Genomic DNA, 57532 nt, shown 5'->3' on the forward strand with positions numbered 1-57532 from the left:
GTTTCGCGGCACCCGGCTTCGCGGTGCTGCTCGCTGCCCGATCGGCCGCTGCGCGACCGTTCGGTGCAGCTGCGGCCGGTGCCGACGCGTCCGTGTTCTCGGACGGGAAGGACTCGCGCAGTCGACGCGCCACGGGGGCTTCGACTGTGGATGATGCGGACTTGACGAACTCGCCTTGCTCTTTGAGCCGTGCGAGTAGTTCCTTACTGGTGACACCGAGTTCTTTTGCCAACTCGTGCACGCGGGCCTTGCCTGCCACTGCTCTCCTCACTGAGAGGCCGAGCGAGGCTTGGTGCCCGCACGACCTCGGGTTATCTCCGATGGACGTTCATCGTTGGTGCTTCACGGTGTGCTCATCAGTGCTGTTGCCTGTTCTTGTCGACGGGTGTTGCTCTTGTCGTGATCTCGGCCTGCAGCTGTCCGTGCTCGTCGAGCACGGCTGTCACTGCGGACGATTCCACATTTCCCGATATCCGAAACGCACGACCGAAGACTCGGCGTCGTTCCGCATTGTGCAGGCACTCTCGGCTGTAGTGCAACCACGCACCACGGCCGGACATCGAATGCCGGACATCGGGGACGAGAGCGAATTCGTGCGAACCAGCTTCTCGAACCACGATCCTCAACAGATCGGCGGCCGGCACTCGCTCCCTGCACCCGATGCATGTACGAATCGGCCGGCTTGTCACTACCGGATACTCGCGTTCATGCCCCTGGGCGGAGAGGTCGTTACCGAACCATCGACCACTCTACCGCTGTATTGCCCCGAACTCCGCATTCCGGCCCTACGCGCTGGTCGTCTCGGGTGCCGCCGCATCGCTGCGGATGTCGATGCGCCAACCGGTCAATCGAGCAGCCAGTCGAGCGTTCTGCCCTTCCTTGCCTATGGCCAGAGAGAGCTGGTACTCGGGAACCACGACACGGGCCGCACGGGCAACCGCGTCGACGACGGTCACCGAGACGACCTTCGACGGGGAAAGTGCATTCCCGACGAACGTGGCCGGGTCTTCGTCGAAGTCGATGATGTCGATCTTCTCGCCTGCCAGTTCGCTCATCACGTTGCGCACGCGCTGACCCATCGGTCCGATGCAGGCACCCTTGGCGTTGAGCCCGGACACGGTGGACGCGACGGCGATCTTCGAGCGGTGCCCCGACTCGCGAGCCACTGCCACGATGTCGACCGAGCCGTCGGCGATCTCGGGAACCTCGAGGGCGAACAGCTTGCGCACCAGATTCGGGTGCGTGCGCGAGAGCGTGATCTGCGGACCCCGGTTGCCCCGGGCAACTCCGACGACGTAGCACTTGATGCGCTCGCCGTGCTCGTAGCTCTCGCCCGGCACCTGCTCTGCGGGCGGCAGCAGGCCGTCGGCTCCGTTGGCGTCACTTCCGATGCGGACGATCACGGTGCCCTTCGCATTGGCACGCGTGTCGCGCTGGATCACCCCGTTGACGATCTCACCCTCGTGCGTGGAGTACTCGCCGAACGACCGCTCGTGCTCGGCGTCGCGCAGGCGCTGCAGGATGACCTGACGCGCCGTGGTTGCCGCGATGCGTCCGAAGCCTTCCGGGGTGTCGTCCCATTCGGAGATCAGATTGCCGTCGGCGTCGAGTTCCTTGGCCATCACCCGAACGGAGCCGGTCTTGCGATCGACGTCGATCCACGCGTTGGACTGGTGCCCCTCGGTGTGCCGGTAGGCCGTCAGCAACGCGGTCTGGATCGTCGAGATCACCATCTCGATCGGAATTCCCTTGTCCGCCTCGATGGCACGCAATGCGGCTATGTCGATATTCACTTGTCCGACCCTTCTTCCGGTGCTTCCACGTCCACGATCTCATCGGTGTTCGCGGGTGACGGCCTACTGCCGACCACACCACCCGCCAGGTCCATCTCTTCGGCACTCGGCCGCGAGAACTCCACCTGTACAACAGCTTTCACAACATCGGACAAGGCAACGGGGCGAGTCGACAGCACACCCTTCTCCTTGATCACCACGGTGACCGAATCGCCGTCGAGTACCCCGACGCGACCGTCGAACTTGCCGTCGGCCAGTTCGATACGCACTTTGCGTCCGCGAGCCCGACGCCAATGCCGTGCCTCGGTCAGTGGGCGGTCGATTCCGGGGGTGGTGACTTCCAACGTGTACGGAGCTTCCCCGAAATCCGTCACGGCATCGAAGGCATCCGAGATCTCGCGGCTCAGTTCCGGGAGAGCGTCGAGGTCGATTCCCTCTTCGCGATCGACCATGATCCGCACTGCACTGTGCTTTCCTGCGGCGACGACGTTCACGTCTTCGAGGTCGTAACCCCGTTCTCGAACGAGGTCGGCGAGCAGTTCGACAACCCTTTCCTTGGACGGAACAGGCATGTCGCGAACTCCTCGTGTGTAGTTGTGGGCGATCCGGCGTACGGCAGCAGGACTGCGTTTGGTGAACCAACAGCCTACCGCCCCGCAGGCAGTGCTCGTGACCACGATCGGCCGACGCGACACACGGGCACGGCACGGGCGAGCGCCGCGGTCTGGCACGATATCGGAGTGCCAACGCCGACCGTCCCCTTCGCGCTCAGTCGCCGCGGGTTTTTCCGACTCGCCGGCGTCGCTGCTCTGTCCGCGGCCACCGTGTCTAGCGTTGCGGCCTGCGGTCAGGAGACGATCTCGGGTCCTGCCCTCGACACCTTGACTGCGCAGTTGCGCGCTGCCCGCGCCGATGCCGCGGATGCCACCGCGGCCGCGACGGTGATCGCCGACTACGCCGCCGCCCTGGGGATCGTCGCGGCGCAGCGGACCGAGCACGCCGATGCGCTCGACACCGAGATCGCCCGCGCCACCGGTGCCTCGACCGAGACGTCGTCGGTCACGGCCACCACGACACCCGTTCCCACCACGCCGCCGCCCGATCTCGCCGCCGTGCGAGAGATGTTGACGGCCTCCGCTCGCAGCGCGGCAGATGCGGCTCGCAACGAAAGCGGTTACCGGGCAGGCCTTCTCGGTTCCATCAGCGCCTCGTGCACGGTCTCGGCCCTGGTGGTGCTGGCATGAGCGATCTCGGCCCGGAACAGCAAGGCCTCGTCGATGCACTGGCCGCCGAGTACGCGGCGGTGTTCGCCTACGGCGTCGTCGCGGCATTCTCCAATCCCACGCGCGCAGATCTGGTTGCGTCGAACACTGCCGCCCACCGCGCGCGTCGAGACGCGACCATCGATGCACTCCGGGCGGCGAGTGTCACTGTGCCGCTGCCCGATCCGGCGTATGCGTCCCCGTTCCCGGTGACCGACGCGATCTCGGCCGCGCAGTTGGCCGCGCAAGCCGAGATCGACACCAGCATCGCGTGGCGTTCGCTGATCGAACGCAGCAGGTCGGGAGCGACCCGCGACATGGGTGTGCAAGCGCTGACCGACGCCGCGATCCGCCTCGCAACGTGGCAACAAATTCTGGGAGTCAGTCCGTCGTCGACGGCATTTCCCGGTCAACCGTGAGCACGTGTGCCGATCCGACGGAACGCCCCGGCATGAACAACGCCGCCACCAGTCCGATCGCCACTGCCCCAGCGCCGACGAGCAGAGCGGGTGCCAAGGCGTCGGTGTAACCGGCGGGCGTCAGTGATCCACCGGCTCCGATGAACACCGCTGTCAATACCGCGATGCCGAGTGCGATACCCACCTCCCGCACAGTGGAGTTGGCGCTGCTGGCGGTGGCGTGATCGTCGTCCTTCATGTCCCGCAGCACTGCGGTGGCGGAAGGAGCGAACGTCAGCCCCATGCCCACTCCCGCCGTCAGCAGGGCCGGGACCATCGACGAATACTCGGTGTCGGGTCCCAGAATCAGCGCCATCCACACGAGCGAAACCGACTGCAGCGACAGGCCGCCGACCAACAGCCCACGCAGTCCGACGCGCTCGGCAAGCAGACCTGCGATCGGTGCGACCACCATCGGTGCGGCGGTCCACGGCAGCGTGCGTAGGCCCGCCTGGAACGGCGTGTAGTTCATCACGATCTGCAGGTATTGCGCGAGGAGGAACACCGCCCCGAACATGCCGAGCGAGAACGTGATTCCGATGATGTTGGCGATGGTGAAGCTGCGCGAACGAAAGAGTGCGAGCGGCAGTACCGAGTGTCGGGTGCGCGAGGCGCGCAGAACGAACGCCACGAGCAGCACCGCCGAGCCGATGAAGCCGGCGAGCACCGTGGCCGACGCCCACCCGTCGTCGTTGCCGTGGACCACCGCCCACACCAGGAGGAAGACACCGCCGCCTGCGAGGACCACGCCGGGCAGATCGAGCGGTTGGATGCGCCCTGCTGTTTCCTTCAGCGCGACGTACGCCAGCGGAACTGCGACGAGGGCCACCGGAACGTTGATCCAGAAGATCGCCTGCCAGGAAATCCCGTCGACGACGGCCCCGCCGACCACCGGTCCCAGCGCGACGCCGAGTCCGGAGACTCCACCCCAGATCCCGATTGCCATCGCGCGCTTGCCCACCGGTACCACCGCGGCGAGCAGCGCCAGGGACAACGGCATGATCGCGGCGGCACCGATTCCCTGCACGGCGCGCGCGGCGATGAGCATCGCTGGACTCGCAGCGAGCGCGCTGGCCACCGAGGCAAGAGTGAAGACCGCGATGCCGCCGAGGAATACCGCGCGCCTGCCCCACCTGTCGCCGAGCGTCGCCGCCGTCAGCATGAAGGTGGCGAAGCTGAGGGTGTACGCGTTGAGGAACCACTGCAGTTGTCCGACAGAGGCGTTCAGGTCCTGCTGGATGACCGGTAGTGCGCTGGTCATCACCAGATTGTCGAGGGTTGCCATGAACATCGGCAGGGATGCTGCGAGGATGCCGAGCCACACGGGAACGTTCCGAGTGGCGGGCTGCACTGCAGGTGGAGAGTCTGTGGCGGTCATTGCGGTCGTCCCGTCTCGCGCTTGTAAGCATCGAATGATTACTTATTCGAGACCGTAAGTTATCAACTGATAACCTGTCAACATGTCCGACCCGTCAGCGCCCAAGCCCAGAGCCACCCGCATGGATGCGGCCGACCGCCGAGAGCTCGTGCTCGACGCAGCGATGCGCGCGTTCGCGCGCGGGGGTTACGCCGGCACCAGTACCGATGCGGTCGCGAAGGAAGCGGGCGTCTCTCAGCCGTATGTGGTCCGCATGTTCGGCACCAAGGTCGAGTTGTTTCGTCTGGTGTTCCAACGCTCCGTCGACGGCATCATGGCCGCGTTCGATGCCGTGCTGGCGGCGGGCCCGCTCGACCCCGACGACGACAGCACCTGGGCGAATCTCGGTTCCGCCTATGCCGATCTGGTGGCCGATCGCGACCTGTTGATGGTCATGATGCACGGATTCGGCGCAGGCTCGGTACCCGAGATCGGCCGGGCAGCCCGGGAGGGAATGGGCGCCATCTACAGCCAGATACGTGCCGGCACAGGTTGTTCCGAGGATCAGGCACGGCAGTTCATCGCGCACGGGATGCTGCTCAACGTCCTCATGTCGATGCAGGCGCTCGAGCATCCGTACGACAGCGCCGGACTGCACGAGATGACGGTGTGCGCGTTCGGAACCAATCTGGTCCCGGCCGATCCCGGCTGAGCGTCGGCGCTAGGGACGCATCTCGTACCGACCGTCGTACGAGACGACCTCGTTCCAGACCGTCTCGAAACGCCCCGCGTCGACCACCGGCTTGCGAATCGAATCGAGCGCCCACTGCTGTTGCGCTCCAGTCGATGACGGCTTCCCGTACAGCGCGACGGCATAGCCGGAGAAGTCTCTGATCTGGAAGTCGAAGATCTGGTCCATCATCTCGGACGAGATCTCGTCGGCCTGCTCGAGCAGAAGGTGACCGTAGACCACGAGCGAGAACAGGTGACCCACCACCAGCAGGAAATCGAGGTCCTTCTGCTGGGACTCGTCGGGCGCACACTCGGCGAGGAACGAGGTGAATGCCTGTGCCTGCTCGTAGAAGCGTCCCACGTTGGGGATTCCGGAGTGCTTCTCGTACAACGGCTTCCAGTCGTGGAACCGCACCGAACTCGCACCGCGGGCCGGCCCCTGGGCGAAGAAGAAGCTGTCGTCGACCGGCTCGGTTCGGGTACCGACGTCCGGATAGTCGGTGGGCGAGAACATGTAGGCCGGCATGAATTTGAGCATCAGCGCCACGTTGACGTGCACCGTGCCCTCGAGCTTGGGCAATGTTCCGATCAGCTGGGCGGCTTCGCGGAAGTAGGTGTTCTTCTCGTAGCCCTTGGCCGCGATGACGTCGTGCAGCAGCCGCACGACCGTTTCGCCCTCCGAGGTCACCTTCGCCTTCGTCATCGGGTTGAACAGCAGGTAGCGCCGGTCCTCGGGCCCTGCGGCACGGAAGTAGTCCAGGGCCCGCGCGCTGAAGAGCTTCATCGCGATCAAGCGCGAATAGGCATCGACGAACGCACTGCGCACGTGCGGAAAGTCGGTGACCCGATTGCCGTACAGAACTCTGTTGTTCGCATGCGTGATCGCCTCGTGGAAGGCGTGCTCACAGATGCCGATGGACCCGGTGCACAGGTTGAACTTTCCGACGTTGACCGTGTTGAGAGCTGCCGAGAACGCGTCGGCACCGGTGTGCAGGATGTCCTGTCGCCGGACGGGGTAGTTCTCGAGCGCGAACGTGCTGACGTACATCTGACCGTGAACGACGCTCTCGCGGAGCCGATAGGCCGGGTGCGCACTGTCGGCCACGAAGAACACGTACGAATCGGGTCCTTCGACGTCGGTACGTCGGCCGAACACCGAGACCATGTTCGCCACGTTGCCGTTTCCGATGTAGTACTTCTCCCCCGACGCGGTGAACTCGAGCTCGGAGTCCTCGGTCGTGGGCGTCAACAGCATGTCGGTGGAGTACACGTCGGCTCCGTGCGCTCGCTCGGACAGACCGAACGCCATCACCCCGCCGCGGTCCAACTCGCGTGCGGCGCGGCGTTTGGCGTCGTCGTTGGCGCTCATCCAGATGGGACCGAGACCCAGCACGGTGACCTGCCAGGTGTACCAGTAGGCCAGACCGTAGAACCCGAGAACCTCGCTCAGCGCGGCATTGCGAGCGGCGTCCCAGCGCGTGTTCGGCCTCCCGTCCGCATAGGCGGCGGGCGTGGAGAACGTCGCGAACAACTTCTGCTCGGCGACGAATTCCAGAAAGTCGGACGGCCATACGCTGTCGAGATCGTCCGCCAACAGCCTGCCTTTGCCGCGACTCTCGAACCAGTCGATCAGTGCACGCAATTGTCGGCGAGAATCCTCGTCGAGCTCGGCCGGATCGAAGGTTGTGGGATCGAACAGCGCATAGTGAGACACGTGGTGACCTCTCATAGTCGTTGACCCGAAGCTACCAGCGGGTACACGGCCGCGCAGAGAGATCGCGAGACTCTTCTACGGAGTGCGGCGCACGGCCTTCACGATCTCCTCGACCGCCGAGTCGATGTCCAGCTCGCGACTCTCACCGGAGAAGCGATCGCGGATCTCGACCTTGCCGTCGGCCCAGCCACGGCCGAGAACGACCACCAGCGGGACGCCGATCAGTTCCGAGTCCTTGAACTTCACTCCTGGTGAGGCCTTGCGATCATCGAAGAGCACCTCGATGCCCTGCGTATCGAGTTGTGTGGCGATCGATTCCGCACCGGCGCGAGCCGCGTCGTCCTTGTTGGCGATCACCAGATGGACATCGGCTGGCGCAACCTCCGACGGCCATCGCAGACCCTTGTCGTCGTGCATCTGCTCGGCGATCACGGCGACCAGACGGGAGACGCCCACACCGTACGAACCCTGAGTCAGGCGAACCGGCTTGCCGGTCTCACCGAGGACGTCGACCGAGAACGCATCGGTGTACTTGGAGCCGAGCTGGAAGATGTGCCCGATCTCGATTCCGCGAGCACTGACGAGCGGGCCGCGACCGTCGGGAGACATGTCGCCGTCGCGCACCTCGGCTGCTTCGATGGTGCCGTCGGGAACGAAATCGCGACCGGCGACGAGGTTCACCACGTGCTTGCCCTTGACGTCCGCGCCGGTGATCCACGACGTTCCGTCGACGACCCTCGGGTCGACGAGGTAGCGAACACCGTTGGCCTGCAACGCGCGAGGCCCGATGTACCCCTTGACGAGGAACGGATTGGCAGCGAAGTCCGCGTCGGTCAACAGGGCGAACTCGGCAGGCTCGAGAGACGCTTCGAGGCGCTTCTCGTCGACCTCTCGGTCACCGGGCAGGCCGACGGCGAGCAGTTCCCACTCCCCTTCTGCGTTGCGCACCTTGAGCAGAATGTTCTTGAGCGTGTCCGCGCCGGTGACGGTGCGTCCGAGATCCGCGGAGTTGGCCCACTCCACCAGGGTCGCGATGGTCGGGGTGTCGCCGGTCTCGTGGTCGACGGCGGCCGGCTGCCCCTCGATGGGCAGCGGCGCCGGTGCCGGAGTGGTGACGGCCTCGACGTTGGCCGCGTATCCCGATTCGATGCAGCGCACGTAGGTGTCCTCGCCGATGTCGCTCTCGGCCAGGAATTCCTCGGAGGCACTGCCTCCCATGGCACCGGACGTCGCGGCGACGATGACGTAGCTGACACCGAGGCGGGCGAAGATGCGCTGGTACGCCTCACGGTGAGCGGCGTAGGACTTCTTCAGTCCGTCCTCGTCCATGTCGAAGGAGTACGAGTCCTTCATCACGAATTCACGCCCGCGCAGAATGCCGGCGCGGGGACGCTCCTCGTCGCGGTACTTGGTCTGGATCTGGTACAGCATGACCGGCAGGTCCTTGTACGAGTTGTATTCGGCCTTGACCGTCAACGCGAACAATTCCTCGTGGGTGGGACCGAGCAGCATGTCGTTGCCCTTGCGGTCCTGCAGCCGGAACAGCGCGTCGCCGTATTCGGTCCACCGATTGGTGGTCTCGTACGGCTCGCGCGGCAGCAGTGCGGGCAGAGAAATCTCCTGCGCACCGATGGCGTTCATCTCCTCGCGCACGACGCGCTCGACCTGCCGCAGCACCCGCAGACCCAGCGGCAACCAGGAGTAGACGCCAGGCGCGATACGACGGACATAGCCGGCGCGGACCAACAGCTTGTGGCTGTCGACCTCGGCGTCGGCGGGGTCGTCGCGAAGGGTACGAAGGAACAACTGCGAAAGACGGGTGATCACGGGTTGTCAGACTAGTCGCTCACGCAGTGCCTGTGAGCAGGCGGCCGTACAGTGAGTAGCCTCGTGCCCGTGCTGATTCTGCTGCCTCCCTCCGAGACGAAGTCCGACGGCGGTTCCGGAGCACCTCTCGATCTGGACCGACTGTCGTTGCCCACGTTGACACCGCTCCGCCGAAAGCTCGCCGACGCGCTGGTGGAACTCGCCGGCGACGTCGATGCATCGATCGCAGCGCTCGGCCTCGGCCCCACCCAGAAGGACGAGATCGAACGCAACGCCCGAGTGTGGACCTCACCGACCACACCTGCGCTGCAGCGGTACACCGGCGTGCTCTACGACGCCCTCGATGCGGCGTCGTTCACTCGGGCCGGTCGCGCCCGAGCGGACGCGCGGCTGTGGATCGGCTCGGCTCTGTTCGGAGCCGTCCGTGCCTGCGATCCGATTCCGTACTACCGACTCTCCGGTGGATCGACCGTTCCGAATTTCGGCACCCTGCGCTCACACTGGAAGCCCGAACTCTCCGACGCCATCGACGCCGAGGACGAGGGGATCGTCGTCGACCTCCGATCCGGCACTTACCAGCAGCTCGGTCCCGTCCCCGGTGCGATCACCGCCACGGTGCTCACCGAGAAGCCCGACGGCACCCGTTCGGTGGTGAGCCACTTCAACAAGCACCACAAGGGCCTGCTGGCACGCGCGTTGACTCTGACCACCGCCGAGCCGAAGGACGTGAAAGCCGTTGCGCGCGTGGCGTCCAAGGCCGGACTGCGAGTCGAAGTGGCATCGAGCACCGAATTGATCGTGCTCACCGAATGAGCGAGATTCCTGGACTGCTCCGCCGCGGCGCCGACGCCTCGGTCGGCAAGACCAAGAGCCAACGCGTCGCCGACGACGTCGCAGATCGACTGGTCTCGATGGACGCGACCGAACTCGGCTCTCGCGCGCTGACGAACATGATCGAGACGTTGTACGAAAACGGCTGGCAGCCCATGGATCTGGTGCACGTCGTGCGGCGTCAGCACACGGTGGCAGTGGCCGATCTCGCTGCCGCGGTACTGCTGCATCAGGCCGACCTCGCCGACGCGGACTCGCGGGCTCCACAGGACTGGGTGGATCAGATGTCCACGATCTGCGAGCAGTTCCCGAAGGTTGCGGCCCGGGTCGAGGCCACGCCCGATTTCCTGACCGCGTACCTGACCTCTTCCGGTAAGACCGATTACATCGCGGCCAGTGATCAGTGGCTCGACGTACTCACCCTGCTCGGTCGATGGCAGACACTCCCCCGGTGGCCTCAGCTCGGCCCGAAGCCGTCCCAGTGGCCGCGCACTCGTCCTACGGTGACCGGTGTCGCCGGCTCCGACTCCCCGAACACCAAGATGCTGAGCAAGATTCGCGGGCTACTGGCCAAGGCCGACGCCACGGACTTCGAGGAGGAGGCCGAGACGCTGACGGCCAAAGCCCAGGAGTTGATGACGCGCTACTCCATCGACACCATGTTGCTCTCGCAGGGCCACATCGATATTCACGGCCGACGCGTTCATGTCGACGGCCCGCATGCCCCGGCCAAGGCGCAGCTGTTGCACGTCGTCGGAACCGCCAACCGCGTCAAAGCGATCTGGGACCAGGAGTTCGCCGTCGCAACCCTGGTCGGAGCGCCGGTGGACGTGGAACAGACCGAGTTGCTGTTCACCTCTCTGCTCGTTCAGGCCACACGCGCCCTCGGGCATTCACCGCAGGCGAAGAAGCGCAAGAAGGCCGGATCGGCGGCGTTCGGCAAAGCATTCCTGTACGCGTACGCCGTCCGTATCGGAGACCGCCTCACCGACGCCGATGCGAACGCCCTCGAGGAGGCGAGTCACGAATCCGGTGATCTACTACCGATACTCGCCGCTCAGACCGTCGCCGTCGAAGCCGAATTCGATCGACTGTTCCCGACGGCGAAGCCGATGCGCGGCCCACGCCTTGACGCCGAGGGATGGGATTCGGGCCAGGCTGCGGCGGATCGGGCCGATCTCTCGCGCTGAGGTGTGGGAGTCGACTGTCGATCCGCAAGGCAAAATGGTTCCGTGCCGGAAACTCTCGACGACATCATGACGCGAACGTCCGAACTCCTCACCGCCCGTGACATGGCCGCACTGTCCACTCTGATGGGTGAGCTGTCGACGACCGATGCGGTGCGCATGCTCGAGCGGGTCGACTCGTCTCGACGCGCGGTGTTGTTTCGTCTTCTGCCCAAGGACGAGGCCGTGACGGCCTTCGAGCGATTCGACGCCACCGTTCGCGGCGAGTTGTTCGAGAGTCTGCGCAGCGACGACGTCATCGCGCTGTTCGAGGATCTCGACCCGGACGACCGCGTCGAGCTGCTCGACGAACTCCCCTCCAATGTCGCGCATCGGCTGCTGGTGGGCCTGTCTCCCGACGAGCGCGCACTCACCGCGCCCATGCTGGGGTACGACCGCGGGTCGGTCGGCCGCCGGATGAGCCCGGAGTTCGTTCGACTGCGGACTGCAGCGACCGCCGCCGACGCACTCGTCGCCGTGCGGCGCACCGGCTCGGACGCCGAGTCGGTGTACCTGTTGCCGATCACCGACGATGACCGAACTCTGCTGGGGGTGGTGACCCTCGCCGACCTGGCGACCGCGGCACCGAGCACCCCGGTCGGCGACCTGTACTCGGATCATCCTGTGGTCGAGGCCGATTCGTCGGCGGAGGAGGCCGCACGACTGTGCTTCGAGCACCGCAGTCCTGCGGTGGTGGTGGTCGATTCCGAGAAACGACTGATCGGCATTCTCACACTGGAGCAGTCCTCACGAATCCTGGAGGAAGCCGAGGACGAGGACGCCGCCCGCGCCGGTGGCTCGGAGCCGCTGCGCCGGCCGTATCTGTCGACGCCGGTGCTGTCCATCGTTCGCTCGCGCGTGGTGTGGTTGCTGGTGTTGGCGCTGTCGGCCATCCTCACGGTGCAGGTTCTCGAGATCTTCGAGCACGCACTCGCCGCAGTCGTCACTCTCGCGCTGTTCATTCCGCTGCTGACCGGGACCGGCGGCAACACCGGATCCCAGGCCGCGACCACTGTCACGCGGGCACTCGCACTGGGCGACGTGCGACCGCGCGACATCGCCGCCGTGTTGTTTCGCGAGGTTCGCGTCGGCGCGACGATGGGTGCGATGCTCGGCACCCTGGGCTTCGTCATCGCCGGACTCGTCTACGACTGGCACCTCGGGGTCGTCATCGGTACGACGCTGCTGTCCATCTGCACTCTCGCAGCCACGGTCGGCGGTGCGATGCCGCTGATCGCGAAGAAGATCGGGGTGGACCCAGCTGTCTTCTCGACGCCCTTCATCTCCACCTTCTGCGACGCGACGGGGTTGATCGTCTACTTCCTCATCGCCAAGGCCGTACTGGGCGTGTGATCGGCCCTGCTCGTCAGCCCTTCTGGGCGTCTTCCTGAGCGGCCTGCGCCTGCGCTACCTGCTCCGGGGTGAAGCGAATGAACACCGCAGCGATTCCCGCGACCACGGCGCAGACTGCGCAGCAGAAGAGCGCGAACATGTAGCCCGAGCTCAACGCGTCGAGTTGGCTGTCGTTCATCAACGTTGCCGGTCCGGAGATGCCACCGAGAGACAATGTTCGAGAGGTGACCAACGCACCGATCACGGCGAGCGCCAGCGGGCCGCCGAGGGTCTGAGCAACCAGGGCGATAGCGGTCAACGGGCCGATCTCGGTGGGGCTGACTCCGGCGATGGCGCACAGCGGAAGCGGCACGACCGTCAGGCCGACGCCGAATCCGATACCGATGACGGGGAAGAACAGTCCGGGGAAGTACGACGAGTCCGCGTTCATCGTCGCGACCGACACCATCAGCCACCCGACCATGATGACGGCACCGCTCAGAATCAACCACCGTGGGGCGATACGCGTCACCAGCTGCGAGGCCAGGAATGCGGCGGCACCGAGTCCGAAGGCGAACGGCACGAACGCCAGGCCCGCGTGCAACGGGCTGTATCCCAGGATGTCCTGGACGAACAGTGCCACGTAGGCGGCGAGGCAGAACATCACGCCACCGGCGAAGAAGATGGCCACGAACGTCGCTACCCGGTCTCGGCTGCCGAACAGCGAGAACGGCAGCAATGGATTGTCGGCGCGGCGCTCGACCAGCAGGAACAGCCCGAGGAAGAGCAGTCCGGCGATCAGCGAGACAATGACGATCGGATTGGTCCAGCCGAGTTCGGTGCCCTCGCTCAGAGCGAGCACCACTCCGGTGCAGCCGAGCGTCGCCAGAATCGCTCCCGGCACGTCGAGCGGTAGCTTTGCCCCCACCGTCTCCTGCAGAGACACGACTGCGAGCACCACGATGACGACACCGATCGGCACGTTGATCAGGAAGATCCACCGCCACGACACCTCGGTCAGCGCACCGCCGATGATCAGGCCTGCGATGGAGCCGACACCGGTCATGGCCGCGTATATCGCGATGGCCTGGTTTCGTACCGGGCCCGGCGCGAAGGTGGTCGCCACCAATGCGAACGCCGTGGGCGACGCCACCGCGGCTCCGACGCCCTGGAGCGCGCGCGCCGCTACCAGCGTTGCCTCGTTGACCGCGAGCCCGCACAGCAGGGATGCGATGGTGAACAGCACGACGCCGGCCAGGAACATCTTCTTGCGACCGAATGCGTCACCGAGTCTGCCGCCGAGGAGCATGAGCCCGCCGAAGGCGAGGGCATACGACGTGAGCACCCAGTTGCGTCCGGCATCTGACAGGCCCAGATCCGCCTGCAACGGAGCAAGTGCCAGATTGGCCACGGTGCCGTCGAGCACCACCATCAACTGCAGACCACTCAGGACGATGATCGCCAACCCGAATGCTCTGGTCGTCACCGGGTATTTGATCTCGGTGGTGGACGTATCGGACATCGAGGACTCAGGCACGAGTCTTCACGTTACCGGCGTGCACAGAGAAACCGGCAACGGTCCCGATAACGACGATCGCGGGAGGCCTGATCCCCGCTTCGCGAACGGCGTCGGCGACGGTGCTCAACGTCGCTCGAACCTCGCGCTGAGTACGCATGGTGCCCTCCTGTACGACGATGACCGGGGTATCGGACGCCCGGCCGCCCGCGATGAGTACGTCGGCGAACTGCCCGATCCGTTCGACGGCCATGAGCAGGACGATGGTGCCCTTGAGTTTGGCCAACGCGTCCCAGTCGACGAGCGAATCGGGATGGTCGGGTGCCACGTGGCCGCTGACAACGACGAACTCGTGGGTGACGGCGCGATGCGTCACCGGGATCCCGGCGGACGAGGGCACCGAAATGGCGCTGGTGATGCCGGGCACCACGGTGACCGGAATTCCCTCGGCAGCGAGCGCTTCGAGTTCTTCGTATCCCCTACCGAACACGTAGGGGTCGCCGCCCTTGAGTCGGACGACGAACTTGCCTGCCTTCGCCCCGTCGATCAGCGCCTGGTTGATCGCCTCCTGCGCCATCGCGCGGCCGTACGGAATCTTCGAGGCATCGATGACCTCCACGTGCGGGCCCAGTTCGGCCAGCAGCTCGGGCGGCGCGAGCCGATCGGCCACCACGACATCGGCATAGGCGAGCAGCCTGCGCCCGCGGACGGTGATGAGGTCCGGATCGCCGGGTCCGCCACCGACCAGCGCGACGCCCGTCAACGGCGCACGGTCCGAGTCGGCGACCACACCTGACTGCAGGGCCTCTATGACGGCATTGCGTACCGCGGCCGATCGACGGTGCTCCCCGCCGGCGAGCACTCCGAGGGTCAGCCCGTCCCATTCGGCGGACGCCGGGGTGACCGCGGTGCCGTCCTTGGCGATGTCGGCTCGCACACAGAAGATCTTGGACGCGGTGGCCTCGGCGACGATGGCGATGTTGGTCGCGGCCTCGTCGGTGCACGCGACGGCGTACCAGGCGTCGGCGAGGTCGCCCTCGCGATAGTCACGCAACTCCATGGTCACCTGACCGGCAGTTGCCATCGCCTCCACAGCGGGCGTGGCCTCCCGAGTGATGACGTGAACCACGGCACCGCAGGAGATGAGCAGCGGCAATCGGCGCTGCGCGACGGTGCCGCCACCGACCACGACGACGCGTCGACCTTCCAGATTGAGGCCGACCAGATAGGGAGAGTCAGTCGCGTTCACGAGAGGAAACGCTACCGCGCGCGCTGCACCCGCTTCTCGCCCCATACGGGCTCGTTCGATTCGTAGGCCTGACCGGTGCTGCCGAACACGAGGAATCGGTCGAAGCTGCGCGCGAACCAGCGGTCGTGGGTCACGGCGATGACGGTGCCGTCGAACGCGGCGATGGCGTCTTCGAGTGCGTCGGCGGACATCAGGTCGAGGTTGTCGGTCGGCTCGTCCAGCAGCAGCAGGGTGGCCCCGGAGAGTTCGAGCAGCAGAATCTGTACGCGCGCCTGCTGGCCACCGGAAAGATTGTCGTAGGACTGTTCGGCGGCTCGGGCCAGACCGTAGCGGTCCAGTGCCCGGCCTGCAGCCTCCCGGCCCATGCCGTCGCGGTGTTCGTTGCCCATGTGCAGGATGTCGAGGAGTGTGTTGCCCGCGAGATCGGGCCGAGTGTGGGTCTGCGCGAACAGGCCGGGCCGAACGCGAGCGCCGAGCACCGCGGTGCCGGTGTGCGGAACCGGATCGAGTGCCAGTTCCTGAACCGGCTCGTGCTCCTTCTCCGGATCGGTTCCACCGTTGGCGAGCAAACGCAGGAAGTGCGATTTGCCGGAACCGTTGGAGCCCAGCACGGCGACGCGGTCTCCGTACCAGATCTCGGTGTCGAAGGGCTTCATCAGTCCGGTCAGTTCCAGTGCCGTACACACCAACGCGCGCTTGGCTGTTCGGCCGCCGCGCAGACGAACGGTGACGTGCTGCTTCAACGGCACCGCTTCCGGCGGTCCAGCCTCCTCGAACTTCGCCAATCGAGTCTGGGACGCGTGATAGCGCGCAGCGACCCCGTCGTTGAACTTGGCCTTCTCTCGCAGACGCAGCACCAGTGCCCGGAGTTTGACCAGTTCCTCGTCCCACCGCCGTCGTAGTTCGTCGAGCCGAGCATTCCGGTCCTCACGCGCAGCGTGATACGTCGCGAACCCGCCGCCGTGCACCCAGGAAGTGGCACCGCTGACGCCCGGTTCCAGCGTCACGATCCGATTCGCGGCGTTGGCGATGAGCTCCCGGTCGTGACTGATGAACAGAACGGACTTGTCGGAATCACGAATGGTCGCTTCGAGCCAGCGTTTGCCCGGCACATCGAGGTAGTTGTCCGGTTCGTCGAGAAGCAACAGATTGTCGGTGCCGGCGAACAACGCTTCGAGCACCAGGCGCTTCTGCTCACCGCCACTGAGGGTCGATGCAGCGCGCCACTTCGCGCGGTCGAACGGCATTCCGAGGGCCGCCGTGGTGACCTTGTCCCAGAACGGTTCGAGGTCGTAACCGCCGACATCGCCCCAATCCGACAGGGCCTGTGCGTATTTCATCTGGGTCTTCTCGTCGTCGACCTCGATCATCGTGTTCTCGGCGGTGTCGAGGGCAGCGGCGGCCGTCCGCACGGCCGGGGACGCAACCGACAGCAGCAGATCGCGCACGGTCGAGTCGTCGCGTAGCTGGCCGACGAACTGCCGCATCACTCCGAGCGAGCCCGAACTCGACACCGATCCCTCGTCGGGGGTCTCGTCACCCGCGATGATGCGCGTCAGCGTGGTCTTACCGGTTCCGTTGGGCCCGATGAGGGCGGTCTTGGCACCGTCGCCGACACGAAACCCGACACCGTTGAGCAACTGCCGCCCGTCGGGCAGGAAGTAGACGATGTCGTTGAGTTCGAGGTGGGCCACAACGAACCAGCCAACCTCATCGGCCCGGCTATAGCCAATCGTTTACCGTTCGCTAGGCGAGGGCCAGGGTCGACGTCTCGGTGAGCACCTGCTTGCCCGCATCGTCGACGTGAGCATGGTGCACCCGCAACCGGGCGGAGTCGCCGTGCAGAGTCAGCAGCATGACGCCGTTGTCGAACCACGGGCCTGCCTCGGCCTCCCATTCGACACCGGAGGGGCCCACGTGGGCAGCGCGCGCCAGCTTCGACAGAATTCGGGCGGCGGGACGCTTGATGGCCAGCTTGTTGACCGCGCGAATCGGCAGATCGAGCGGATTGCGGAACGGAGACATGGTGAGCTGATACGTGGCCGGTACCTCGCGCCCGCCGACACCGAAGTCCGCGTTCGCCACGTAGGAACAGTGCACGTCTCCGGACAGCCACATGATCGAGGCGGGTTTGTTCTCGCCGCGGGAGAGCTCACGCGTCAGAGCGGCCATGTCGTTGAACGAGTTGGTGAAAGCGGCCCAGTGTTCGAGATCGAGACCGATCCGCATCTTCTCGGCCACCTTGGCCGACATCGACCCCCAACTGCCCTGCGCCACAGCCTCGTTCCACTGTTCCAGGTAGTGCAGCGCGGGCAGCATGAGGTAGGGCAACGACGATCCGAACAGCAGATGCCGCGGAGTGGTCTCGAGCGCGCGTTCACGTACCCACGCCCACTCCTTCTCGTCGACCATTTCTCTGTTGTCCGGATCCAGGTTTCGAGAGCAGCGCGAATCGATCATGATCAGCCGTGTGTCACCGAAGTCTCGGTAGAAGCTCCAGCGTCCGGTCTCGGGCCGCCTGTCCACTCGTAAAGCGAAGTCGGACAACAACTTCTCCCGCTCGGCGTCACTGGCGGCCGATCGTACCGCGGCATACATCTCGTCCTGCGCCAATTCCTTGGGCGAGAGGTTGCCCAAGTGCTGATACACCCAGTACGACGAATACGCGCCGACCACCCGGTCGTTCCACCAGGGCCGCGTCACGATGTCTCGACGCCAGGAAGCGGAGGAATTCCAGTCGTCGCGCAGGTCGTGGTCGTCGAGGATCATGCACGACGGGATGCTCGCCAACAGTGTCCGCACCGGCTCGAGTCCCCAGGACTCTCGGTACAGCCACGAGTACTCCTCGAAATCGCAGATCTCGTTCTCCGCGTCGGTACCGACGGCACTGCGTGGACCCTCGCCGGACCGACGCCGCGCCTGCAGCCGTTCGACGATTTCCGGCGACGGATCGTCGGCGTAGACCTGATCGCCCAGGAGCAGCAAGGCCTGCGGCCACCGGCTCGGGTCCTCCTCGATCAGCGCGTTCCCGAGCCCGGCCAACGCGTCGGCTCCGATCTCCTTCAAGGATTCGTCGCTGTAGTTGTCACCTCGCCGACACGAGCCGAATGCCAGCGTGACAGGTCCTTCGGCGTCGACCGTGTGAATGGCGGCCCTGCGGCCTTCCGGCGGCCACACTCGACGCTCGTCGACGAACACCTCGTAGTGCACCGGAGAGTTGGCGGGCAGACCTTCGAGTGGCACCAGCGCATAGTGGTGTCCGTGCACGCCCCACGTTCGTTCTTCTGCGCGGACGCCGACGTCGGTCACGACCGATACGGTCGACGATTCGGCCATCTCGAACCACAGGGTCGCAGTCTCGGTGCCGACGTACCGGACGATCGGGCCGAGTAGGACAAGGCTGTCGGAAGTCATTGGATCCACATTGCCTGCGTCGGCCCGCTTTCGCCAGTCAGTGGCGCGGATCGGTCCTCACGAGCGGGCTGCGATCACAACCTTTCCCCGTACGTGCCCGGTTTCGACCAACCGATGCGCTTCGCGAAGCTGCTCGGCATCGATCGGAGACAGAACCGTCGTGACGGTGGTGCGCACCGAACCCGCATCGACGAGCTCGGCCACCCTGGTCAGTAGCTCGTGCTGGCGGATCAGATCCGGCGTGTCGTGCATCGGACGCGCGAACATGAACTCCCAGTGCCACGAGATCGCCTTCGTCTTGAGCGGTAGAACATCGATGGTCTCCGGATCGTCGATCGCCACGATCTGACCGAACGGCGTCAACAGGTCCGCGTAGATCTCGACCTGCCCGGAGGAATGAGCAGTGAACACGTAATCGACGCCGTCGGGCGCTACTCGGCGCACTTCCTCCCGAAGATCGCGCCGGTGATTCACCACCTCGGCCGCACCGAGAGAACGGACCCACTCCACGGCGTCCCCGTCCGCTGCCGTCGCGATCACGTGGACACCAGGAACGAGGGCCCGAACCAGCTGCAGCACAACGGATCCCACACCACCGGTGGCACCCACCATCAGCAACGTTCCGGTGGTCTCGGCTGTGATGCGGAGCTTGTCGAACAGCCCTTCCCAGGCAGTGATCACGGTCAGCGGCAACGCCGCAGCCTGTGCGAAATCGAGAGTGGTCGGCTTCTTCGCCACGATGCGTTCGTCCACCGCATGAAACTGCGAGTTCGTTCCGGGTCTGCCGATGTCGCCCGCGTAGTAGACCTCGTCGCCGGGCGCGAACATGGTGACGTCGGCACCGACGGCGCGCACCACACCGGCGGCGTCGAACCCGAGGACCTTCGGGGCGCCCTGCGGATCGTTGCCGGCGCGGACCTTGACGTCCACTGGATTCACCGACACGGCGCGCACTTCTACCAGCAGGTCTCGCGGGCGCACAGTGGGCACGTCGATGACCGCATCCGTAAGGCTGGCAGGATCGTCGATCGGAAGCGAACGGGTGTAGGCAACGGCTTTCATCGTCTCGGTCATACCTACAGGATGGCCCGAACCCCCTGTCCACCGTCAAGGCAGAGCTCGACCACGGCAACGGTGACACCGTCCAGACCGAACCTGGGTACCGTCAACTCCGTCGAACGACCGGCCAGCAGTGCCGCTGCTTCGGAGACGCTGGCGCATCCGACGGCATCGAGCACACGAACCGACACGGTCGGTGTCACGACGGTCGACAGTTCTCTCGCCGAGTACGTCACGCCCCGAACCCCCATGCTCGACGCCACCGCGGCAACCAGGTCGGCTTTCCGGTCGATGGAGGCGATCGCCTCGACGCTCCAATCCGGTTGCAGCACCGTCGAGATCGCCGCTTCGACGTCGGCGGAACCGACGCCGGCTCGGGCACCTATTCCGACGACGACCCGCATTCTCGCGGTCCCTCTACACTCGCGCGTAGTCGACTGCGGCGGCAACGAACCGGGTGATGGATCCGGGATTGCCCGCCGCATGGGTGTGCAGGTACGACGCGTGGACCCCGCCCTGCACGAAACCCTCGCGCGCCGCAGTTCTACCGTCGGGGCTCTGCTTGTGCCAGCCCCACGCGGCCGAGGCGCTCTCGCGCACGTCCACGAGCTTCGTTCGGTGGAACTCGTGGCCGGTGACTCGGGTGCCCGCATCGAACAGTGTGGACGATTCGAGGGCAACCGCATCGCGGTATCCCAGCGTGAGGGTGTTTCCGAATTCCGCGTCCACGTCGACGACCCCGGCCATGGCATGACCGTCCAATCGGCTTGCCAGATACAGCAATCCGGCGCATTCGGCATGAATGGGCAAACCCTTGGCCGCGGCCGTCCTGATATCGGCCAACAGCAGTTCGTTCGCCGCCAACGCGGCCGCATGCTCCTCGGGGAATCCGCCGGGGAGAACGACTGCCGCTGTGCCGGTGGGTAATCCGTCACGCAGTGGATCGAACACGGCGACGTCGGCCCCCGCTGCGCGGAGCAGTTCGACGTGCTCGGTGTATCCGAAGGTGAATGCCGGGCCACCGGCCACCGCGACGACGGGAGATCCCTCGCAGGTGCCTACCTCGTCCTCCGTGGACCACTGCGGCGCTGTCACCGACGATCGAGCCAGGGCGCTCACTGCCTCGATGTCGACGAACCTCGAGACGAGAGCGCTCATCGCGTCGACGGCATCGGTTGCGGCACCGCCGTGTTCGACTGCGGTGATCAACCCCAGATGCCGTGACGGGACCACCAGTTCGCTCATGCGCGGCAACGCGCCCAGTACCGGAACACCCACCCGTTCGCACGCTTGACGCAACACGTCCTCGTGCCGCTGACTGCCGACGCGATTGAGAATCACACCGCCGATGCGGACGCTGGCGTCGAACGTCGAGAACCCGTGCAGCACAGCGGCAAGCGACTGACTGTGTCCACGGGAGTCGACCACGAGGATCACCGGGGCACCGAGCATCGCGGCCACCCGTGCGGTCGATCCCTCGGCGGAGGCCTCCCCCGGTCCGGTCATGTCGATCTTGCCGTCGAACAGTCCCATGACGCCCTCGACGACCGCGATGTCGCAGCCCCGACTGCCGTGTCGGAACAGGGGCCCGATGCGGTCGGCACCGACCATCACGGCGTCGAGATTGCGGCCCGGGAGTCCGGCCGCGAGCGAGTGATATCCGGGGTCGATGTAGTCCGGACCCACCTTGAACGGTGCGACGGTGCGGCCGGCGTTGCGCAGCGCGCCCATCAGTCCGGTGGCCACCGTCGTCTTTCCGCTGCCCGACGCGGGGGCCGCGATCACTACTGCGGGACAGGACTGGTTCACCATTCGATGCCTCGCTGCCCCTTGCGTCCGGCGTCCATCGGATGCTTGACCTTGGCCATCTCGGTGACCAGGTCCGCTGCCTCGATCAGTTCACGGGGCGCGTCGCGTCCGGTGATGACGACGTGCTGACTGCCCGGTCGGCGGGTCAGGACATCGACCACCTCGGCGACGTCGACCCACCCCCACTTGAGCGGGTAGGTGAACTCGTCCAACACGTAGAAACGGTGTGACTCCTGCTCGATTCGCCGGGCGATCTCCTGCCAGCCCTCGGCCGCGGCCTCGGCGTGATCGACGTCGCTGCCCTTCTTGCGAGTCCACGACCAGCCCTCGCCCATCTTGTGCCATTCGACGGCTCCGCCGACCCCGGTGCTCTCGTGCAGTTCGCCGAGTGTGCGAAACGCCGCTTCCTCGCCGACCTTCCACTTGGCACTCTTGACGAACTGGAACACTCCGACGTCGAACCCTTGATTCCAGGCCCGCAACGCCATTCCGAAAGCGGCTGTCGATTTTCCCTTGCCCGATCCGGTGTGCACGGCAAGCACGGGCAGATTGCGACGCTGACGCGTCGTGAGACCGTCCTGCGGAACGGTTCCGGGAGCCGGTACACCCTGAGGCATCGCGAACCCCCTACGCCGCTGCGCGAACGACTGCGGCGACCTGCTCCGCAGACAGATCCGCCAGCGCCACGTAACCGCCGCCGAGGCACGCCGCGAAATCGGCAGCGAGCCCGAGGCGCACCATTCCCGATTCGCAGTCGACGACGACGGAGGCGATCTTGTCCGACGCGATACGTCCCGCGGCGATCCGGGCCCGGCCGACGGGGTCGGTGCCTCCGGTGGCACGGCCGTCGGTCAGCGCGACCACCAGAGCGCGGCGCAGTGGGTCTCGAACACGCTCTCGCAGAACGAGTTCCCGTGCCTGCAGAAAACCCTGCGCCAGTGGCGATCTGCCACCGGTCTTCATCTTCCGCAACCGCGTCACGGCCACGTCCACCGACGACGTCGGCGGCAACACCGTCTCGGCTTCCGTGCCGCGCACGGTGATCACCGCAACCTTGTCGCGGCGCTGATACGCATCGCGCAGCAGCGAGAGCACCGCACCGGTCACCGCGGACAGTCGATCTCGCGCAGCCATCGAACCCGAGGCATCGACGACGAAGACGATCAGGTTGCCCTCGCGGCCCTCCTTGATCGCGCCCCGCAGATCCGCGGGCTCGAGCTTCAGCCGGCCGGAGGTGCGGCCGCGGACGACTTGCTGCTCGGCCGCGGCGAACAGGGTGCCCACCAGGTGCAGGCCCTTGCCCGACTCGACGGTGGGACGTACCGATCGTCCGTGCGCTGACCGTGACCGCGAGCGTCGCCCAGGCGCACCCTCGCCCACTCCGGGAACCTCGAGCAACCGTGCTCTGAACTGTGCTCCCGGAGTACCTGCCTGTTTCTCACTGCCGGTACCCGAGGGCGGCGGTGGTTGCGCCGAATCCTCGTGCGAATCGGAGGACTGCGTGTCGGAGGGCTGCGTATCGGAGGGTTGGGACTGGGAGGCATCGTCGGGAGCCTCGGGATCGGGAGCTCCCCCACCGCCGTCGGGGTCGGGATCCGGATCCGGCTGCTGCTCGGCCTGTTCGGCCGCGTCCCGCATGGCGTCGTCCAATTGCTTGTCGTCGATGCCCGGCTCGTCGAAGGGATCGCGCCGACGCCGGTGCGGCAGAGCCAGTTCGGCGGCAATCCGCACGTCTTCCTCGGCCACGTCGCTTGCGCCTCGCCAGGCGGCGTGGGCGGATGCGGTGCGAGCGAGCACAAGATCGGCGCGCATACCGTCGACGTCGAAGGATGCGCAGAGCGCGGCGATACGCCGAAGTTCCTTGTCGCTCAACACCACATCGTCGAGAATCTTTCGGGCGGCCAGAATCTGCTCGGCCACGGCGATGTCCTCGTTGCGGTACTCGGCGGCGAATGCGTGCGGGTCACGCTCGTAGTTCATCCGGCGGCGGACGACGTTCATGCGAACGTCCACGTCCCGCGACGCCGTCACCTCCACTGCCAGACCGAACCGGTCGAGCAGCTGCGGGCGAAGCTCGCCCTCCTCGGGATTCATCGTGCCTACGAGAACGAATTGCGCTGGGTGGGAATGAGAGACACCGTCACGCTCGACATGCACCCGCCCCATCGCGGCCGCGTCGAGCAACACGTCGACCAGGTGATCGTGCAGCAGGTTCACTTCGTCGACGTAGAGAACACCACGGTGCGCAGCCGCGAGGAGACCGGGTTGAAACGCACGTTCGCCGTCGCGCAGAACCTTCTCGAGGTCGATGGACCCCACCACTCGGTCCTCCGTTGCCCCTACCGGAAGTTCGACGAGCTTCGCCGGACGCGAGCCGTCCTCGTCTTCCACGGCGGGCAGCAGTGCCGCGAGTGCGCGCACCACAGTCGATTTCGCGGTGCCCTTCTCTCCTCGCACCAGTACACCGCCGATACCGGGGTGCACGGCACACAGAATCAGCGACAACCTCAGCTGATCCTGACCGACGATCGCACTGAACGGATATCCCGGTTCGGGAACACTCCCACTTCGCTGCACAGCCAATTCCCTTCGTGCCCGGAGTTCCGCGCCGGACGTTCGGTCGAGATACGCGAAGCCGAGCGGCGATCTGGCTGACAGGGGAATCTCCTCGAGCGAAGATTCTCCTGAACACAGTGGCGGGACCGCGCCTGATTGACACAGGACTTCTCCGCGACCGACTTCGAACGGAACACTACCGCCGAACGAACGAATGCCACACACGGTAGGGCCGTGTGTGGCATTCGTTCTTCTCGTACTACAGGGAGGTCAGCTCTCGCTCCAGGCGGTGCCGCCACCCCGACGCATCGGCGTGTGCGGGATGCCGTCCTCGAGAACTTCCTCGCCGTCCGGCAGGAAGCCGTGCTTGGCGTACATGTCTACGAGGTAGCTCTGAGCGTTGATCCGGCACGGGGCCGAACCGACCTCGGCAAGCGCGGCTCGCAGAATTCGCGTGGTGTGGCCCTGTCCCCTGGCCGAGCGCTGCGTGCAGAGCCGGCCGATACGGAACGCCTTCTCGCCGTCGTCGTGCTCCTCGAGCAGGCGGAGTGTGCACACCACTTCGCCGTCCCGTTCGAGCCAGAAGTGCCGTGTCTCGGTCAGCAGGTCACGCCCGTCCAACTCCGGGTACGCACACGCCTGCTCGACCACGAACACCTCGACACGCAGCTTCAACAGGTCGTACAACGTGCTGTTGGACAGGTCTAGTGCCCATGATCGTTTGAGAGCTGCTGCTTGCGTATTCATACCTTTTGCTATCACACACCCGTGGGCTGTGCGAGCTCACGAGCATTTTCCAGTTGCAGTGTCTTGGACGTCCAGCCCCAGACCTCGCCGAACAACGAGCTGTTCTGCGCCAGCTTGACCCCCAGCGACGGGACCATTTCCTTGAGCTTGGGCTGCCACGCGTCGTACTTGTCACCGAAGCACCGCTGCAGCACGTCCAGCATGGCCGGAACGGCGGTGGATGCGCCGGGAGAGGCACCGAGCAGTCCGGCGATGGTGCCGTCCGCTGCGTTGACCACAGCGGTGCCGAACTCGAGCACACCGCCGCGACCCTTCTTGCGGATCACCTGGACGCGCTGACCCGCGGTGACCAGCTCCCAGTTCTCGCCGAGCACCGAGGGCGCGAACTCACGCAGCGTCTCGACACGATCCGCCTGGGACTGAGCCAGTTCACTGACCAGGTACTTGACGAGTCCGAGTTCGGTCACGCCGACCCCGAGCATCGACATCAGGTTTCCGGGCTTCACCGAGCTGGGCAGGTCGGTGATCTTGCCCTGCTTGAGGAACTTGGGCGACCAGCCGGCATACGGACCGAACAGCAGACCCTGCTGGCCGTTGATCACGCGGGTGTCGAGGTGCGGGACCGACATCGGCGGAGCACCGACCGAAGCCTTGCCGTACACCTTGGCCGAGTGCTGCTCGATCAGAGCCGGATCGGTGCACCGCAACCACTCGCCGCTGACCGGGAAGCCGCCGAATCCCTTGATCTCCGCGATTCCGGACTTCTGCAGCAGGTGCAGTGCGCCGCCGCCTGCGCCGACGAACACGAACTTGGCGTTGACGGTCTTCTTGACGCCGGTGCGCTGATTGGCGACCTTGACGTCCCAGCTGCCGTCGGACTGCTTGGTGATGTTGCGCACATCGTGTCCGAAGTGCACGGTGCCGCCCGCGGACGACAGGTAGTTCAGCAGCTGCTTGGTGAGCGCACCGAAGTCGACGTCGGTGCCTTCCTGACTCCAGTTCAGGGCCACGGGATCGGAGAAGTCACGGCCCTTGGCCATCAACGGCAGTCGCGCCGAGAACTCGTCCTTGGAGTCGATGTACTCCATGCCGGCGAACAACGGGTTGCCCACGAGCGCCTCGTACCGCGCACGGAGGTACTTCACGTTCTCGGCCCCGTGCACGAAGCTCACGTGCGGGATGGGATTGATGAAGTTCTTGGCGTCGGAGAGCACACCGGTCTCGATGCCGTGTGCCCAGAACTGACGCGACACCTGGAACTGCTCGTTGACGTTGAGCGCCTTGGCGATATCGACGCTGCCGTCCTTGTTCTGCGGCGTGTAGTTCAGTTCGCACAGTGCCGAGTGGCCGGTGCCCGCGTTGTTCCACGCGTCGCTGCTCTCGGCCGCGGCCGCGTCGAGCCGCTCGTAGACGTCGATCGACCAGTTCGGCTCGAGCTGACGGAGCAGCGCACCGAGGGTGGCGCTCATGATTCCGGCACCGACCAGAACGACGTCGGTCTTGATCCGCTTACCCTGCTCATCTTTGGACACTGGAGAATCGACTTCCTTGTCTGTGGAGGTCTCGGCCGGTGGCGGTATCGACCGGAGAACTCTGCTGTAGAGGGCTACTTCACCCGATGCGGTCAGGTTACTAGCTGGGCCTACCCCGTCGGACACCACGTCAACCCGGTTCCGATTGTGCTCCTCGGACGCCGTCCGCGGTGCCCACTACAGTTGTGATCTGTGACTACCTGGGTGCCCGACGTCCTCGGCGACGGCTACGAACAGACGACCATTCCACTCGGCAACGATCCGGACGGCGAAGGGCAGGTCGAGGCCACTCTCGTGCGGTACCAACCGCCCGGTGCCGCCAACTTCGAGCGTTCGGTGATCTACGTCCACGGTTTCACCGACTACTTCTTCCAGCGCCACATCGCCGAGCATTTCGCAGCGCAGGGATACGCCTTCTACGCCCTGGACCTGCGTAAATGCGGACGCTCGCGCCGTGAGGGTCAGACCGCGCACTTCGTGACCGATCTGGCGATGTACGACGCCGAGCTGAACGAGGCTCTCGCCCTGGTCCGCGCGGAACGCCCGGGTGCCCCGGTCCTGCTCATGGCGCACTCGACGGGCGGCCTCGTACTGCCGCTGTGGCTGAACCGTCTCAACCGTCAGGAGGGCGGATCGGCCGGGCTGGGCCTGTCGGGAGTGGTCCTCAACAGCCCGTGGTTCGACCTGCAGGGCCCACCTGCCATCCGCAGCGTCGGTACCGCCGCGATCGACGTCATCGGCAGGTTCCGGTCCAAGGCACAGGTTCCCGGCGGCGGGCTCGATACGTACGGGTTGTCGCTCGCGGCATCGGAAAACGGCGAGTGGGACTACGACCTCGACTGGAAGCCCCTGGCCGGCTTCCCCATCACCTTCGGGTGGATTCGCGCCGTCCGCCACGGCCACGCCGAACTTCATCGCGGCCTCGACATCGGAATCCCCGCACTGATCCTGCGCTCCAAGGTGACGCACTTCTCGCGCCGATACAGCTCGGCGGTCGATGCCGCAGACGCCGTACTCGACGTTCGCCAGATCGCGCGCTGGGCGGGCTGCCTGGGCGACCGCACCACGATCGTGCCCATCGAGGGAGCCCGCCACGACGTCTTCCTGTCCACCGAGACCCCACGCGCTCGGGCCTTCGAGGAAATGGACGAGTGGATCGAGTGGTTGCACCGAAGCGAGAGCACCGACCACGCGTCGGGCAAGGACCACACCGAGAGCGGGCACATTTCATGACCGAGCATTTCGACGTCGCGATCATCGGCTCCGGATCCGGCAACTCGATCGCCGATTCGCGCTTCGAAGACAAGAAGATCGCTCTGATCGAGGAGAACTCGACCTTCGGCGGCACCTGCCTCAACGTCGGCTGCATCCCCACCAAGATGTTCGTCTACGCCGCCGAGGTTGCGCGGACGGTACGCGATTCCTCGAAATACGGTGTAGACGCCCACGTGGACGCGGTGCGCTGGCCGGACATCGTCGATCGCGTCTTCGGCCGCATCGACCCGATCTCGGAGGGCGGCAAGCGTTACCGCGCCGAAGGCAGCCCCAATCTCACCCTGTTCGAGGGTCACGCACGCTTCGTCGGCCCGCGCACCATCGACACCGGCACCGGCACCGTGATCACCGCCGACCAGATCGTCGTCGCCGCCGGATCGCGTCCGACGGTGCCGCAGTCCATCGCCGATTCGGGTGTCGCGTACCACACCAACAGCGATGTGATGCGTCTCCGCGAGCTACCCGAGCACCTGGTGATTCTCGGATCCGGTTACATCGCAGCAGAATTCGCGCACGTCTTCTCTGCTCTCGGCTCCAAGGTGTCGATAGTGGCCCGCAAGGACACCTTGCTCCGCGCACTGGACGCCGACATCTCGAAGCGATTCACCGAGCTCGCCCGCGCCAAGTGGGACGTACACCTCGACTCCGGCAAGACCACTCCCCTGTCCGAGGGCGGGTTGCACGGGGTCCAACTCGCCGACGGCACCAAGGTCCTCGGCGATGCGTTCCTCGTCGCCGTGGGCCGCGAGCCCAACGGAGACCGTCTCGATCCGGCCGCCGCAGGCATCGAGCTCGACCACGAAGGCCGCATCGTGGTGGACGAATTCGGCCGCACCACGGCCGAGGGAGTGTTCGCACTCGGCGACGTATCGTCCCCGTACCAACTCAAGCATGTGGCCAACCAGGAAGCTCGCGTCGTTCAGTACAACCTGCTGCAGGACGCGTGGCACGGCGACACCTCGACGCTACGGAAGAACGACCATCGGTTCGTTCCCGCGGCGGTGTTCACCGATCCCCAGATCGCCGAGGTGGGCATGACCGAAGAGCACGCCCGCGACGCCGGCCTGGACATCACCGTCAAGGTCCAGAACTACGGAGATGTCGCCTACGGCTGGGCCATGGAGGACAGCGAAGGTCTGTGCAAGATCATCGCCGAGAAGGGCACCGGGAAGATCCTCGGCGCGCACATCATCGGCGCACAGGCCCCCACGTTGATCCAGCCACTCATCCAAGCCATGAGCTTCGGTTTGTCCGCCCAGGACATGGCCCGCGGTCAGTACTGGATCCACCCCGGTCTTCCCGAGGTGGTCGAGAACGCTCTCCTGGGACTGGAACTGTAGTTCCGGTTACCAGGGGCTGGTGCGGAGCACGATCTCGGTGGCCAGCGCAGCCGGCTCGTCGGCGACGACATTCGCGCCGCCGTCGAGTTGGACCACGCGGAAGTCAGCGTAGACGAACCGTCCGCTCGCGTCGGCGGATGCGCGGCCCAGCGAGGACCCGACGACCAATGTCGTCGGCAGCTCGACCGGGGGGCAATCCGCGCCGCGTACAGTTCCCTGCTCGTCCGCGATCGCGGGGTGGCACCGGTTCACCGCGATCAGACTGGCGAAGCGTCCGAAGGTCTTGGCGGCCAACGTCCATGCCGACTCCGCACCCGCTCCGCTGCCGACGAGGTGCACCCACGACAGCTTCAGCTCGTCGAGAACCGTCAGGATCGCCTCGTCGCTGACGCCGTCGATGCTTTCCAGCGCAACAGTTTTCAGATCCGAATTGTGCAACCGTTCACTGACGGCGTCGTAGACATCCACCGGATCGCCTGCATCGGGAAGCAAGAGAACGGCGTGCCTGCTGTCCGGGCCTGCGACTCGCACCGAACATTGCCCACCCGCAGCACTCACATGCGTGAACTCCATGGGGACGACGGTACTGCCTCTTGCGCCGACCACGCGTCGGTTCTATGGTTAGTTACATGAGTAATGAACCACTGAGGCAAGCAACCTCGACGCACCGGCGGCGGTTCTGATGGACGAGGGCAGGCCGATCTTCCTGCAGATTGCCGAGATGATCGAGAACTCGATCATCGACGGCTCCCTGGCAGAGGAAGAGCAGGTCCCCTCGACCAACGAACTGGCCGCATTCCATCGAATCAACCCGGCCACCGCAGGAAAGGGACTCGCCAAGCTCGTCGCCGACGGTGTCGTCTACAAGAAACGAGGAATCGGAATGTTCGTGACCACAGGCGCTCGGGACGCTCTTCGATTCCGTCGCCGAGACCTCTTCGCTCGCCAGTACATCGATCCGCTCGTCACCGAGGCTCGCAAGCTCGGCATGACCGTCGACGAACTCAAGACCATGCTCGACAACTGGGAGGCAGCACGATGAGCGTCCACACCCTCGACTCGTTCGACGAACCCAGCAGCATCGTTGCGTCGGCCACGCACCTGACCAAGAACTTCGGCTCGTTCACCGCGGTCGACGATGTGAGTTTCGAGATCGAACGCAACAAGATCTACGGCTTCCTCGGCCGAAACGGCGCGGGTAAGACCACCGTCATGCAGATGATGACGGCTCAGATGCGCCAGAGCGCCGGGGACATCTCGGTGTTCGGACAACGTCCTTGGGAGAACCCTCACGCGCTCGGTCACGTGTGCTTCGTCAAGGAAAGCCAGAAGTATCCCGATGATCTCAAGGTCAAGCACGCCGTCTCACACGCGTCACATGTCCTTCCACACTGGGACGGCGACTTCGCCGCCGAGTTGCTGCGCGACTTCGACCTGCCCCTCGGCCGCAAGATCAAGAAGCTCTCGCGAGGAATGACGTCGGCTCTCGGAATCGTCATCGGACTCGCGTCACGTGCACCACTGACCTTTTTCGACGAGCCCTACTTGGGACTGGACGCGGTCTCGCGACACCTGTTCTACGACAGATTGCTGGCCGACTACGCCGAGCACCCCAGGACCGTCGTTCTGTCCACTCACCTCATCGATGAGGTCAGCGATCTCATCGAACACGTGATCCTCATCGACAAGGGCAGGATCGTGCTCGACGACGAGTCGGATGCTCTGCGCGAGAGTGCATTCGAGATCACCGGTCCTGCGCCGGCTGTCGACGAGTTCGCCGCTGCTCACCGGACCCTGCGCCGCTCCGCTCTTGGACCGAGCGTACGAACGACGATCGACGCCCGACTGACCGCACAGCAGAGATCCGACGGCCGAGCCGCAGGGCTCACCATCGAAGCTGTTCCACTGCAACAGTTGATCATCGAACGCACCACCGCCGAGGAGGCGTTGTCATGAAACGGATACTGAACGTAGCTCGCATCCACAACACCTCGTGGGCAACGACATTCGTGTGGCCGATGGCGGTTCTCGCGATCGCCTTCGTGATCACCTTCGGCATATTTCTGGTCATCCCGACCACGGACTCCGAATACAACTTCACCGGTAGCGTCTTCTCGATCTATGGATTCGCCATGGCGTTCTACATCACCGCGATCACTCAGTGCTTTCCCTATGCCCTGGGTCTGAGCGTCACCCGCCGCGAATTCCTCACCGCCACAGCGTTGGTAGGTGTGTGCCAGTCGATTGCATTCGGCACGATCATCTACGTGCTGTCCTTGATCGAAGCAGCCACGGATGGATTCGGCCTGAAACTGCGAATGTTCGGCATCGCTCGGTACGCGACCGACAATCCGTTGGTGCAGTGGGCCGCACTCGTTACCGTCATGCTGCTCCTCGGCGGCATCGGTGCATTCATCGGCGTCGTGTATCGACGGTTCCGCACCAACGGATTGTTCACCCTCGGACTCGGAGCGCTCGTAGTCTTCGGCGGCGGATCTGTACTCGTGACCTGGCAGAACTGGTGGCCCGACGTCGGCGACTTCTTCACCGACACACCGCGAATTCTGCTACTGGTCGTCATTCCGTTGACCATCACGGCGATACTGTCTGCGGCCAGCTGGTTCGGTCTGCTCAAAGCAACTGCGTGACAATGGTGTCGAGGCCCGGATCGACGCCGTGCTCGATGAGATCGAGTACGGCGTCGACGTCGAGGTTGTCTTCCACCAGATCGGCCAACAGATCCAACTGCTGCTCCCGCAGTGCCGCGACCGACGTGTCGGGTGCCACCTCGAATCCCGTACGACCCGACTTCTCTGCCACCCAGGCGAGGAGGGAACGACGGAAATCGTCGGACTCGAGCAGTCCGTGCCAGTGGGTGCCCAGAACGCTGCCGCGTAGGCTGCCTTCGGAGATACCCGACGCGGTGGTCGACAAGGCGTCGTCGCCGTTTCGTGCGACCCGGCCGTGGTGAATCTCGTAGCCCGACACGGAATTCGGGCCGAACTGCATCGACTGCCCCGCCACCTGCGCGAGTACTTTGTCGGCAGCGAACTCGATGTCGAGATCGAGCAGACCGAGACCCCGGACTGCCCCCGCTCCGGATTCGACGGTGTCGTCGATCGTTCGGCCCAACATCTGATAGCCACCGCAGATCCCCAGAACCGGAAGGCCCGCAGCCCCGCGTGCCGCGATCGCATCGGCAAGACCGGTGCGCCGCAACCACTCCAGGTCCGACACGGTGGACTTGCTGCCCGGAACGACCACCAGATCCACATCCTCGAGCCGGGACGGCTCGGTGACCCAGTGGACCGACACCCCGGGCTCGCAGGCCAACGCCTCGACATCGGTGGTGTTGGAGATTCTCGGCAAACGCACCGCCGCGACGCGCAACCACTGCGAGCCGTACGGTGCACGCGGCCGCCCCACCGGAGCATCGGGAACGGTTCCGAGTGAATCCTCGGCGTCCATCCACAATCCGTCGGCGAAGGGAACGACACCGTACGTCGGACGTCCCGTCAACGCGCGCAACTGATCGAGACCGGGTGCCAGCAGGGCAGGATCACCGCGGAACTTGTTGATCACGAACCCGGCGACGAGCGCCTGATCCTCCGGAGACAGCACCGCAACGGTGCCGAACAGATGAGCCAGCACTCCCCCTCGATCGATATCCCCCACCACGATCACCGGAAGAGACGCCGCCGTCGCCAACCCCATGTTGGCCAAGTCCGTGGCTCGCAGATTGATCTCGGCGGGCGAACCCGCCCCCTCGCAGATCACCACATCGAATTCCTCACGCAGAGAGGCCAATTCGTCTGCCACCACGGCGCGCAACGACTGCCGATGCTCGATGTAGTTGCTCGCACTCACCTGCGCAACGGCCCGCCCGCGCACCACCAACTGCGAGGTCCGGTCACTCCCCGGTTTCAGCAACACCGGATTGAAGCGGACACTCGGCTCGAGACCACAGGCCGACGCCTGCATCGCCTGCGCTCGACCGATCTCACCGCCGTCGAGCGTGACCACCGAATTGTTGGACATGTTCTGCGCCTTGAACGGAGCAACCCGCACGCCCCGTCTCGCCAACATCCGACACAGCCCGGCAACCAACACACTCTTGCCTGCGTCGGATGTCGTCCCCGCAACCAGCAGGGCACCTTTCGGATTCACGGCATCGTATTTCTGTTCACTCCGCAGGCTCCGCTCACGGGAGGGTCAGAATCTCGCTACCCGTCTCGGTCACCACGAGCGTGTGCTCGAACTGCGCGGTCCACTTCTTGTCGTGCGTGACGACCGTCCAGCCGTCGTCCCACATCTCGGCGTTGATCGTGCCCAGGTTGATCATCGGTTCGATCGTGAACGTCATACCCGGCTCGATGACGGTGTCCACCGACGGCTGGTCGTAATGCAGAACGACCAGACCGTTGTGGAAGGTGGTACCGATGCCGTGGCCGGTGAAGTCCTCCACCACGCCGTAGCCGAAACGGTGCGCGTACGACTCGATGACGCGGCCGATCACGTTGAGCGCGCGCCCCGGCTTGACCGCCTTGATGGCACGCATGGTGGCCTCGTGCGTACGTTCGACCAGCAGGCGCGCTTCCTCGGAGACGTTGCCGGCCAGGAAGGTCGCGTTGGTGTCGCCGTGGACGCCGTCGATATATGCGGTGACGTCGATGTTGACGATGTCACCGTCCTGAATCACGGTGGAATCCGGGATGCCGTGGCAGATGACCTCGTTCAGGGAGGTACAGCAGGACTTCGGAAATCCCCTGTAGCCCAGCGTGGACGGGTACGCACCGTGATCGATCATGTACTCGTGGGCAATCCGGTCCAGCTCGTCGGTGGTGATTCCCGGTGCCACCGCCCGGCCCGCTTCCTGCAGTGCCCTGGCCGCGATCTTCGACGCCACTCGCATCTTCTCGATGACCTCGGGGGTCTGGACCCAGGGCTCACTGCCTTCGGCCACGGTCGACTTCCAGGCGTATTCGGGGCGCTCGATGGACTTGGGCACCGCGAGGACGGGCGATACGACGCCTGGTACGAGTGGCTGACGGGGCTTGCTCTCGGCGGTCACAGACATGACGTCCAGAGTAGTCGGCTCGTATTCGGCCCCGAACCGCAGCGCAGTGGCCTGTGCCAGTAGAAACAGCGCTTGCCGTTGTGGATATGATCTGGATCACGTTCGTCGCTCGTGCATCCGACACGGGAAAGGAAGCTCCGTGGTCCATTCGAATCTGTTGCGGCCCCGTGACGGCGATGCCCTGCGCGCCGAACTGCGCCAGGTGGCAGCGGCGTCCGACGTGCCCGTCGTGTTCGGCGGCGAGGTCTCCTCGGAGACCCTGTACCTGAGTGAATTCCACGGAACCAGAACCCGCGGCCTGGACGGACTCGCCATCCCACCCAGATCCGGCCTCGGCGGGCGAGTCATGGAACAGCGCAGGCCCGCGGCCGTGAGCGATTACGGCGCATCGATGTCGATCACCCATCACTTCGACCGCCCGGTACTCGGCGAGGGCCTCAAATCGATACTGGCGGTGCCGGTGGTCGTTGCCGGTGTGGCGCGAATAGTGATGTACGCGGCCCTACGCGAACGCGGCCCCCTCGGAGATCGCGTCGGCGACATCATGACGACCGCCGCCAGGCGTCTCGGCCAGGAGATCTCCGTGCGTGACGAGGTCGACCGCCGGATCCGTCTGCTGGCGACCACCCGCTCGATGCTCGACTCGGATCTCTCCCGCACGGCCGAACTGCGCAGCGTCCACGAGGAACTGTCCGATCTCGCCCGCTCTGTCGGTGACGTGGCCATCCGGCGCAGACTCGACGCGGTCGCAGCCCGCGTGGCCGCGTCGTTCGGCCAGGAGATGCCCCACGACCCACGGACCCAGAACGTGTCGCAGTCGCTGACACCACGAGAGATCGACGTGATCTCGCAGGTTGCTCTGGGCTGCACCAACATCGAGGTCGCCGCGCGTCTGTCGATCGGTGCCGAGACCGTCAAGTCGTACCTGCGCAGCGTGATGCGCAAAACCGAATCGCACACTCGATACGAAGCCGTGGTGGCCTGCCGTCGACTCGGCGTTCTGCCCTCCTGAACCGGGCACACCGCCGAGCGGTCAGTACCCGGGCGGCAGTTGCTCGAACATCTCTCGGGTCACCGCGACCGCATTGTCCGAGCTGCCGCCCCGCACCACGAGGGTGGCGAAGGCGATGTCTCCGCGGTAGCCGACGAACCACGAGTGCGAGCCGCCGTCGACCTCTGCTTCGCCGGTCTTGCCGTACACCTCGCCCTGGTCTGCGATGCGCTCGGCCGTACCGCTGGTCACCACCGAACGCATCATCCCGCGCAGCCCGTCGACCATCGCAGGCTCGATCTGCGGATGCTCTCCCGTGATCACGGTGTCGCGTCCGACCAGGAGGTTCGGCACCGGCGTCGAGCCATGGGCCACCGTCGCGGCGGCCAGGGCCATACCGAACGTCGACACGACCACTCGGCCCTGACCGAAGCCGTCCTCGGTGCGCTGGACGAGCTCCTCGGCCGGGGGCACCGAACCGGAATCGGTAGGCAGCCCGACGACGTCGTAGTCCGGCCCGACGCCGAACTGGGATGCGGCCACGGTCAATGCATCCGGTGCCATCTCGCTGGCCAGCTTGGCGAACGAGGTGTTGCACGAGCGGGTGAAGGCAGTACTCATCGTCACGTCACCCAGTGCGAACTCGTTGTAGTTGGGCACACTGCGCTCACCGATCACGATTCGACCCGGACACGGGACGGTGCTGCCCGGAGACGCGAGTCCGCTCGAGATGGCGGCACCGGCGGTGATGATCTTGAAGGTCGATCCGGGTGGGTAGAGGCCGGCCGACGCGACCGGTCCGTCCCGATCGGCGGCCGGGTTCTGTGCCACCGCCAGAATCGCCCCGGTGGACGGCTGGATGACCACCGTCATCGCCTGCTCGGTGCGTGCGTTCACCGCACGCTGCGCCGCGACCTGAATGTTGCGATCGAGACTGATGGAGAACGACGGAGAGGGCTCCGGCGGAGTGTCGGTGAGGACATCGATGTCGACGCCGTTGCGATTCGTGGTGACCACACTCCAGCCCGCCTTGCCGTCGACCTCGTCGATGACGGCCTTCTTGACCTGTCCGACCAGGTCCGGCGCGAACGTGGGGTCGGTGGACACCAGATCCGATTCGTCGGATGCGGTCACTCCCGGGATCTCGGTCAGCGCGGCCGAGATGGGCTGGTAGTCACTGTCTCGAAGCAACGCCACCGGATAGTCGCCGTCGACCGAGGTGGCCGATTCGACGATGGACTGCGCGGTGATGGACGCATCGAACGGTGTCAGCAACGTCGACAGCGCCGTCGCCGAGGCCACCACATTGTTCGCATCGGCCGCGTCGAATTTGATTCGGTGCACCACCCCGGGCACCAACACGTCGGTCCCGGAGCGCTCGTTGACTCGTGCGCGCGGAGCCGCCGTGGATCGCAAGGACATCGTCTGAGTGTCACCGAGCTTGGGATGGATGTCCGACGCCGTCCAGCGCACCACCCACTCGCCCTCGCTGCGACCCATGTTCAGCTGACCGTCGTACGTCCACACCCGATCTTTCGGCAGCTGCCACGTGTATTTGTAGCCGACTGTGGCGGTGTCGCCGTCGACCTGCACCGACGTCGTCTCCGCTTCCAGAGCCTCGGCCTGAAGATTGGTCCACGCCTCGGTCAGTGCGGTGGCCGCCGCGTCGGGCTTGTCGGTGTCCGCGGCCGCGGCGGCGATGTCGTTGGACTCGAACGCGGCGAGAAATGCCTGGGCAGCCGGCTCCGGGCCGTCGGGCTTGGGGGTACATCCGGCGAGGGCGGCAGCAACGACGGCTGCGACCACCGATACCGCGCCGATCCGATACCGCACTTCGGTTGCACCACGTGATCTCATTGCGCCCCATAGTAATAGGGCGCTGCCTCCGGCTGCGGCAACGAATCGCGGTTCGGCACAACCCGTTCGAGCGACGGCCGATCTAGTCGAGGAGCACGGTCGTGAAGGTCGCCACCTGGGTCAGACCGATCTTCGCGTACGCCCGTCTGGCGACGTAGTTGAAACTGTTGACGTAGAGGCTTGCGGTGCGGCCCTGGCGGACCACCGAGTTCACCACCGCTGCGGTACCGGACGCACCGAGACCGTGCCCGCGCCGATCGGGGTGAACCCATACCCCCTGGATCTGCCCCACCGTCGCCGACTGCGACCCGATCTCGGCCTTGAACACCACCCGACCGTCCTCGAATCGAGCCCACGCACGCTGCGCGGCAATCAGACTCGAGATCCGTCGCCGGTATCCGCGGCCGCCGTCGTTCTGCCTCGGGTCGACTCCGACTTCCTCGATGAACATGGCCACGGCCGCAGTCAGATACACGTCCAGTTCCTCTGGGCAAACGAGACGTACGTGTGGATCCGGGGTGACCGACGATCGAACCGACGTGGCCAGCAGTGGCTGCTCACCGCGAACCTCACGAGCCGGGCCCCAGTCGGTTTCGAGCATCTCCCACAGCGGCAGTGTCAGCTCGGCTCGACCGACCAGTGAGGAACACAGCCGTGGACCGCGACATGCGCGGTCGGCGAACGACCGCAGATCGTCACTCGACCCGAGCAGAGGGACGAGGTTGGCTCCGTAGAAACACAACGACTCGTCCGGTCCGCCCCGGCTCCACATCTCACCGTGAAACGACCTCGGATCCAGTCCGGATTCCTGCACCCTGGCGGCGACCATGCAGGTGGCGACCGGGTCGGCATCGAGCACCCGTAAGACGTGCGCTACGTCTCGATTACCGAGAGGCTTCGCACCGAGGAGCTTGAGCACCTGCCGACCTCCTGACCCACCTACCGCATACACACCGACCGAGCGTGTAGCGAATCATTCCAGAGAACCTGTTCCCTCGGTGGTAGAGCGGCAAACCGGACACCGACCGGATCGATCATCCTCAGCTGACCGTGACCACCGGAGCGCCGCCGTCTGCGGTCTCATCCTTCTCGAATTCCTCGGCGATGCGCATTGCTTCCTCGATCAAGGTCTCCACGATCTGAGCCTCGGGCACGGTCTTGATGACCTTGCCCTTGACGAAGATCTGACCCTTGCCGTTGCCCGACGCCACGCCGAGGTCGGCGTCGCGCGCCTCGCCCGGACCGTTGACGACGCACCCCATGACGGCAACGCGCAGCGGAATTTCCATGCCCTCCAGGCCTGCGGTGACCTCGTCGGCGAGGGTGTACACGTCGACCTGCGCGCGTCCGCACGACGGGCAGGAGACGATTTCGAGCTTGCGGGGACGCAGGTTGAGCGACTGCAGAATCTGGTTACCGACCTTGATCTCCTCGGCCGGCGGAGCCGACAGGGAGACGCGGATGGTGTCGCCGATTCCACGGGAAAGCAGTGCGCCGAAGGCCACCGAGGATTTGATGGTGCCCTGGAAGGCGGGGCCGGCCTCGGTGACGCCGAGGTGCAGCGGGTAGTCGCACTGCGCGGCCAGCTGCTCGTACGCGGCGACCATGATGACGGGGTCGTTGTGCTTGACGGAGATCTTGATGTCACCGAATCCGTGTTCCTCGAACAGGCCCGCCTCCCACAGCGCGGACTCAACGAGGGCCTCCGGTGTCGCCTTGCCGTACTTCTTCATCAGGCGAGGGTCGAGCGAACCGGCATTGACGCCGATGCGGATCGGAATGTTCGCGTCACCGGCGGCCTTGGCGACTTCCTTGACCCGGCCGTCGAATTCCTTGATGTTCCCCGGGTTGACGCGCACAGCGGCGCATCCTGCATCGATCGCGGCGAAGATGTACTTGGGCTGGAAGTGGATGTCGGCGATCACCGGAATCTGACTCTTCTTGGCGATGATCGACAGCGCATCCGCATCGTCCTGTGTGGGGCATGCCACACGCACGATGTCGCAGCCCGACGCCGTCAGTTCGGCGATCTGCTGCAGAGTGGCGTTGATGTCGTGGGTCTTGGTGGTTGTCATCGACTGCACCGAGATGGGGCTGTCGCTGCCCACTCCCACCGACCCGACCTGGAGCTGCCTGGTCTTTCGACGCGGCGCGAGTACCGGTACCGGCGGTGCCGGCATTCCCAATCCGACTGACACGGACACAGTGGCCTTCTTTCCTAGCTACGACTGACGAGTCTACTTAGAACAATTGAATCGGGTTGACGATGTCCGCCGTGAGTGTCAACAAGGAGAACCCGATGAAAACGACGATGACCACGTAAGTGACCGGCATCAGCTTCATGTAGTCCACCGGCGCGCCGTCCGGTAGGCCACGGCGGTTGCGGAAGATGTTGCGAATGCGCTCGTAGATGGTCACGGCGATATGGCCACCGTCGAGCGGCAACAGCGGCACGAGGTTGAACGCCCCGAGAAAGAAATTCAACGACGCGAGCAACCCGATGAACGTCGCCCAGTTCTCCGTCTCCGCTGCCTGACCACCGATGACACTGGCACCGACGACGCTCATCGGGGTGTCGAGGCCACGCTCACCGCCGAAGATCGACTCCCACAGCGCCTGCACCTTGGTCGGCAGTTGCACGAGTGCCTTGCCGGTCTGTACGAAGATGTCGCCGGTCAAAGCGAAGGTCTCGGGTACCGCCTCGATCGGGTTGTACGTGATGTTCGGTGGCGGACCCCCGGTGACACCCACCGCCCCGACCGTCGTCGATTCCTTCGCTCCGGTGTCGGGATCGACGACGTATCGCTGAACCTGTGTGACCGGGACGGTGATGGTCTGCGAAGCACCGTTGCGATCCACTGTCAGCTCGACCGAGCCGGTGGAGGCCTGAATGGCCAGAACCGCATCGGACCAGACCTCAGTGGGGGTGCCGTCCACCGCTGTGATGATGTCGCCCTCACGCAGCCCTGCCGCTGCGGCCGGACCGTCACCCGAGCAATCGGCGATCTCACCGTCCGGTGTCTGCGTCGTTCCGACGCAGCCGACAGCCTGGACAGTCGTGGTCGGAGTGACCCGATCGGGCGTGCCCCACCCGAGAACGAGCGCGTAGATCAGCACGATTCCCAGTACGAAGTTCATCGCGATGCCGCCGACCATGACGACGATCCGCTTCCACGTCTTCTGGCGATACATCGCGCGCTCGACCTCGTCGGGCGCGAGCTCGTCGATCGCCGTCATTCCGGCGATGTCGCAGAATCCGCCGGCCGGAATTGCCTTGAGGCCGTACTCGGTCTCGCCGCGTCGGAAGGAGAAGATCTTGGGGCCGAACCCGATGTAGTAACGGCGAACTTTCATGCCGAGCGCTTTCGCGGTCCACATGTGTCCTGCTTCGTGCAGCGCGATCGACACACCGATGCCGACGGCGAACAGCACCACACCCAGAGCGAACAGCATGTGTGTCTACAGGCCCTTCTGTTTCAGGAGCTCACGCGCATGTGCGCGAGCCCAGGAATCCGCCGCGAGGACGTCGTCCACGTCGGTCGGCACCGTCGACCATTGTCCACTGCCGTCATCGACCACGGCGCGCACCGTCTGCACTATCTGCGGGAACTCGATGCGCCCGGCGAGGAACGCCTCGGCGGCGATCTCGTTGGACGCGTTGTACACCGCCGTCGTGCACCCGCCCATGATTCCGGCCTCGCGGGCCAGCTGCACGGCGGGGAACACTCGATCGTCGAGTGGCTCGAAGTCCCAGGAGAACGCTGCAGTGAAATCGAGTGCACGCGCGACATCGGGAATTCGATCGGGCCACCCGAGCGCCAACCCGATCGGAAGCTTCATGTCCGGCGGGCTGGCCTGGGCAATGGTGGATCCGTCCACGAACGTCACCATCGAATGGACGATGGATTGCCGATGCACGGTGACGTCGATCTTCTCGTAGGGCACCCCGAACAGCAGATGCGCTTCGATCAACTCGAGGCCCTTGTTGACCAAGGTAGCCGAGTTCAACGTGTTCATCGGACCCATCGACCAAGTCGGATGAGCCGCGGCCTGGGCAGGCGTCACCGACTTCAGTTCCGCTTCGCTCCACCCACGGAACGGTCCGCCCGATGCGGTCAGGATCAGTCGATCCACCTCGCTTCGGTGGCCACTGCGCAGGCACTGCGCCAGCGCCGAGTGCTCCGAGTCCACCGGAACTATCTGTCCCGGTGCGGCGGCAGCGAGCACCAGTTCCCCGCCGGCCACCAGGGATTCCTTGTTCGCCAACGCCAGCCGGGCTCCGGTCTTCAACGCCGCCAACGTCGGCTCGAGACCGAGCGAGCCCACCAGCGCGTTGAGCACCACGTCCGCCTGAGTGGACTCGACGAGCTCGGTGACCGCGCGCGGCCCGCTGAGAACCCCGGGAAAGTCGAGCTCGGCGGCAGCGGCGGGGTCGGCCACGGCCACGCGTCGAGCACCGGTCTCGGCGATCTGACGGCGAAGTAGGTCGATGTTTCCACCGCCCGCAGCAAGACCGACCACGACGAAACGGTCGGGGTCGGTGGCGATGACGTCGAGCGCTTGGGTTCCGATCGAGCCGGTACTGCCCAGCAGCAACACTCGAATCGGCTCGGGACGATCCGAGGAGGTCGTTCGCTCACGATGGTCTGGCACCGGTCCATTGTTGCCTACCGAGGCTGAGAAACCCCTATGTGCCGCCGTAGCTGGCACGCTGGAGGGCATGGACGTCTCGAAGTATCGCGCGGCATCGTTCAACTACGTCGACGTAGGAGCAACGAGCGGCAGGCTCCCGTCCGGCTACCACCACGTCGAGAAGACGCGGGTCATCGGATCCGGACTCGAGGACTTCGTGGCCGCAGCCGACACGCTGATGCGCTGGGACATGCACCGCGGAACCGGACTGAAGGTCCATTCCGACGCCGACAACGCCGTCCCCGACGCCGTGGTCGTTCTCACGCTCGGGCCCGTTCGCATCCCCTGCCGTGTCGTCTACGTCATCGACGAAGCCAACCGACAGGGCTTCGCCTACGGCACCCTCGACGGTCATCCCGAGTCCGGCGAGGAACTGTTCTACGTCGACTACTCCCCCGAGGACGGGACGGTGTCCGCGCACATCACCGCGTTCTCGAACCCCGGCCGCTGGTACACCAGGCTCGGCGGTCCGGTGGGCAAGCGAGTCCAGGCCCTGTTCACCGACCGTTATCTGACGGCGTTGGCGTCGGCGTGCCGGTCGCCGCGCTGAGTCAGGAGGAGGGTGGGTGCACCGCGCGCCAGTGCTCGGCGATGTCGATTCGCTTGGCCACCCACACCTTGTCGTGAGACTGAACGTGATCGAGAAAACGCTCGAGGGCGGCGATACGAGCCGGTCTGCCCACAAGCCTGCAGTGCAGTCCGACCGAGAGCATCTTGGGGCTGCCGTTCTCCCCCTCGGCGTACAGCACGTCGAACGCGTCCCGTAGATGCGCGTAGAACTCGTCCCCGGTCGAGAACCCTCCCGGCGACGCGAATCTCATGTCGTTGGTGTCGAGGGTGTACGGCACCACCAGATGATCGACGACCTCGGAGCCACGAGAGACCTTCTCCCAGTAGGGAAGATCGTCGGCGTAGGAATCCGAGTCGTACACGAAGCCGCCGTGCTCGACGACGAGCGACCGGGTGTTCGGAGAGTCACGCCCGGTGTACCACCCGAGCGGGGCCGAGCCGGTGAGGCCCTGAAGGATGGCCACGGCCTCGGCCATGTGCTCACGCTCGACGTTCTCGTCGATCTGCTGATAGGACAGCCACCGCAGACCGTGGCAGGCGATCTCGTGGCCCAATTCCGCAAGCGCGGCAACCACTTCCGGGTTTCGTTCCATGGCCTTGGCGACAGCGAACACCGTCAGGGGTAGGTCGCGCTTCTCGAACGCCCGCAGCACCCGCCACACGCCTGCCCTCGAGCCGTACTCGTACAGCGACTCCATGCTCATGTGCCGGTTCGGAAAGGCTTGCGCCCCGATCATTTCCGAGAGGAACGTCTCGGATTTGGTGTCACCGTCGAGGACGTTGTTCTCCGCACCCTCCTCGTAGTTGAGGACGAACTGAACGGCGATGTTGGCCTGACCCGGCCACTGGGCGTGCGGCGGCGTGCGGCCGTACCCCACCATGTCTCGGGGGTAGCTCAGCGGAAACTGGGTCAGTGGATGCGGAAGGCGCTCGGACGTCACCGCCGCAGTCTCTCACCGAAGTCGGCAGTCGCGCCGGATGAGCACACAACCCTGATGGCTACGACGGGCGGTCGTATGCCAATATTGTCCGAACGCGGCAGGCTCGACGCCTCGTGAAGGACGACTTCGAGAATTCATCACCCGAGAGGACCGACCGGTGGCAAATACCGAACTGGAATCCGCTTCGTACGACCCGGTCGTCGATACCCGCAACGAGGTGCCGGACGTGCCGTCCGCCGAGTGGGGGTGGAGTGGTGAATCGAATCGCGCGATGCGGGTGGCCGCCATCGTCGTCGCCGTGTTCCTGCTGTTCATGATGATCGGCAACCACACCGGCAAGGTCGAGGATCTGTGGTTGGTCGGATTCGCCGCGATGTTGGTCGGGCTCGTGGTGCGAGACGTCATCGTCCGCCGCAAGCCCCGCTAGCAACCGAGTCAGTTCTCTGCTGCCAGCTGACCGCACGCTGCGGCGATCTCCTGACCGCGGGTGTCCCGGACGGTGCACGAGACGCCCTGCGCAATCACCCGTCGGACGAACTCTCGCTCCACCGGCTTCGGGCTGGCGTCCCATTCGCTACCCGGAGTCGGATTGAGTGGGATCAGGTTCACGTGAACTCGTGAGCCGAGTGCCTTGTGCAGCTTCTTGCCCAGCATGTCTGCTCGCCACGGCTGGTCGTTGACTTCTCGGATCATCGCGTACTCGATCGAGACACGACGACCGGTCTGGTCTGCGTAGTACCTTGCCGCCGACAACACCTCAGCCACCGACCAACGGTTGTTCACAGGAACCAGCGTGTCGCGTAGCTCGTCGTCGGGCGTGTGCAACGACACCGCCAACGTCACCGACAGTCCCTCGTCGGCCAGCTTGCGGATTGCCGGTGCCAGACCGACCGTCGACACCGTCACCGAGCGCTGCGAGAGACCGAGTCCGTCGGGTGCGGGCGAGACGATCTTGCGCACCGCGGAGACGACCCTCTTGTAGTTCGCCAGGGGCTCGCCCATCCCCATGAAGACCACGTTCGACAGTCGACCTTCGCCCCCGTGGACCACGCCGTCGCGCAGGTCGGCTGCAGCCGAACGGACCTGGTCGACGATCTCGGCCGTCGACAGGTTCCTCGTCAGACCTGCTTGGCCGGTCGCGCAGAAGGGACAGGCCATTCCGCAGCCGGCCTGGCTGGAGATGCACAGGGTGGCCCGATCCGGGTACCGCATCAGAACGCTCTCGAGCAAGGTCCCGTCGTTGGCCTTCCACAGGGTCTTGCGAGTGTCACCGTCATCACATGCCAGGTGCTTGATCGGCGTCAGCAACGTGGGAAAGAGATCGGCACCGACCTTTTCGCGGGCCTCGGCCGGCAGATCGGTCATCTTGGTGGTGTCGGCCTCGAGGCGCCCGTAGTAGTGCCGGGCCAGCTGATCGGCGCGAAACGCAGGTAGACCGAGCGCCTTCACCGCATCCCGCAGACCCTCTTTGTCCAGGTCGGCGAGGTGGCGCGACGGCATACCGCGACGCGGCGCAGTGAAGACCAAGGGAAGATTGGGCCTCTTCTGCTCGGTCGACGTGTTCGTTGCCTCGACGGAGTCGCTCATACTCCACCCCACATCTTTCGGTGACACTGCATTCCACCATTGTCCACCCCATCGCCTCGCAGTCCTATTCGCGACTGTTTCCGTCCGTTATCCGATGGGTATCGAGGTCGTGGCCGGATGCACGTGCATTCGGCCTTTACGTGCGGAAGGATCATCGACATGGCCACCAGAGCTGACGACAATCACGAGACATCGCTGGACAAATCGGGCGCAGCGCACCCCGGCGAGCACAGCGCCTCGGGCGACCTCGCTCCGATCACGACTCCGGATTCGGACGGCCATTCCGCTCCCGATCCCGAGTTCGTTCCCGAGCGACAGGCTGCCGCTCCGACCGATATCGCCCACACTCGCACCGCCGCCCTGTGGACCGGCCTGGTGGTCGGAGCTGTGGTCCTGGTGATCCTGCTGGTGTTCATCGTGCAGAATCTCGACTCCGTCACGGTCCAGATCTTCGCGTGGCAGCTCGATCTGCCCCTCGGCATCAGCATGTTGCTGGCCGCGATCGCCGGCGCGCTGGTGATGGCAATGGTGGGCGGCGCTCGAATCCTTCAGGTGCGACGTTCCGCCAAGAAGAAGTAGCGCCACTCGTGAACACTATGTACAGAAGCTGGCGCTGATTCACTGAATCGATCAGGCTTGGGGTGCCCCACTTCACTCGAGGAGCATGACGTGACAACTTTCATGGAGACACCTGTGGCATCCGGCGTCGCCCCGGACCGAGCCCGGTCCTGGCTGCTGGTGCCGGCCACCAAGCCCGAGACCTTCGGCGACGCCGTAGCGTCGGAAGTCGATGCCGTCATCCTCGACATCGAGGACGCAGTCGCTCCGGCCAAGAAGCCGGCCGCGCGCGAGGCCGTCGTGCAGTGGCTCGGCGAAGGAAACTCTGCGTGGGTGCGCATCAACGATGCAACGACCCCGTATTGGGCCGATGACCTCGCCGCGTTGTCCGGTCTGCCCGGACTGGTCGGCGTCATGCTCGCGAAGACCGAGAGTGGCGGTCAGGTCGAGGCCACAGCTGCTCGCCTGGCACCAGGCACTCCGATCCTGGCACTGGTCGAGTCCGCGATAGGCCTCGAAGCCGCGACGGAGATCGCCCGTGCAGAGTCGACCTTCCGTCTCGCTTTCGGCAGTGGCGACTTCCGCCGCGACACGGGTATGAGCGACGACCCGCTGGCTATGGCGTACCCCCGTTCGCGCCTCGTCGTCTCCTCACGCGCAGCGCGCATCCCGGGACCGATCGACGGACCGACGCTGACCGCCAACGACAGCATCCTCGGACGCGACGCAGCTCTGACCCTGTCGATGGGCATGACGGGCAAGTTGTGCATGCACTCGGAGCAGGCTGCCATCGTCAACCGCGAGCTCGCCCCGTCACCGACGGATGTGTCGTGGGCCCGTGACGTCATCGATGCCCTCGGTGCCGACGGAGCACACGTCAAGGACGGAAGCGACCTGCCCCGCCTGGCGAAGGCGCTCAAGATCAACGAGCTGGCCGAGATCTTCGGGATTTCCGCCGCCTCCTGAGACCACCTGGGGTCGAGGTGCGTTCGGCGAAAGGCCTATCGGCTCGTTAACGCAGCTCGATTCCGGTCGGTTTGTACCGGACGTGGACTCGATACCGCACGTCGAACGAGACACCGTCCACCGACTTCACGGCCTCACGTGCGACGCGTGGGCCGAACTCGATTCCCAGCACATCGCGCAGCATGCGCCGATTCGGAAACGACCATCTCGTGTCGACGCGGGCGAGTGCGAAACCCTGTGCCTCGAAGAACGCCTCGACTGTTGCCGGGTCGTAATGCGGCAGATCGGCCCGCATCCAATCCCCGTACGGCGACGCGGTCGCGTCCAGATCCACGACGACCAACGCCCCTCCCGGCCCGAGCACGCGCATGGCGTCGACGATTCCCGGCCCGCAGCCCGGTCCGAAGAAGTACGCGGTGCGCGCATGGACGATGTCCACGGTGCCGTCGTCGATCGGGAGGGAATCCGCCTGCGCGGTCTTCACCTCGACATTCGGTAGGTTCGCGACTCGCAGTCTCGCCGCAGCAGCGAGTGGTTCGTGCGGCTCGACGCCTATCACCCGGTCCGCGTCGGCCGCGAACACCGGAAGATGAAAGCCGCTTCCGCAACCGACGTCGACGACCGTCTTGGCCGTCCAGTCCGCCACCGAACGGATCGCGTCGAACAGAGCACCGTCGACGTCCTGAGCACGGTTCTCCGCCTCGTACAGGTGTGGCCAGTTCCAGATGTTCGGGCTGGGAATCACCCCGGTGACTTCGCTGCGCACGCCCGAGAGCAGTCTGCTCAGAGGAGAACGGTGAAGACGAGCCATGCCACGAAAGCCGAGGGCAACAGCGAATCGAGCCTGTCCATGATGCCGCCGTGGCCGGGCAGCAGGGTGCCCATGTCCTTGATGCGGAGGTCACGCTTGACCTGCGACTCGATCAGATCACCCAACGTGCCGGTCACCACCAGAACCACGCCGAGAAGGATGCCGATCATCGAGTTGGCCTCGAGGATGAGCGTCACCGTCAGCAGACATCCGATGATGCAGAAGATGAGCGAACCGGCGAGCCCCTCCCAGGACTTCTTCGGGCTGATGGCGGGTGCCATCGGGTGCTTTCCGAACAACACACCCGCGATGTAGCCGCCGATGTCCGAGCACACGACGCCGATGACGAACACCAGGATGCGGCCTGCGCCGTTGTCCTGCAGCACCATCAGGACGGTGAACGAGGCCAGCAGCGGCAACCAACATGCCACGAGGACGGTGACGGAGAGTTCTTCGAGGTAGTTCTTCGGAGCGGTGCCGAATCCCTGCCGCAGCAGCAGCCACACCATGCACACCAGGACGGTGCCCACCGCCGCGCTGAGCACACCGACTGCCCCGAACGGCCAGCCGAGCCAGATCATCGCCTGACCGCCGAGGATCAGGGGAATGCGAGGCACGAGGACCCCACCCTCGCGCAGGCGCTTGGACACCTCGTAGGTGGCGACGGCCAACGCGACGGCCACCACGCCGATCCACACGAGCGGCACGAAGACCAGGACAAGAATCAGGCCGATTCCCAACGACCCGCCGACTCCGATCGCGGCAGGAAGATTACGACCTGCCTTGCCCGTCGACTTCGCTGCGGCGACCCCGGACGAGGCAGCGGGCGTACCGCTGCCCTCCTGCCGATCCGGTCCCACCACTGTCGTCATCTCCTCGAAATTCATCGTCATCCGTCGTGAAAAGCTGCTGTCGAGGTCGGGTCAGACCTCCATCAGCTCGCCCTCTTTACGCTTGACGAGTTCGTCCACGGAGGCGGTGTACTTGGCAGTGGTCTTGTCCAGATCGTTCTCGGCGCGGACGACCTCGTCCTCGCCTGCTTCGCCGTCCTTCTGAATGCGCTTGAGCTCTTCCATCGTCTTCCGGCGAACGTTGCGAATCGATACCTTCGCGTCCTCGCCCTTGCCCTTGGCCTGCTTGACGAATTCGCGGCGACGTTCCTCGGTGAGCTGCGGAACTCCGATTCGAATGAGGTTGCCGTCATTGGTGGGATTGACTCCGAGATCGGAGTTGCGAATGGCGGTTTCGATCGGTCCGAGCTGATTGGACTCGTACGGCTTGATGACCACGAGGCGCGCTTCGGGGACGCTGATACTTGCCAGCTGAGTGATCGGTGTCAGAGCACCGTAGTACTCGATGACGATGCGGGAGAACATCCCGGGGTTGGCACGTCCGGTGCGAATCGAGGACAGATCGTCACGTGCAACCGATACGGCCTTTTCCATCTTCTCTTCGGCGTCGAAGAGAGCTTCGTCAATCACGATCTGTCCTCCATCGTCTTCGTCTTCGATTCGCTCACGTCACTGTCGGCAACGATCACGACGTGACCAGCGTGCCGATGTTCTCACCGGAAACGGCGCGAGCGATATTTCCCTGAATCAGCAAATTGAACACCAGCATCGGCATCTGATTGTCCATGCACAGACTGAAGGCCGTCGCATCGGCAACCTTGAGTCCCTGCTCGATGGCCTCGCGGTGCGTGATCGTGTCGAACATGGTTGCATCGGGATCCAGTCGCGGATCGGCCGAATACACGCCGTCGACAGCCTTGGCCATCAACAACACCTCGGCACCGATTTCCAGCGCGCGCTGCGCAGCCGTGGTGTCGGTGGAGAAATACGGCATACCCATGCCGGCTCCGAAGATCACCACGCGCCCCTTCTCCAGATGACGTCGTGCGCGGAGCGGGAGGTACGGCTCTGCTACCTGACCCATCGTGATCGCGGTCTGCACCCTGGTGGCAACGCCTTGCTTTTCCAGAAAGTCCTGCAGTGCAAGACAATTCATGACGGTTCCGAGCATGCCCATGTAGTCCGAACGGGACCTGTCCATGCCGCGCTGCTGAAGTTCGGCACCACGGAAGAAATTGCCACCGCCGATCACCACTGCGACCTGAACCCCGGTGGCCACCACCTCGGCGATCTGTTCGGCAACGTTGTTCACGACATCCGGATCGAGACCGACCTGGCCGCCTCCGAACATCTCCCCACCCAGTTTGAGCATCACGCGTCGGAACCCGGGACGGTCAGGGGCCGGATCGGTCATAGCTCTCCTCGGTACTCGTCGAACACTACGGTTTCCTCTTGGATCATCCTGCCCTATCGAGGCCCGGGTGGTGGACAGGGCTCCGGCCTGCACACCCACCTGCCCCGCGCACGAGCGATGCCGCCCACTCGATGGAATCGAATGAACGGCATCGCTCGACCGAACCGGTGCTCAGACTAGCTGGCACCGACCTCGAACCGTGAGAAACGGGTGATGGTGACGCCGGCCTCGTCGAGAATGGCCTTGACGGTCTTGTTGCCGTCCTGCACCGACTTCTGTTCGGTGAGAACGACGTCCTTGAAGAATCCGTTGACGCGACCTTCGACGATCTTCGGCAGTGCCTGTTCCGGCTTGCCTTCTTCGCGAGCGGTTTCCTCGGCGATGCGACGCTCGGCGGCCACCAGGTCCTCGGGGACCTCGTCGCGCGTGACGTACTTGGCCTTGAGGGCGGCGATCTGCATCGCAGCTGCGCGCGCGGCATCGCCTGCGGCGTCGCCGTCACCGGTGTACTCGACGAGCACGCCCACGGCAGGCGGCAAGTCCGCGCTGCGCTTGTGCAGGTACGTCGCGGTGTTGCCGTCGTAGGACACGACGCGACGAAGCTCGAGCTTCTCGCCGATCTTGGCCGACAGCTCGTTCAAGGCCGTTTCGACAGTCTTGCCGTTGAGGTCGAGCGCCTTGAGAGCATCGACGTCTGCAGGCTTGCCTGCCGCAGCCGTCGCCGCAACGGATGCGGCGAACGTCTGGAACTCGTCGTTCTTGGCCACGAAGTCGGTTTCGGAGTTGATCTCGACGAGCACTCCACCCTCGGCGACGACGAGGCCTTCGGCGGTGTTGCGCTCGGCGCGCTTGCCGACGTCCTTGGCACCCTTGATACGCAGGTACTCGACGGCCTTGTCGTAGTCGCCGTCGTTCTCGGCGAGCGCGTTCTTGCAGTCCATCATTCCGGAGCCGGTGAGCTCACGGAGCCGCTTGACGTCGGCGGCAGTGTAGTTCGCCATCGTGGGCGAGCCTCCTCAAATGTCTGGGTACGTGCGTTGACGAAAAATGCTGTTCTCAGGGCGTGATCGACGGGCTCACTGCGGAGCCGTGCCGACCTCGACCCTGTCATACCGAAGCGGCCCCGGCCCACCCCTGAGGGTGAACCGGGACCGAATTCGATCAAGCCTGAGCGGCCGGTGCTTCTTCTGCTGCCGGTGCTTCTGCTGCCGGGGCATCGGCTGCGGGAGCGTCCGCTGCCGGGGCGTCCGCCGCGGGAGCCTCTGCTGCGGGAGCCTCTGCTGCCGGTGAAGCCTGAGCGAGCTGCTCGAGTTCCCACTCGGCGAGGGGCTCGCCTGCGCCGACCTCGGGCTTGGCGTCGGATGCAGTGTTCTGACCTGCTCGCGCCTGCACGCCCTCGGCGACTGCGGATGCGACGACCTTGGTCAGCAGCGCAGCGGAACGGATCGCGTCGTCGTTACCCGGGATCGGGTAATCGACCACGTCGGGATCGCAGTTGGTGTCGAGGATCGCGATGACCGGGATGTTCAGCTTGCGAGCCTCGGCAACCGCGAGGTGCTCCTTGTTGGTGTCGACGATCCAGATGGCCGACGGAACCTTGGACATGTCCCGGATGCCACCGAGGGTGCGGTCGAGCTTGGTCATCTCACGCGTGAGCATGAGGATTTCCTTCTTGGTGCGTCCCTCGAAGCCACCGGTCTGCTCCATGGCCTCGAGCTCCTTGAGGCGGAGCAGACGCTTGTGCACCGTCTGGAAGTTGGTGAGCATGCCGCCGAGCCAGCGCTGGTTCACGTAGGGCATGCCCACGCGGGTTGCCTCAGCGGCGATGGACTCCTGCGCCTGCTTCTTGGTGCCGACGAACAGAACCGTGCCGTTGTGGGCGACGGTCTCCTTGACGAACTCGTAGGCCTTGTCGATGAAGGTCAGAGTCTGCTGCAAGTCGATGATGTAGATGCCGTTGCGGTCGGTGAAGATGAATCGCTTCATCTTCGGGTTCCAGCGACGGGTCTGGTGTCCGAAGTGTGTGCCGCTGTCGAGCAGCTGCTTCATTGTTACTACAGCCATGGCTGAATAACTCTCTTTCGATGGTGCGGTTGACGCAAAAGGTCGGTGACCTCTGCCCTGGCGCCCGCTGAAGTTGCCGGACCCGACATCACGAAGATCTCAGGACCGCCGACAACCGGTTCTCGTATCGGTGATTCCGCTCGAGGCAGACGATGCGATGACGCGGACGCGCGAAGTCGACCCGTGCACGCACAGGCCGCAAGTGACGAGTGTAGACCTGCCACGGCCCCCGTCATAACCAGGCCCGACTGTCAAGGGATTCCGATGCCTGTGGACAAAGAAACTTCTTGTCCACAAATCGCGTCCTGGTTCGTTCGATCGCTCATATCCACGACATGGTCGACGGGTGAACATCTCTCTCACGCTCCGCGCACTCGCGGTGTGCCTCGTCACCGCGGTAACGCTCTCGACGCCGGTCGCCTCGGCGCAACCAGGCGCATTCGCCTGGCCGCTGCAGCCGAGGCCGCAGGTCGTCACCCCGTTCGACCGTCCCGAGCAGAACTGGCTGCCCGGCCACCGTGGTGTCGACCTCGCCGCCCACGAGGGCCAGTCGGTTCTCGCCGTCGCCGACGGAATCGTGGTCTACGCCGGGTCGGTAGCGGGAAAGCCCGTCGTATCGGTCGATCATCCGGGCGGACTGAGATCGACGTACGAACCGGTGTCGGCGTCGGTTGCCGCCGGCACGCGGGTTCGGCGAGGGACCGTGTTGGGTTCGGTGACATCGGGGCACGAGGGCTGCTCGTCGACGTGCCTTCACTGGGGCATCAGACGGGGCCGCGACTACCTCGATCCCACGGCGACGGTGCGCGCAAGCCCGATCAGGTTGAAACCCCTCGACGAACGACGGCAGATGATGGTCAGCGCTGGGGGCCGGAGTGCCTGCCGGACGCCGCAGGAAAATCGTCGGCCACCATCGCGGCGAGTTCGACGAACGCGCTTCGAGTCTGGGGACGCAACAGGTCGAGGTCGACCACTGCACCCTCGGCCAGGTGCTCGTCGAACGGAATCACCAGCACGGCGCGGCAGCGCTCGAGAAAATGCTGTTGCAGCAAGTTCATGTCCACCGCCGACGAACCCGGGCGAACCGAACTGATCACCACGACGGTCCGCTCCACCAGGTGTCCGTAGCCGTGCAGTTCCAACCAGTCCAACGTCGCCGCAGCACTGCGCGCACCGTCGACTGCAGGCGAGCTGACCAGAACCAGTGCGTTCGCCAGTTGCAGCACCCCGTTCATCGCCGAGTGCATGATCCCGGTACCGCAGTCGGTCAGGATCAGGTTGTAGTACACCTGCAACATGTCGATGACGGCGCGGTAGTCCTCCTCGCCGAACATCTCCGACGCTGCGGGATCGCGCTCGCCTGCCAACACTTCGAGTCGACTCGGTGCCTGCGAGGTGTGCTCGCGGATGTCGGAGTAACGACGAATGTGTGGTGCCGCGGCGAGCAGATCACGCACGGTCGACGACGTCTGCCGCGGAACTCGCTCACCCAGGGTGCCGAAGTCGGGGTTCGCGTCCACGGCGATGACGCAATCTCCGCGCAGCGACGCGAAAGTCGAACCGAGACCCAGCGTGGTCGTCGTCTTGCCGACGCCACCCTTGAGCGACAGAAACGCGATCCGGTAGTCGCCGAGCACCGGCTGCCGAATACGTTCGACCTGGTTTCGGTACCGCTCTTCCGCCGTCGATTCGCCGGGGTTGATGACTCCGCCTGTGAGTCGGTGCACTCCTCGCCGCCAGCCGGAGTTCGACGCTCGCTTGGGACGCTTGAGCAACGAATCCGCGCCCAGATCCTGACTGTTGGGTCGGTAGGCGTTGGGCGCCCCCGACCACGGTTGCGGCGACCACCGATCCGGCTGCGTTCGCGAATCCTCGGTGTGTGGCGGTACCGGCAGGTACCGGTCCGGCTGCGCTGCCGGCGGCCCTGGCTCGAGCGGCACCGGCGGGTTGTACCTCGGCGGCAACGGCTGTCGGTCGCCCGAGTCGGGCGTCTGCCAGGGTGGAGGTTGCCGAGGCGTCGAACGGGGAGTGGACATCGAGCCCGACGATACGGGCCCACTGCCGTTGTCGCGTGCGCTGTCCGATCGACCAGGGGGATTCCGATGGTCGGCGGCAGAGCCGTCACGGACATGCATGGACCACGTCTCCGAAGTACCTTGCGGTCGGTCGCGGTCCACGGTCCCCCGTATTCGGTGTCGTCAGTCGTCCACGACGCTACCAAACGTTGCGCCGCCGACGCTCGGCTCATGCCCGGGGATGAGCCTGATCGTGCACGGCACGCAGCCGTTCCACCGACACGTGTGTGTAGATCTGGGTGGTCGCCAGAGAGGCGTGGCCGAGCAGCTCCTGCACCACCCTCAGATCGGCTCCACCTTCGAGCAAGTGAGTTGCCGCTGTGTGCCGCAGGCCGTGCGGACCGAGGCTGGGACCACCGGGGACGGTGTCGAGTACCTCGTGCACCGCCGTTCTGGCCTGCCGTTGATCGAGCCGTCCACCTCGACGCCCCAGCAGCAATGCGGCACCGGATCGATCCGAGGCCAGTTCGGGTCTGCCGCTGACCAGCCAGTTCTCGACCGCATGCGCTGCCGGCGCACCGTACGGTGCCGAGCGTTCCTTGTTGCCCTTGCCGAGCACACGGATCAAGCGACGCTCGGTGTCCACGTCGTCGATGTCGAGTCCGCACAGCTCCCCCACGCGCACCCCGGTCGCGTACAGCAACTCGACGATGAGCCTGTCCCGCAGCGCGATGGGGTCGAGCTCGGCGGCACCCGATTCGGCCGCGGCCAACGCGTGCTCTGCCTGGCTGTGGCGAAGAACACCGGGCAGCGTACGGTGGCCGGCCGGACCGGCCAGGCGTTCCGCCGGTGCCACCGCCACCGCTCCCACCCGTTCGAGCCACTTCCCGAACGTCCTCGCCGACGAGGTTCGTCTCGCCATCGATGTTCTGGCCGATCCGGCGGCCGAGTGCGTCGCCAACCACGAGCGCACCGCGCGGAGGTCGAGGTCGGCGATGGTCGCATCCGGCGAGGACTCAGCGAAGTGCGCGAGCAGTGAACGAGCATCGGAGACGTAGGCCCGGATGGTGTGCTCGGAACGCTCTCGACCGAGTCGAAGATGTTCGGCGAACTCCTCGACGTGAATGCCGAGGTGAGGCGGCAGCGAATCGGTCATCAGCTCAGCTTGGGCTTTGGCAGGCCGCGCGACAACCGGACACGCCGTTCGGGGTGGGTCGTCGCGGGATCAGGCGTCGACACCGGATTCGGCCTGCGCGAGTTCGCGCTTCCACACTCGGAACGTCTCCTCGGTTCGGCCGCGACGCCAGTAGCCCGAGATCGAGGCCCACTCGGCACCGACCCCTCGCTCCTTACGGATGTAGGGCCGAATGTTGTGCATGACGGCCTGGGCTTCTCCGTGCACGAAGACCTGAGCCTGCCCCGGCAGCCATTCCGTTTCCTTCACCGCTGCAATCAACGGTGCGTTGTCTCCGGCTCGGTCGTCTCCCACCTCGTTCGAGGACGCACCCCGGTGAATCCAGGTCACGTCGACGACAGCGAGCGTCTCCATGTAGATCTCGTCGTGCCTGTCGGCAACTTCGATGAAGACCTTGGCGACGGCATCCTCCGGGAGCGCTTCGACGGCAGCCGAAATCGCCGGAATCGCCGATTCGTCGCCGGCGAAGAGGTGCCAGTCCGCGTCGGGTCGTGGGGCGTACCCACCCGACGGGCCGAAGAACGACATCTCGTCCCCCGGCTTCGCCCGGGTGGCCCACGGCCCGGCGACTCCCTCGTCTCCGTGCACCACGAAGTCGATGGCGATCTCCCGAGCGCGAGTATCGACCGAGCGAACGGTGTACGTGCGCATGATCGGTTCGTCATCGGTCCCGAAGAACAACTTGACGTAGGCGTCGGTCTCGTCGATCGCATCGAAGTCGTCGAAACCGGCCCCACCCAGGTAGACCCGGTGCATGTGCGGGGTGAGCGCTTCGGTGCGCAGGACGGACAGGGTGGTTTTCTTGCGTGGCACTTCTGACCCCTCTTCGAGTGAACGACGCCGACAGCCGATGCGTCGACTAAGCATTACCTAACACCCTACCGTTGGGCTCTCGAATCGTGGTGCGCTCACCCACGCACGACGCGGAACCATCCGGTCTCGTCGCTGGCGACGAATCCGTCCATCTCCAGTACCGGCAGGGATGCACGCACCTTGTTCAGCGGAACACCGGAGTGCTCGGACAGCTCTCTACTCGACACCGAACCGGTGGCCGGCAACGCGTCGTAGATCAACAGGGCAGTGTCCGACAGCGCATCGGTCTCCCGAAAGAGGTCGGGTCGAGGCTCCTCCGGGGACCCGAGTGCACCCGCCTCGGCGACGACATCGTGCGAGCTCGACACCAGCACGGCCTCGCCGTCCCGGATCATGCGGTGGCAGCCCGTGGACGTCGGCGAGGTGACCGGCCCAGGGACCGCAAGCACGGGCCTACCCAATTTCGCTGCCCACGCCGCTGTGTTGCGAGCGCCGCTGCGCCACCCGGCCTCGACGACCACCACAGCGGATCCGAGTGCCGCGACGAGCCTGTTGCGAGCGAGGAAACGATGCTTTGCCGGTGTCGTACCCGGCGCGTATTCACTGAGAACCAAGCCACTGGCAGCGATCTGCCGCAGTAACCGCGAATGGCCCGCTGGATATGCGCGATCGACGCCACAGGCGAGTACCGCCATCGTCGTACCCTCGACTCCGAGAGCCGCCCGGTGCGCCGCGGCGTCGATACCGAAAGCGGCTCCCGAAATGACGGTCCAACCGTCGAGCGCCAGATCGGCGGATATCTCCGCCGTCACATGATCACCGTAGGGACTCGATGCGCGTGTCCCGACGATGGACACCGACCGCTCGGTGATCGTTGCCACCGGCCGAGTTCCCAGCGCCCACAACGCAATCGGTGGACAGGTATCCACCCCTGCGGTCATACCCGGTCCGTCGAATCCGAGGAAGCGCCATGCCGGCCACTCGTCGTCGTCCGGCGTGATCAACCGACCACCGAGCGCAGCGATGTGATCGAGATCTGCTGCCGCGGTGTCGATGTGGGCGCGGACCGCGAGCCGCTCCCCCAATCTTCCCGCCCGCACGGCTTCTGCCGTCGCTTCGGGACCGTGCGCGGCAGCATGATCGACCACCGGTCGATGCGGACCCTGGGCCACGCGAGAGAGATACGCCCAGGCGAGTCGGCGCGCGTCGTGCGTCATGCCACTCCCCTGTCACGGAAATCGAGTGCCGCTCCGACCTCGTCGGCACCGGGGACCGAACCACCGGCGAGATCGTTCAGCGTCCACGCCACCCGAATGGCTCGGTCTGCGCCGCGCGCGGTCAGCGATCCGTTGCGCAACGCACGCTCGACCGGAGCGAGCGTCGAGCGCGCCAATCGAAATCGTTGGCGCAGTGCGGGTCCTGGAACCTCCGCATTGGTCCTCCAGCCGAACTCTCGCCACCGCTGCGCGGCGGCGTCCCTGGCCCCGGTCACACGTGCGCGAATTTCGCTCGTACCCTCCCCCACCTCGTCGACCAGTGCACCTGTCGCGACACCCATCATCTGAATGCGCAGATCGACGCGGTCCAGCAACGGCCCGGACAGCTTGCCGAGATATTTGCGTCGCGCTGTGGGCGGGCAGACGCAGTCGACCTGCCGCGCAGGCGCACACGGACACGGATTGGCGGCGAGAACCAACTGAAATCTGGCCGGATACCTGGCCACTCCGTCACGACGGGCAATGCGAATCTCCCCGTCCTCCAACGGAGTACGCAAGGCCTCGAGTACCCGAACACTCATCTCGGCGCACTCGTCCAGAAACAGGACTCCGCGATGTGCGCGGCTGACCGCTCCCGGTTTGGCCATTCCGGTTCCGCCCCCGACCAAGGCACTCACCGAGGTCGAATGATGCGGCGCGATGAACGGCGGTGACGTGATGAGCGGCCGCGCGGTGGTCAACAGACCCGCCACCGAGTGGATGGCTGTCACTTCGAGCGCTTCGGATTCGGTCAGCGGCGGCAGAATTCCCGGAAGGCGTTGCGCCAGCATCGTTTTTCCGATGCCCGGTGGCCCGGTCAACATGATGTGATGTGCGCCTGCGGC

Annotated in this window: 55 protein-coding genes and 1 pseudogene (2 of these 56 only partly in view); 17 read left to right on the plus strand and 39 right to left on the minus strand. The window is 65.2% G+C overall.

Annotated features, from left to right (window positions below):
• The 4 genes from infB to rimP form a co-directional block, all read right to left on the minus strand.
• Nucleotides 1–259, minus strand: partial view of a translation initiation factor IF-2 gene (gene infB, locus QM590_RS00550; RefSeq protein ID WP_269593653.1) — the 5' portion only. 2639 nt of this gene lie to the left of the window's left edge; only the first 259 of its 2898 coding nucleotides appear in the window; the start codon lies at nucleotides 257–259; its stop codon lies off the left edge, out of view.
• 97 nt (nucleotides 260–356) lie between these two features.
• A complete protein-coding gene (locus QM590_RS00555) occupies nucleotides 357–689 on the minus strand; it encodes a YlxR family protein (protein ID WP_283278780.1) in 333 nt (110 codons plus the stop codon).
• Between the two features lie 96 nt (nucleotides 690–785).
• Nucleotides 786–1793: a transcription termination factor NusA gene (gene nusA, locus QM590_RS00560; protein ID WP_068050201.1), complete on the minus strand. Its 1008-nt coding sequence runs from the start codon at nucleotides 1791–1793 to the stop codon at nucleotides 786–788.
• A complete protein-coding gene (rimP, locus tag QM590_RS00565; RefSeq protein ID WP_094642141.1) occupies nucleotides 1790–2365 on the minus strand; it encodes a ribosome maturation factor RimP in 576 nt (191 codons plus the stop codon). The genes nusA and rimP overlap by 4 nt, the downstream gene beginning before the upstream one ends.
• 168 nt (nucleotides 2366–2533) lie before the next feature.
• Here rimP and QM590_RS00570 point away from each other — a divergent pair, with 168 nt between their 5' ends.
• Together QM590_RS00570 and QM590_RS00575 are read left to right on the plus strand one after the other, a co-directional pair.
• A complete protein-coding gene (locus tag QM590_RS00570) occupies nucleotides 2534–3037 on the plus strand; it encodes a hypothetical protein (protein ID WP_269593651.1) in 504 nt (167 codons plus the stop codon).
• Nucleotides 3034–3474: a ferritin-like domain-containing protein gene (locus QM590_RS00575; RefSeq protein WP_094669830.1), complete on the plus strand. Its 441-nt coding sequence runs from the start codon at nucleotides 3034–3036 to the stop codon at nucleotides 3472–3474. Before QM590_RS00570 ends, QM590_RS00575 begins: the two co-directional genes overlap by 4 nt.
• Here the strand turns inward: QM590_RS00575 and QM590_RS00580 are convergent.
• Nucleotides 3437–4891 carry a DHA2 family efflux MFS transporter permease subunit gene (locus QM590_RS00580; RefSeq protein WP_269593650.1) on the minus strand — a complete coding sequence of 485 codons (1455 nt, stop codon included), beginning with the start codon at nucleotides 4889–4891 and terminating at the stop codon, nucleotides 3437–3439. The genes QM590_RS00575 and QM590_RS00580 overlap by 38 nt on opposite strands.
• An 82-nt stretch (nucleotides 4892–4973) precedes the next feature.
• On the opposite strand from QM590_RS00580, the gene QM590_RS00585 reads away from it, so the two are divergent.
• Nucleotides 4974–5582 (plus strand): TetR/AcrR family transcriptional regulator, encoded by a 609-nt coding sequence (locus QM590_RS00585; RefSeq protein ID WP_269593649.1) that lies wholly within the window; start codon nucleotides 4974–4976, stop codon nucleotides 5580–5582.
• A gap of 9 nt (nucleotides 5583–5591) precedes the next feature.
• Here the strand turns inward: QM590_RS00585 and QM590_RS00590 are convergent, their stop codons facing one another.
• Both QM590_RS00590 and QM590_RS00595 read right to left on the minus strand, forming a co-directional pair.
• Nucleotides 5592–7316 carry an acyl-CoA dehydrogenase family protein gene (locus QM590_RS00590; protein WP_269593648.1) on the minus strand — a complete coding sequence of 575 codons (1725 nt, stop codon included), beginning with the start codon at nucleotides 7314–7316 and terminating at the stop codon, nucleotides 5592–5594.
• Between the two features lie 75 nt (nucleotides 7317–7391).
• Complete coding sequence (locus tag QM590_RS00595) at nucleotides 7392–9143, minus strand: proline--tRNA ligase (protein ID WP_269593646.1); 1752 nt, start codon at nucleotides 9141–9143, stop codon at nucleotides 7392–7394.
• A gap of 69 nt (nucleotides 9144–9212) precedes the next feature.
• Here QM590_RS00595 and yaaA point away from each other — a divergent pair, with 69 nt between their 5' ends.
• The 3 genes from yaaA to mgtE are packed head-to-tail and all read left to right on the plus strand — an operon-like array spanning nucleotide 9213 to nucleotide 12553.
• Nucleotides 9213–9956, plus strand: a complete 744-nt coding sequence (gene yaaA, locus QM590_RS00600) for a peroxide stress protein YaaA (protein WP_068050222.1) — start codon at nucleotides 9213–9215, stop codon at nucleotides 9954–9956.
• Complete coding sequence (locus QM590_RS00605) at nucleotides 9953–11164, plus strand: DUF2786 domain-containing protein (RefSeq protein WP_269593645.1); 1212 nt, start codon at nucleotides 9953–9955, stop codon at nucleotides 11162–11164. Before yaaA ends, QM590_RS00605 begins: the two co-directional genes overlap by 4 nt.
• A gap of 42 nt (nucleotides 11165–11206) precedes the next feature.
• On the plus strand, nucleotides 11207–12553 hold the full coding sequence (gene mgtE / locus QM590_RS00610; protein ID WP_269593644.1) for a magnesium transporter: 1347 nt from the start codon (nucleotides 11207–11209) through the stop codon (nucleotides 12551–12553).
• Between the two features lie 13 nt (nucleotides 12554–12566).
• On the opposite strand, the gene QM590_RS00615 is transcribed toward mgtE, so the two are convergent.
• From QM590_RS00615 to mqo, 11 genes are all read right to left on the minus strand, one after another.
• Nucleotides 12567–14054 carry an MFS transporter gene (locus QM590_RS00615; protein ID WP_269593733.1) on the minus strand — a complete coding sequence of 496 codons (1488 nt, stop codon included), beginning with the start codon at nucleotides 14052–14054 and terminating at the stop codon, nucleotides 12567–12569.
• Between the two features lie 7 nt (nucleotides 14055–14061).
• Nucleotides 14062–15297, minus strand: coding sequence for a uroporphyrinogen-III C-methyltransferase (gene cobA / locus QM590_RS00620; protein WP_499218553.1), 1236 nt, complete (start codon nucleotides 15295–15297; stop codon nucleotides 14062–14064).
• An 11-nt stretch (nucleotides 15298–15308) separates the two neighbouring features.
• On the minus strand, nucleotides 15309–16991 hold the full coding sequence (locus QM590_RS00625) for an ATP-binding cassette domain-containing protein (RefSeq protein WP_269593642.1): 1683 nt from the start codon (nucleotides 16989–16991) through the stop codon (nucleotides 15309–15311).
• Between the two features lie 52 nt (nucleotides 16992–17043).
• Complete coding sequence (locus QM590_RS00630; protein ID WP_269593641.1) at nucleotides 17044–18711, minus strand: DUF7800 domain-containing protein; 1668 nt, start codon at nucleotides 18709–18711, stop codon at nucleotides 17044–17046.
• Nucleotides 18712–18768: 57 nt separating this feature from the next.
• Nucleotides 18769–19785, minus strand: coding sequence for a zinc-binding alcohol dehydrogenase family protein (locus QM590_RS00635; protein ID WP_269593640.1), 1017 nt, complete (start codon nucleotides 19783–19785; stop codon nucleotides 18769–18771).
• Nucleotides 19786–19787: 2 nt separating this feature from the next.
• On the minus strand, nucleotides 19788–20174 hold the full coding sequence (locus QM590_RS00640; RefSeq protein WP_269593639.1) for a cobalamin biosynthesis protein: 387 nt from the start codon (nucleotides 20172–20174) through the stop codon (nucleotides 19788–19790).
• 13 nt (nucleotides 20175–20187) lie between these two features.
• Entirely contained in the window at nucleotides 20188–21582 is a 1395-nt protein-coding gene (locus tag QM590_RS00645) for a cobyrinic acid a,c-diamide synthase CobB (protein ID WP_269593638.1), read from the minus strand.
• Nucleotides 21576–22196, minus strand: a complete 621-nt coding sequence (gene cobO / locus QM590_RS00650; protein ID WP_269593637.1) for a cob(I)yrinic acid a,c-diamide adenosyltransferase — start codon at nucleotides 22194–22196, stop codon at nucleotides 21576–21578. The genes QM590_RS00645 and cobO overlap by 7 nt, the downstream gene beginning before the upstream one ends.
• Before the next feature lie 10 nt (nucleotides 22197–22206).
• A complete protein-coding gene (locus QM590_RS00655) occupies nucleotides 22207–24162 on the minus strand; it encodes a magnesium chelatase subunit D family protein (RefSeq protein WP_269593636.1) in 1956 nt (651 codons plus the stop codon).
• 243 nt (nucleotides 24163–24405) lie between these two features.
• Nucleotides 24406–24882: a GNAT family N-acetyltransferase gene (locus tag QM590_RS00660; RefSeq protein ID WP_068050238.1), complete on the minus strand. Its 477-nt coding sequence runs from the start codon at nucleotides 24880–24882 to the stop codon at nucleotides 24406–24408.
• 11 nt (nucleotides 24883–24893) lie between these two features.
• Complete coding sequence (mqo, locus tag QM590_RS00665; protein ID WP_269593635.1) at nucleotides 24894–26414, minus strand: malate dehydrogenase (quinone); 1521 nt, start codon at nucleotides 26412–26414, stop codon at nucleotides 24894–24896.
• 192 nt (nucleotides 26415–26606) lie between these two features.
• Between mqo and QM590_RS00670 the strand changes: the two genes are divergently transcribed.
• Both QM590_RS00670 and mtr read left to right on the plus strand, forming a co-directional pair.
• A complete protein-coding gene (locus QM590_RS00670) occupies nucleotides 26607–27647 on the plus strand; it encodes an alpha/beta hydrolase (RefSeq protein ID WP_188078637.1) in 1041 nt (346 codons plus the stop codon).
• Nucleotides 27644–29029, plus strand: coding sequence for a mycothione reductase (gene mtr, locus QM590_RS00675; protein ID WP_269593634.1), 1386 nt, complete (start codon nucleotides 27644–27646; stop codon nucleotides 29027–29029). The genes QM590_RS00670 and mtr overlap by 4 nt, the downstream gene beginning before the upstream one ends.
• Before the next feature lie 6 nt (nucleotides 29030–29035).
• Here mtr and QM590_RS00680 read toward each other — a convergent pair whose 3' ends face one another.
• Nucleotides 29036–29602: an alpha/beta hydrolase gene (locus QM590_RS00680; RefSeq protein ID WP_269593633.1), complete on the minus strand. Its 567-nt coding sequence runs from the start codon at nucleotides 29600–29602 to the stop codon at nucleotides 29036–29038.
• A gap of 106 nt (nucleotides 29603–29708) precedes the next feature.
• Between QM590_RS00680 and QM590_RS00685 the strand changes: the two genes are divergently transcribed.
• Genes QM590_RS00685 through QM590_RS00695 form a run of 3 tightly spaced genes read left to right on the plus strand, consistent with a single transcriptional unit; the run spans nucleotide 29709 to nucleotide 31677 of the window.
• Complete coding sequence (locus QM590_RS00685; RefSeq protein WP_176460506.1) at nucleotides 29709–30071, plus strand: GntR family transcriptional regulator; 363 nt, start codon at nucleotides 29709–29711, stop codon at nucleotides 30069–30071.
• The gene (locus QM590_RS00690; protein ID WP_269593632.1) at nucleotides 30068–30985 is read left to right on the plus strand and encodes an ABC transporter ATP-binding protein; all 918 of its coding nucleotides are present in this window, start codon (nucleotides 30068–30070) and stop codon (nucleotides 30983–30985) included. The genes QM590_RS00685 and QM590_RS00690 overlap by 4 nt, the downstream gene beginning before the upstream one ends.
• Nucleotides 30982–31677: an ABC transporter permease gene (locus tag QM590_RS00695; RefSeq protein ID WP_269593631.1), complete on the plus strand. Its 696-nt coding sequence runs from the start codon at nucleotides 30982–30984 to the stop codon at nucleotides 31675–31677. The genes QM590_RS00690 and QM590_RS00695 overlap by 4 nt, the downstream gene beginning before the upstream one ends.
• On the opposite strand, the gene QM590_RS00700 is transcribed toward QM590_RS00695, so the two are convergent.
• Nucleotides 31661–33196 carry a cobyric acid synthase gene (locus QM590_RS00700; RefSeq protein ID WP_269593630.1) on the minus strand — a complete coding sequence of 512 codons (1536 nt, stop codon included), beginning with the start codon at nucleotides 33194–33196 and terminating at the stop codon, nucleotides 31661–31663. The two genes, QM590_RS00695 and QM590_RS00700, sit on opposite strands and share 17 nt — an antisense overlap.
• 34 nt (nucleotides 33197–33230) lie before the next feature.
• Nucleotides 33231–34106, minus strand: a complete 876-nt coding sequence (gene map, locus QM590_RS00705; protein ID WP_149405988.1) for a type I methionyl aminopeptidase — start codon at nucleotides 34104–34106, stop codon at nucleotides 33231–33233.
• Nucleotides 34107–34245: 139 nt separating this feature from the next.
• Between map and QM590_RS00710 the strand changes: the two genes are divergently transcribed.
• Nucleotides 34246–35118, plus strand: a complete 873-nt coding sequence (locus QM590_RS00710; protein WP_269593629.1) for a helix-turn-helix transcriptional regulator — start codon at nucleotides 34246–34248, stop codon at nucleotides 35116–35118.
• A 21-nt stretch (nucleotides 35119–35139) separates the two neighbouring features.
• Here QM590_RS00710 and QM590_RS00715 read toward each other — a convergent pair whose 3' ends face one another.
• The 5 genes from QM590_RS00715 to dxr all read right to left on the minus strand — a co-directional run bounded on the left by QM590_RS00715 (nucleotide 35140) and on the right by dxr (nucleotide 41676).
• The gene (locus tag QM590_RS00715) at nucleotides 35140–36954 is read right to left on the minus strand and encodes a penicillin-binding transpeptidase domain-containing protein (RefSeq protein WP_188078638.1); all 1815 of its coding nucleotides are present in this window, start codon (nucleotides 36952–36954) and stop codon (nucleotides 35140–35142) included.
• Between the two features lie 82 nt (nucleotides 36955–37036).
• On the minus strand, nucleotides 37037–37873 hold the full coding sequence (locus QM590_RS00720; protein ID WP_269593628.1) for a GNAT family N-acetyltransferase: 837 nt from the start codon (nucleotides 37871–37873) through the stop codon (nucleotides 37037–37039).
• A gap of 121 nt (nucleotides 37874–37994) precedes the next feature.
• On the minus strand, nucleotides 37995–39134 hold the full coding sequence (ispG, locus tag QM590_RS00725; protein ID WP_269593732.1) for a flavodoxin-dependent (E)-4-hydroxy-3-methylbut-2-enyl-diphosphate synthase: 1140 nt from the start codon (nucleotides 39132–39134) through the stop codon (nucleotides 37995–37997).
• 61 nt (nucleotides 39135–39195) lie between these two features.
• Nucleotides 39196–40407, minus strand: coding sequence for a M50 family metallopeptidase (locus QM590_RS00730; protein WP_269593627.1), 1212 nt, complete (start codon nucleotides 40405–40407; stop codon nucleotides 39196–39198).
• A 6-nt stretch (nucleotides 40408–40413) separates the two neighbouring features.
• Nucleotides 40414–41676, minus strand: coding sequence for a 1-deoxy-D-xylulose-5-phosphate reductoisomerase (gene dxr / locus QM590_RS00735; protein WP_317812908.1), 1263 nt, complete (start codon nucleotides 41674–41676; stop codon nucleotides 40414–40416).
• Between dxr and QM590_RS00740 the strand changes: the two genes are divergently transcribed.
• Complete coding sequence (locus QM590_RS00740) at nucleotides 41675–42196, plus strand: DUF1990 domain-containing protein (RefSeq protein WP_269593626.1); 522 nt, start codon at nucleotides 41675–41677, stop codon at nucleotides 42194–42196. The two genes, dxr and QM590_RS00740, sit on opposite strands and share 2 nt — an antisense overlap.
• A 1-nt stretch (nucleotide 42197) precedes the next feature.
• Here QM590_RS00740 and puuE read toward each other — a convergent pair whose 3' ends face one another.
• Nucleotides 42198–43097, minus strand: a complete 900-nt coding sequence (gene puuE / locus QM590_RS00745) for an allantoinase PuuE (RefSeq protein ID WP_269593730.1) — start codon at nucleotides 43095–43097, stop codon at nucleotides 42198–42200.
• A 217-nt stretch (nucleotides 43098–43314) separates the two neighbouring features.
• Between puuE and QM590_RS00750 the strand changes: the two genes are divergently transcribed.
• On the plus strand, nucleotides 43315–43584 hold the full coding sequence (locus QM590_RS00750; protein ID WP_149405992.1) for a DUF2631 domain-containing protein: 270 nt from the start codon (nucleotides 43315–43317) through the stop codon (nucleotides 43582–43584).
• A gap of 8 nt (nucleotides 43585–43592) precedes the next feature.
• Here the strand turns inward: QM590_RS00750 and rlmN are convergent, their stop codons facing one another.
• Nucleotides 43593–44744 (minus strand): dual-specificity RNA methyltransferase RlmN, encoded by a 1152-nt coding sequence (rlmN, locus tag QM590_RS00755; protein WP_269593625.1) that lies wholly within the window; start codon nucleotides 44742–44744, stop codon nucleotides 43593–43595.
• Nucleotides 44745–44903: 159 nt separating this feature from the next.
• On the opposite strand from rlmN, the gene QM590_RS00760 reads away from it, so the two are divergent.
• Both QM590_RS00760 and QM590_RS00765 read left to right on the plus strand, forming a co-directional pair.
• Entirely contained in the window at nucleotides 44904–45323 is a 420-nt protein-coding gene (locus QM590_RS00760; protein ID WP_094642422.1) for a LapA family protein, read from the plus strand.
• Nucleotides 45324–45425: 102 nt separating this feature from the next.
• Entirely contained in the window at nucleotides 45426–46268 is an 843-nt protein-coding gene (locus tag QM590_RS00765; RefSeq protein ID WP_411741278.1) for an HpcH/HpaI aldolase/citrate lyase family protein, read from the plus strand.
• A gap of 46 nt (nucleotides 46269–46314) precedes the next feature.
• Here the strand turns inward: QM590_RS00765 and QM590_RS00770 are convergent, their stop codons facing one another.
• The 6 genes from QM590_RS00770 to rpsB form a co-directional block, all read right to left on the minus strand.
• On the minus strand, nucleotides 46315–47013 hold the full coding sequence (locus tag QM590_RS00770) for a class I SAM-dependent methyltransferase (protein ID WP_269593729.1): 699 nt from the start codon (nucleotides 47011–47013) through the stop codon (nucleotides 46315–46317).
• A gap of 38 nt (nucleotides 47014–47051) precedes the next feature.
• Entirely contained in the window at nucleotides 47052–47972 is a 921-nt protein-coding gene (locus QM590_RS00775; RefSeq protein WP_394855369.1) for a phosphatidate cytidylyltransferase, read from the minus strand.
• Between the two features lie 30 nt (nucleotides 47973–48002).
• Nucleotides 48003–48560, minus strand: a complete 558-nt coding sequence (gene frr / locus QM590_RS00780; RefSeq protein ID WP_037189636.1) for a ribosome recycling factor — start codon at nucleotides 48558–48560, stop codon at nucleotides 48003–48005.
• Between the two features lie 55 nt (nucleotides 48561–48615).
• A complete protein-coding gene (gene pyrH, locus QM590_RS00785; protein WP_269593623.1) occupies nucleotides 48616–49344 on the minus strand; it encodes a UMP kinase in 729 nt (242 codons plus the stop codon).
• 176 nt (nucleotides 49345–49520) lie between these two features.
• Nucleotides 49521–50345, minus strand: coding sequence for a translation elongation factor Ts (tsf, locus tag QM590_RS00790; RefSeq protein WP_037189637.1), 825 nt, complete (start codon nucleotides 50343–50345; stop codon nucleotides 49521–49523).
• A gap of 160 nt (nucleotides 50346–50505) precedes the next feature.
• On the minus strand, nucleotides 50506–51408 hold the full coding sequence (gene rpsB, locus QM590_RS00795; RefSeq protein WP_269593622.1) for a 30S ribosomal protein S2: 903 nt from the start codon (nucleotides 51406–51408) through the stop codon (nucleotides 50506–50508).
• A gap of 346 nt (nucleotides 51409–51754) precedes the next feature.
• On the opposite strand from rpsB, the pseudogene QM590_RS00800 reads away from it, so the two are divergent.
• A pseudogene (locus tag QM590_RS00800) lies at nucleotides 51755–52243 on the plus strand (M23 family metallopeptidase); the annotation flags it as partial.
• Nucleotides 52244–52265: 22 nt separating this feature from the next.
• Here QM590_RS00800 and QM590_RS00805 read toward each other — a convergent pair.
• From QM590_RS00805 to QM590_RS00825, 5 genes are all read right to left on the minus strand, one after another.
• Entirely contained in the window at nucleotides 52266–53444 is a 1179-nt protein-coding gene (locus tag QM590_RS00805) for a MinD/ParA family ATP-binding protein (protein ID WP_316629671.1), read from the minus strand.
• A gap of 208 nt (nucleotides 53445–53652) precedes the next feature.
• The gene (locus QM590_RS00810; RefSeq protein WP_269593621.1) at nucleotides 53653–54579 is read right to left on the minus strand and encodes a tyrosine recombinase XerC; all 927 of its coding nucleotides are present in this window, start codon (nucleotides 54577–54579) and stop codon (nucleotides 53653–53655) included.
• 69 nt (nucleotides 54580–54648) lie between these two features.
• On the minus strand, nucleotides 54649–55431 hold the full coding sequence (locus QM590_RS00815) for a siderophore-interacting protein (protein ID WP_094669808.1): 783 nt from the start codon (nucleotides 55429–55431) through the stop codon (nucleotides 54649–54651).
• A 95-nt stretch (nucleotides 55432–55526) separates the two neighbouring features.
• Complete coding sequence (dprA, locus tag QM590_RS00820) at nucleotides 55527–56648, minus strand: DNA-processing protein DprA (protein ID WP_068282569.1); 1122 nt, start codon at nucleotides 56646–56648, stop codon at nucleotides 55527–55529.
• Nucleotides 56645–57532 carry the 3' portion of a YifB family Mg chelatase-like AAA ATPase gene (locus QM590_RS00825; RefSeq protein WP_269593620.1) on the minus strand. Its footprint extends 618 nt past the window's final position, so only the last 888 of its 1506 coding nucleotides appear in the window; its start codon lies off the right edge, out of view; its stop codon occupies nucleotides 56645–56647. Before QM590_RS00825 ends, dprA begins: the two co-directional genes overlap by 4 nt.

This window comes from Rhodococcus sp. IEGM 1372 (assembly GCF_030056835.1).
GTDB lineage: Bacteria > Actinomycetota > Actinomycetes > Mycobacteriales > Mycobacteriaceae > Rhodococcoides.

What these genes read in the sequence shown, in the direction of transcription:
- dxr (WP_317812908.1), bottom strand. Translation starts at nt 41,676, where the DNA reads ATGCCCTCCAGCGTGCCAGCTACGGCGGCACATAGGGGTTTCTCAGCC.
- rimP (WP_094642141.1), bottom strand. Translation starts at nt 2,365, where the DNA reads ATGCCTGTTCCGTCCAAGGAAAGGGTTGTCGAACTGCTCGCCGACCTC.
- QM590_RS00580 (WP_269593650.1), bottom strand. Translation starts at nt 4,891, where the DNA reads ATGACCGCCACAGACTCTCCACCTGCAGTGCAGCCCGCCACTCGGAAC.
- QM590_RS00615 (WP_269593733.1), bottom strand. Translation starts at nt 14,054, where the DNA reads ATGTCCGATACGTCCACCACCGAGATCAAATACCCGGTGACGACCAGA.
- QM590_RS00760 (WP_094642422.1), top strand. Translation starts at nt 44,904, where the DNA reads ATGGCCACCAGAGCTGACGACAATCACGAGACATCGCTGGACAAATCG.
- QM590_RS00660 (WP_068050238.1), bottom strand. Translation starts at nt 24,882, where the DNA reads ATGAATACGCAAGCAGCAGCTCTCAAACGATCATGGGCACTAGACCTG.
- QM590_RS00630 (WP_269593641.1), bottom strand. Translation starts at nt 18,711, where the DNA reads ATGACTTCCGACAGCCTTGTCCTACTCGGCCCGATCGTCCGGTACGTC.
- QM590_RS00680 (WP_269593633.1), bottom strand. Translation starts at nt 29,602, where the DNA reads ATGGAGTTCACGCATGTGAGTGCTGCGGGTGGGCAATGTTCGGTGCGA.
- mtr (WP_269593634.1), top strand. Translation starts at nt 27,644, where the DNA reads ATGACCGAGCATTTCGACGTCGCGATCATCGGCTCCGGATCCGGCAAC.
- QM590_RS00605 (WP_269593645.1), top strand. Translation starts at nt 9,953, where the DNA reads ATGAGCGAGATTCCTGGACTGCTCCGCCGCGGCGCCGACGCCTCGGTC.
- QM590_RS00810 (WP_269593621.1), bottom strand. Translation starts at nt 54,579, where the DNA reads ATGACCGATTCGCTGCCGCCTCACCTCGGCATTCACGTCGAGGAGTTC.
- QM590_RS00640 (WP_269593639.1), bottom strand. Translation starts at nt 20,174, where the DNA reads ATGCGGGTCGTCGTCGGAATAGGTGCCCGAGCCGGCGTCGGTTCCGCC.
- dprA (WP_068282569.1), bottom strand. Translation starts at nt 56,648, where the DNA reads ATGACGCACGACGCGCGCCGACTCGCCTGGGCGTATCTCTCTCGCGTG.
- QM590_RS00645 (WP_269593638.1), bottom strand. Translation starts at nt 21,582, where the DNA reads ATGGTGAACCAGTCCTGTCCCGCAGTAGTGATCGCGGCCCCCGCGTCG.
- QM590_RS00805 (WP_316629671.1), bottom strand. Translation starts at nt 53,444, where the DNA reads ATGTCCACTCCCCGTTCGACGCCTCGGCAACCTCCACCCTGGCAGACG.
- QM590_RS00775 (WP_394855369.1), bottom strand. Translation starts at nt 47,972, where the DNA reads ATGACGATGAATTTCGAGGAGATGACGACAGTGGTGGGACCGGATCGG.
- QM590_RS00690 (WP_269593632.1), top strand. Translation starts at nt 30,068, where the DNA reads ATGAGCGTCCACACCCTCGACTCGTTCGACGAACCCAGCAGCATCGTT.
- ispG (WP_269593732.1), bottom strand. Translation starts at nt 39,134, where the DNA reads ATGCCGGCACCGCCGGTACCGGTACTCGCGCCGCGTCGAAAGACCAGG.
- QM590_RS00635 (WP_269593640.1), bottom strand. Translation starts at nt 19,785, where the DNA reads ATGACCGAGACGATGAAAGCCGTTGCCTACACCCGTTCGCTTCCGATC.
- QM590_RS00695 (WP_269593631.1), top strand. Translation starts at nt 30,982, where the DNA reads ATGAAACGGATACTGAACGTAGCTCGCATCCACAACACCTCGTGGGCA.
- pyrH (WP_269593623.1), bottom strand. Translation starts at nt 49,344, where the DNA reads ATGACCGATCCGGCCCCTGACCGTCCCGGGTTCCGACGCGTGATGCTC.
- QM590_RS00585 (WP_269593649.1), top strand. Translation starts at nt 4,974, where the DNA reads ATGTCCGACCCGTCAGCGCCCAAGCCCAGAGCCACCCGCATGGATGCG.
- map (WP_149405988.1), bottom strand. Translation starts at nt 34,106, where the DNA reads ATGTCTGTGACCGCCGAGAGCAAGCCCCGTCAGCCACTCGTACCAGGC.
- QM590_RS00730 (WP_269593627.1), bottom strand. Translation starts at nt 40,407, where the DNA reads ATGCTGTTCGCTCTGGGTGTGGTGCTGTTCGCCGTCGGCATCGGTGTG.
- QM590_RS00715 (WP_188078638.1), bottom strand. Translation starts at nt 36,954, where the DNA reads ATGAGATCACGTGGTGCAACCGAAGTGCGGTATCGGATCGGCGCGGTA.
- puuE (WP_269593730.1), bottom strand. Translation starts at nt 43,097, where the DNA reads ATGGTGGGGTACGGCCGCACGCCGCCGCACGCCCAGTGGCCGGGTCAG.
- rlmN (WP_269593625.1), bottom strand. Translation starts at nt 44,744, where the DNA reads ATGAGCGACTCCGTCGAGGCAACGAACACGTCGACCGAGCAGAAGAGG.
- QM590_RS00765 (WP_411741278.1), top strand. Translation starts at nt 45,426, where the DNA reads ATGGAGACACCTGTGGCATCCGGCGTCGCCCCGGACCGAGCCCGGTCC.
- rpsB (WP_269593622.1), bottom strand. Translation starts at nt 51,408, where the DNA reads ATGGCTGTAGTAACAATGAAGCAGCTGCTCGACAGCGGCACACACTTC.
- tsf (WP_037189637.1), bottom strand. Translation starts at nt 50,345, where the DNA reads ATGGCGAACTACACTGCCGCCGACGTCAAGCGGCTCCGTGAGCTCACC.
- cobO (WP_269593637.1), bottom strand. Translation starts at nt 22,196, where the DNA reads ATGCCTCAGGGTGTACCGGCTCCCGGAACCGTTCCGCAGGACGGTCTC.
- QM590_RS00740 (WP_269593626.1), top strand. Translation starts at nt 41,675, where the DNA reads ATGGACGTCTCGAAGTATCGCGCGGCATCGTTCAACTACGTCGACGTA.
- QM590_RS00575 (WP_094669830.1), top strand. Translation starts at nt 3,034, where the DNA reads ATGAGCGATCTCGGCCCGGAACAGCAAGGCCTCGTCGATGCACTGGCC.